This is a genomic window from Bradyrhizobium sp. WSM3983, from assembly GCF_000473045.1.
Lineage (GTDB): Bacteria > Pseudomonadota > Alphaproteobacteria > Rhizobiales > Xanthobacteraceae > Bradyrhizobium.
In genome coordinates this window covers 57672-113334 of the sequence record NZ_AXAY01000005.1, presented here as the reverse complement: position 1 = coordinate 113334, position 55663 = coordinate 57672, and the positions used below count along the sequence as shown (strand labels likewise).

The window sequence follows — 55663 nt, the reverse complement described above, 5'->3', positions numbered from 1 at the left end:
ACCAATAGGCATTGTTGTCGTGGCCGAACAGCAGCACGCCGAGCTCGTCGATGCCGTCGACGATCTCGTTCTCATCGAGGATGTGGTGCTTCTCCTGCATCTTCGCGGCGCGGCCGAACATTTCATGCAGCGACAGCACCGCATCGTCAGCGGGATGATAGGCATAGTGGCAGGTCGGCCGATAAACCGCCTTGCCCGATGCGTCACGCACCGTGAAGTAATCGGAGATCGAGATCGACTCGTTGTGGGTGACGAGGAAGCCATACTGCGCGCCGCGTGTCGGGCACCAGGTGCGCACGCGCGTGTTGGCACCGGGCTGCATCAGATAGATGGCAGCGCCGCAGCCGGCTTCGTGGGTGCGCGCATTCTCGGGCAACCATTTTTCATGGGTGCCCCAACCGAGTTCGGACGGCTGCACGCCTTCCGACAGAAAACCTTCCACCGACCAGGTGTTGACGAAAACATCCGGCTCCTTCGGCGTCTTGGAGCGCTGGGTGTCGCGTTCGGCGATGTGAATGCCCTTGATGCCGGCCTGCCGCATCAAATCCGCCCATTCGGCCTTGGTCTTCGGCTTGGGGGCATTGAGCTTGAGATCGGCGGCGACATTGAGCAGCGCCTGCTTGACGAAAAAGGAGACCATGCCGGGATTGGCGCCGCAGCAGGAGACGGCCGTCGTCGAGCCCGCGGGGCGCGCCTTCTTGGCGGCCAGCGTCACTTCGCGCAATGCGTAGTTGGAGCGCGCTTCCGGGCCCTTCGAGGAATCGAAATAGAAGCCAAGCCAGGGCTCGTTGACGGTGTCGATATAGAGGGCGCCGAGCTCGTTGCAGAGCTCCATGATGTCGGTCGAGCCGGTATCGACCGAGAGGTTGATGCAAAAACCCTGGCCGCCGCCTTCGGTGAGCAGCGGGGTCAGCAATTCGCGGTAATTGTCCCTGGTCACGGCCTTCTGGATGAAGCGCACATTCTGCTTCTCGCAATGCGCCTTGCGGCCCTCGTCCTTGGGATCGATCACCGTGACGCGCGACCTGTCGTAATCGAGATGCCGCTCGATCATCGGCAACGTGCCTTTGCCGATGGAGCCGAAGCCGACCATGACGATGGGACCAGTGATCTTCGCGTAGATCTGCGAGGTGGGGCTCATGGGGATGGTTTCTCCGGAAAGTGCTGGATCAGGCGCTGCGGCGCTTGGCGGTGGCTTCGATTTCGACCTTCATCTCGGGCTTGTAGAGCGCCGAGACGGCGACCAGTGTTGCTGCCGGGCGGATGTCACCGAGGACTTCGCCACAGACGGCGAAATGGGCATCGGCATCCCCGATGTCGGTGAGGTAATAGGTCACGCGGACGACGTCGGCCATCTCGAAGCCGCCCTCCCTCAGGGCAGCCTCGATGGTCTTGAAGCAGTTGCGTGACTGGCTCGTGACATCTGATGGCATCGTCATCGTACTGTAGTCATAGCCGGTGGTTCCCGCGACGAAGGCGAACTCGCCGTCGATCACGGCGCGGCTGTAGCCGGCGGTCTTCTCGAAGGGGGAGCCGGTGGAAATCAGGCGACGGGACATGGGTTCGGCCTCGACTGAAGGAGGAATTTCGTGGGGTTAAAGGGCGTTTCTGGGGCTCGCGCAACCCGAAAGGAATAGAGCCTAGCGAAGGCGCGGCCGGGTGTTGCCGCTCAACGCGGCTTGGGTCGTCGCCATCACGGCAATCCCTTAGGCCGCGTGCGCTTGGAGGGCGCGAACCACCCTCCGTTTGGGTAGGGCCGCTCCGGTCGGGACGATCATTCCCTCGGCGCCATCGAGCGCACCGGCCTGGAATTCGATCGCCAGCAGGCGGTCGCGCTCGAACGGGCCGGGCAGCGACAGCGCGCCGGTCTTCTCGCCGGTGAAGCCGAAGCGGGCGTAGTAGGGAGCATCGCCGAGCAGGATCACGGCGGTATGCCCGCGCGCCCGGGCGGCGGCCAGCGCTTGATTCATCAGCGCGGCGCCGATCCCGAACTCGCGGCAGGCAGGGTCCACCGCCAGCGGTCCGAGGACCAGAGCGGGCCTGCCTCCGGCGCTGACGTGCCATAGCCGCACGGTTCCCACGAGCGCCCCCTCGCGCACGGCCGACAGGGCAAGCCCCGCGGCTGGTGCGCGTCCGTCACGCAGGCGCTGGCAGGTGCGGCCACGGCGGTTCTCGCCAAAGCAGGCATCGAGCAGCGCTTCACGCATCGTAACGTCGGCAGCACGTTCCGCACGGATCGCGAACGCAGCGGCTTCCGAAGTGAGGGCGACTTGTGGCTTCCGAAAAGCAGTCATGGCGCGTCAGTCCCCGCTTGAACCCGCGCGCAAGAGCACGCCGATCTAAGACGTCGTCAGAATGGCAATGTCAGATGAGGAGCCGGCAAGCCGGCTCCCGGGTTCGTCAGGCCTCGAAAGAGAGGCGGATCAGATGTGGTAAGTCTTCAGCGGCGGGATGCCGTTGAATGCCACCGCCGAGTAGGTCGACGTATAGGCCCCGGTGCCTTCGATCAGCAGCTTGTCGCCGATCTCGAGCGTGACGGGAAGCGGATACGGGCTCTTCTCGTACAGTACGTCGGCGCTGTCGCAGGTCGGACCCGCGAGCACGCACGGCGTCATGTCAGCACCGTCATGCGGGGTGCGGATGGCGTAGCGGATCGACTCGTCCATGGTCTCGGCGAGACCGCCGAACTTGCCGATGTCGAGATAGACCCAGCGCACCTCGTCCTCGTCGCTCTTCTTCGAGATGAGCACGACCTCGGATTCGATGATGCCGGCGTTGCCCACCATGCCGCGGCCCGGCTCGATGATGGTCTCCGGAATCTGGTTGCCGAAGTGCTTGCGCAGCGCGCGGAAGATCGAGCGGCCGTAGGTGACGACCGGCGGCACGTCCTTCAGGTACTTGGTCGGGAAGCCACCGCCCATGTTGACCATGGTCAGGTTGATGCCGCGCTCGGCGCAGTCACGGAACACCTGCGAGGCCATCGCCAGCGCACGGTCCCACGCCTTCACCTTGCGCTGCTGCGAGCCGACATGGAACGAGATGCCGCACGGCTCCAGGCCCAGACGCTTGGCGACGTCGAGCACCTCGACGGCCATTTCCGGGTCGCAGCCGAACTTGCGCGACAGCGGCCACTCGGCGCCGGCGCAGTCATAGAGGATGCGGCAGAACACCTTCGCAGCCGGCGCGGCACGGGCGACCTTCTCGACCTCGGGGACGCAGTCCACGGCAAACAGCCGGATGCCGAGCGCGAAGGCGCGCGCGATGTCGCGCTCCTTCTTGATCGTGTTGCCAAAGGAGATGCGGTCGGGCGTTGCACCCGCGGCCAGCGCCATCTCGATCTCGGCGACTGTCGCGGTGTCGAAGCAGGAGCCCATGGACGCGAGCAGCGCCAGCACTTCCGGCGCCGGGTTCGCCTTGACGGCATAGAACACCCGGCTGTCGGGCAGCGCCTTGGCGAAGGTCTGGTAATTGTCGCGCACGACTTCGAGGTCGACCACGAGGCAAGGCTCGGTGTCCCGGCCCTCGCTGCGGCGGTTGCGCAGGAATTCCTGAATACGTTCGGTCATAGCACTCTCCCAAACGGCCCAGCGACGGGGATCCGTTCAAAAAATTGCGTCGGATAAGAGCGCTCAGGCCAGATCGCGCGATGGAGGCGCGACGAAGCCACGAGACTCAAACCAGACTGTGCTGCCGTGGATTGGTTGGGAATATCCCGCCCGCACACCTGGCAATGAAGGACAAGCCTTTTCAGTAGCCCGCGCCGGCGTTGGACTGCCGGTAGAGACCAAAAAAGCCCGATCCGTCGTTGCTTTAAGTCGCGTCCCCCGTTGAGAGCGGGGTGCGCCGGTTCGCCTCCGGCTGCCAGTCACGGTTGCAAAAAGTGAAGTCACCTTCGACAAGGCATCTCTTGAGAGAGATGCTGGACGCTCCGGGTTTGCCTAAGTCTCAGACCGAAGTCCTTCAACTTCCGCACTTCCGAAGAGCCCCTCGGCTTCTTCACCCCTTGGCGGCTGTCCGGCCTCTTGTCCGGATACCTACCGACTGACACACGACCACAGGCACGTGCGAAATTGGGCAAGTCCGCACATAATAGTTTTGACTCGGCTTCGCAAGAATTTTTTTAGACTGAGAAGAGAATTGCCTAACATCTGCTTGCGCAGTGTTGCGCGAGCGACGCGGAAGATGAACGCGCGTTAAGTTTTCTGTGTCGTGCGCGTGACTCTCACGCGCGAGACGTCAGCGGCGCTTGAAGAATGGCTCGACGCGCTGGGCTGCGCGGAGGAAGGCGGTCATCACCAGCACGCCGAGTGCGAACAGCACGGCCTGAAGGATGTGCGCGCCCTGGTCGCCGAGCCCGAACAGAATTGCGAGCGCCCAGCCGCCGGCAAACGCCGCGCCGAACACCTCGGCGCCGATCAGGATGGCGGCGCTGACGACAGTGATGACGCTCGGCCAGACGATCTGACGGGAGGACGAGGAGGGCGCGTTCATGGGCGTTGGGTCCGTGGCTTCGAGGGCCGCAATCTCCCCGAAAAGGCCGGCGGGAGCAAGGCCAAATGGCCCAAAAAAGCCCCATCGCGTGCTATAGCTGGCCACAATAAATTGCCTCAAAAATCGGGACTTGCGATGTCAGACCCCCGCCAAACTACGGACGCCGAGACCAACCCGCTGCTGAAGGCCTGGATGTCGCCGTTCGCGACCCCGCCTTTCGACGAGATCACGCCGGAGCACTTCCTGCCCGCCTTCGAGCAGGCCTTTGCCGATCACTCCGCCGAGATCGCGGCGATCACCAATGATCCGGCCGCGCCCGACTTCGCCAACACCGTCACGGCGCTGGAGCGCTCCGGCAAGCTTCTGAACAAGGTTGCGGCGGTCTTCTACGACCTGGTCTCGGCGCATTCCAACCCGGCCATTCTCGACATCGACAAGGAAGTCTCCTTGCGGATGGCGCGGCACTGGAATCCGATCATGATGAACGCCGTGCTGTTTGGTCGCATCGCCCAGCTGCACGAGAACCGCGCCAATCTCGGCCTCGACCCGGAGCAGCTCCGCCTCCTGGAGCGCACCTACACCCGCTTCCACCGCGCCGGCGCCGGCCTGTCCGACGAGGCCAAGACGCGTATGGCCGAGATCAACGAGAAGCTGGCCCAACTTGCCACCGGCTTCAGCCATCATCTGCTCGGCGACGAGCAGGACTGGTTCATGGAGCTGGGCGAGGCCGACCGCCAGGGCCTGCCGGAGAGCTTCGTTGCCGCCGCCAAGGCTGCGGCAGAAGATCGCGGCATGGAAGGCAAGGCCATCGTCACGCTGTCGCGCTCCTCGACCGAGCCGTTCCTGAAGAGCTCGGCCAGGCGCGACCTGCGCGAGAAGGTCTACAAGGCTTTTACGGCGCGCGGGGACAACGGCAATCCCAACGACAACAACGCCACCATCGGCGAGATCCTGGAACTGCGCGAGGAGAGCGCCAAGCTTTTGGGCTACCCGACCTTCGCCGCCTACCGGCTCGAAGACTCGATGGCCAAGACGCCGGATGCGGTTCGCGGCCTGCTGGAGCGGGTCTGGAAACCGGCGCGGGCCCGGGCGCTTGCGGACCGCGACGAGATGCAGGTCCTGATCTCGGAGGAGGGCGGCAACTTCAAACTGGCGCCTTGGGATTGGCGCTTCTACGCCGAAAGGCTCCGCCTCCAGCGCGCCAATTTCGACGACGCCGCGATCAAGCCCTACCTGACGCTCGACCACATGATCGCGGCGGCCTTCGACTGCGCCACGCGCCTGTTCGGCATCACCTTCGAGGAGCGCAAGGATGTGCCGGTCTGGCACCCTGACGTGCGGGTCTGGGAGGTGAAGGGCCCCGACGGCAAGCACAAGGCGCTGTTCTACGGCGACTACTACGCCCGGCCGTCAAAACGCTCCGGCGCCTGGATGACGTCGCTGCGCGACCAGCAGAAGCTGGATGGTGAGATCGCGCCGCTCGTCATCAATGTCTGCAATTTTGCGAAGGGTACCGGAGCTGAGCCCTCGCTGCTGTCGCCGGACGATGCTCGCACCCTGTTCCACGAGTTCGGCCACGGCCTGCATGGCATGCTGTCCAACGTGACCTACCCGTCGCTGTCGGGCACCTCGGTGTTCACCGACTTCGTCGAGCTGCCTTCGCAACTCTACGAGCACTGGCAGGAGCGGCCCGAGGTGCTGCAGCAGTTCGCCCGCCACTACCAGACCGGCGAGCCGCTGCCGGATGATTTGCTCAAGCGCTTCCTCGCTGCGCGAAAATTCAACCAGGGCTTCGCCACAGTCGAGTTCGTATCTTCGGCTCTCGTTGACCTCGAGTTCCATTCCCAGCCGGCCGCCGCCGCGCAGGACGTCCGCGCCTTCGAGAGACGCGAGCTGGAGAAGATCGGCATGCCCGAGGAAATCGCGATGCGGCACCGGCCGACCCAGTTCGGCCACATCTTCTCCGGCGATCATTATGCCGCCGGCTATTACAGCTACATGTGGTCGGAAGTGATGGACGCCGACGCCTTCGGCGCCTTCGAGGAGGCCGGCAACATCTTCGATCCTGATGTCGCCAAACGCCTGCACGACGACATCTATTCGAGCGGCGGATCGGTCGATCCGGAAGCGGCCTACGAGGCCTTCCGCGGTCGGCCGCCGGAGCCCGACGCGCTGCTGCGCCGCCGCGGCCTGCTCGACGACGCAAAAGCCGCCTAGGGGAGGATGCCATGCGCCTATTGTCGGGATTTCTGCTGCTTGTCGCGACGCTGCTGTTCGGCACCGCTGCGGCGCAGGCGCATCCGCATGTCTGGATCACCGCCTCGAGCGAGCTCCTCTACGCTCCGGACGGCTCGATCACCGGCGTGCGCCATGCCTGGGCGTTTGACGACATGTTCTCGGTCTATGCCTTGCAGGGAGTCGAGGGCGAAACCAAAGGCTCCTATACCCACGAAGAGCTGAAGGATCTGGCGCAGACCAACATCGAGTCGCTGAAGGAATTTGCCTATTTCACGTTCGCGCGAGCGGACGGCAAGAAGGAGAAATTCCTGGAGCCGATCGACTACTTCCTCGACTACAAGGACGAGGTGCTGACCCTGCATTTCACGCTTCCACTGAAGATCCCGGTCAAGCCCCGGCAATTGGTGCTGGAGGTGTTCGATCGCTCCTTCTTCATCGACTTTCAGATGGCGGACAAGGATCCGATCAAGTTGGTCGGCGCGCCCTCCGGCTGCCAGATGAAGCTGGAGCGGCCGAATGACGGTACGGCGAGCGCGCAGAAGCTCAACGAGCAGACCTTCCTGAACGGCGATAATTCCAATTACGGCCTGATGTTCGCCAACAAGATCACCGTGGATTGCCCGTGAATTCCATCCTTCGTTCCGTGCGCACGCTTGCCATGGCTGCAGCGGTCCTCGTCGCCGTGCAGTCTGTTGATGCCGCGCTGCATGATCTCCTCGCGCAAAACCCCTTTGGCGGGCTGCGCCCGGCGCCGTCGGCCAATCCCGAGGTCGGCGGCATCATCGGCTGGCTGCTGGCAAAACAGTCCGAATTCTATCGCGAGATCTCCGCGACCATCCGGGCCGCCAAAACCGACGGCTCGGCGGTGTGGACGCTGCTCTTCATCTCGTTTGCTTACGGGATCTTCCATGCCGCCGGCCCCGGCCACGGCAAGGCGGTGATCGCCTCCTATCTCGTCGCCAATCGCGAGACCGCGCGGCGCGGCATCGCGCTGTCGTTTGCCTCGGCGCTGATGCAGTCGCTGGTCGCGATCGTGATCGTCGGCATCTCGGCCTGGATCCTGAACGCCACCGCGAAGACCATGTGCAAGGCCGAGGGCGCGATCGAGATCGCAAGCTATGGCCTGATCGCGCTGTTCGGCCTGCGTCTGATCTGGGTCAAGGGCGCCACCTTCATCCGCGCGCTCCAGGCGGCCCAGCCGGTGCCAGCGATCGCGGGCGTGCCGCATGATCATCACGACCATGCTCACAGCCATGATCATCATCACCACGATCACGCGCACGATCACCACGGGCATGACCACGTCCACGACGAGCATTGCGGCCATTCCCACGGCCCCACCCCGAGCGAGCTTGCAGGGCCCGGCGGCTGGCGGCGCGGCTTTGCCGCGATCCTCACCGTCGGCATCCGTCCTTGCTCGGGCGCGATCCTGGTGCTGGTGTTTGCGCTGGCGCAGGGCCTGTTCTGGGCCGGCATCGCCGCGACCTTCCTGATGGGGCTTGGCACCGCGATCACGGTCGCCGCCATCGCGATCATCGCGGTGTTCGCCAAGGACATCGCCGGCCGCCTGAGCGGAGCCCGCGACGGCGGCGGCGCGCTGTTCATGCGCGGCATCGAATTCGGCGCCGCCGCCCTCGTGCTGCTGTTCGGCGCCGGCCTGTTGCTCGGCTACATCGCGGCCGAGCGGACGACCTGTTTCTGAGAGGATGTAGCCCGGATGGAGCTTCGCTCCATCCGGGTTACGGCAGCTCACACCGGCAACAGCCGCTTCAACATGGGCATGAGGAAGATCCCGAGATTGATCGCAAAGCCGATGCTCCAGAGGATGGAGCGCAGCGTCGGGCGGTTGCCGAGATAGGTCAGCACATAGGCGATCCGCACGATCAGGAACAGCAGCGCGAGCTCGTCGATCAGGCGCTGCGGCGAGTCCCGGAATTCGGCGAGCAGGACGGCGAAGGCGAAGAACGGAAAGGTCTCGATCCCGTTCTGGTGCGCGCCGAGCGCGCGCTGCGCGATGGCGTCCTCATAGAAGGCGGGATCGCGCGGCCGGGAATTGTCGAAGCCGCGAAACCTGATCCATTTGATCGAGGCGATCGTTACGAGATAGAGCAGCAGCGCTCCGAGAACGCAGAATTCCGCGAGTGTCATCTTCCCTCCCCGCTTGGCGGCGACCCTAGCGAAACCGGGCTCATCTTGACAAGTTCGGAGCAACGCGCGACCCACGAGGCCATGACGACCATCGCCGCCCCCATCGAGACCGCGAAGCCGGCAGCGCCATTGGCCCAGCCGCGCGTCGGCGTGCTGCTGGTCAATCTCGGCACGCCCGACACCGCCGATGCCCCAGGCGTGCGGGTCTATCTCAAGGAATTCCTGTCGGACGCCCGCGTCATCGAGGACCAGGGCCTGGTCTGGCAGCTGGTGCTGAACGGCATCATCCTGCGCAGCCGTCCCCGCACCAAGGCGCTCGACTACCGCAAGATCTGGAACAATGAGCGGAACGAGTCGCCGCTGAAGACCATCACGCGGTCGCAGAGTGACAAGCTCGCAGCCGCGCTGTCGGACCGCGCGCATGTCGTGGTGGACTGGGCGATGCGCTACGGCAATCCCTCGATCAAGGCGGGGATCGATGCGCTGATCGCGAAGGGCTGCGACCGCATCCTCGCAGTGCCGCTTTATCCGCAATACTCCGCCTCGACCTCGGCGACGGTCTGCGACGAGGTGTTCCGCGTGCTCGCCCGTCTGCGCAATCAGCCGACGCTGCGGGTGACACCGCCTTATTACGAGGACGAGGCCTATATCGAGGCGCTCGCCGTCTCGATCGAGACGCATCTGGCCACGCTGCCGTTCAAGCCCGAACTGATCGTCGCCTCCTTCCACGGCATGCCGAAATCCTATGTCGACAAGGGCGATCCCTATCAGAGCCACTGCATCGCCACGACCGAGGCGCTGCGCCGTCGGCTTGGCATGGACGACACAAAATTGCTGCTGACCTTCCAGTCGCGCTTCGGCAACGATGAATGGCTGCAGCCCTACACCGACAAGACGATGGAGCGTCTCGCCAAGGAAGGCGTGCGCCACATCGCGGTGGTGACGCCGGGCTTCTCCGCCGACTGTCTTGAGACGCTGGAGGAGATCGCGCAGGAGAATGGCGAGATATTCAAGCACAATGGCGGCGAGCAGTTTTCCGCGATCCCCTGCCTCAACGACAGCGATCCCGGCATGGACGTGATCCGCACGCTGGTGCTGCGCGAGCTGCAAGGCTGGATCTGATGGGCGCCCCATGAATCGCCGCGAATGCCTGGTGCTTCTTGGGGTGATCGCCGCGATGCCGCCGTCGGCGCTTGCGCAGCAGCCGAATGCGACGCGCCGGCTCGGCGTGCTCTCGGTCATCGCCTCCGACGGCGTGATCGGGCAAGCCCGCCTGGCCGAAGCGCTCGCCGTCCATGGCTGGAAGGAGCAAGACAATCTCAGGGTCGACTGGCGCAGCGGCGCCGGCGATCGCGCCCGTATCGCGCAGCTTGCCGACGATCTGATCGCGCTCAAGCCCGATATCCTGCTCGCGCTCGGCACGCCCTCGGTGGAGGAATTGCGCCAGCGCACCACGACAATCCCGATCGTGTTCGCCGTGGTCACCGATCCCGTCAGCCAGGGTTTTGTCCAAACCCTTGCTCACCCCGGCGGTAACATTACCGGCTTCACCGATTACGACGGTCCCTTGGCGGGCAAATGGCTGGAGATGCTGGCGCAGGTCACGCCAAAACTGTCCCGCGTGTTCGTCGTCTATAATCCCGCCACCGCGCCATTCGCGCCCTTGATGCTGCGCACCGTCGAAGACGCCGCACGGATGCTCGGTGTGACGGTCGAGCCCGCGCCGGTCCACGACGCAGCTTCGCTTGCCGCGCTGGCCTCGCATGGAGATGGCGGCTTCCTGGTGTTGCCGGACTTCTTCACGATGGCCAATCGCGCGCCTCTGCTCGCGGCCATTGCGCAAGCGCGGGCGCCGGCGATGTTCTGGAGCCGCATCTTCGTCGACGAGGGCGGGCTGATGTCCTACAGCACGGACAGCGCCGAGCAACTGCGGCGTGCCGCCAACTATATCGACCGCATCCTCAGGGGCGCGCAGCCGGCGGACCTGCCGGTCCAGAATCCCACCAAGCTCGAGCTGGCGATCAACCTGAAGACGGCTCAGGCGATTGGCGTCACTATTCCCCCGAGCCTGCTCGCAACCGCGAACGATGTCATCGAATAGCGGCGCAATTCTTAACGTTTGCCGCTAGGTTTGCGCCGGTACGCTTTCAAGTGCCCTTCGCAAATACATAATCGTGACCATTGCCTCTCCGGGCGCCTTGTACACAATTGCGTGGATGCCGACGTTACTCGCGACCGCTGAACCGGTAGGGTCGTGATCCCGACCAATGACGGCGCGGGAAGGGGCTTTTTTCCGCCTGGGAGGAAATATGAGCGGTTTCGATATTTTCGCGATTGTTCTGGTATTGCTCGTCATCGTCACGCTGATTGCCGGCGTGAAGACGGTGCCGCAGGGCTATGACTGGACCATCGAGCGGTTCGGCAAATACACCCAGACGCTGAGTCCAGGGCTCAACCTGATCGTGCCCTATTTCGATCGCGTCGGGCGCAAGATCAACATGATGGAGCAGGTGATCAACATTCCCGAGCAGGAGGTGATCACCAAGGACAACGCCACCGTGACGGTGGACGGCGTCGCCTTCTTCCAGGTGTTCGATGCGGCCAAGGCGAGCTACGAGGTCGCCAATCTCGAGCAGGCGATCATCGTGCTGACCATGACCAACATCCGATCGGTGATGGGCTCGATGGATCTCGATCAGGTGCTGTCGCACCGTGACGAGATCAACGAGCGCCTGCTGCGCGTGGTCGATGCCGCGGTCTCGCCCTGGGGCCTCAAGGTCAATCGCATCGAGATCAAGGATATCGTGCCGCCCGCCGACCTCGTCGAAGCCATGGGCCGGCAGATGAAGGCCGAGCGCGTCAAGCGCGCCGACATCCTTCAAGCCGAAGGTGCGCGCCAGTCCGAGATCCTGCGCGCTGAGGGTGCCAAGCAGGGCCAGATCCTCCAGGCGGAAGGCCGTCGCGAGGCCGCCTTCCGCGACGCCGAAGCGCGCGAGCGATCAGCGGAAGCCGAGGCCAAGGCCACGCAAATGGTCAGCGAGGCCATCGCGAAGGGTGACGTCGCCGCGTTGAACTACTTTATCGCCGACAAATATATCAAGGCGTTCGGCCAGCTGGCCGAGTCGCCGAACCAGAAGGTCATCATGCTGCCGGTCGAAGCGATGGGCATGCTGGGCTCGCTCGCCGGCATCGGCGAGATCGCCAAGGCGACCTTCGGCGAAAGCGCGGTGTCTGCTGCTGCCGCCGCTCGTCGTGGCGGGTCGGTGCCATCCTCCGCTCCTACGCCACCGGCGGTACCGCCGCGGCAGTGATAGGATCAGCGCATGGCCCTCCGATAGGGGCATGCGCCAATTTTAGAGGTCGTGTCATGACCGACATGTTCGTATCGCTCGGCACCTGGAATTGGTTGATCTTCGGCTTCATCCTGATGGCGCTGGAGGTCATCGCGCCGGGCGTGTTCCTGTTCTGGCTCGGGCTCGCCGCGCTTCTGGTCGGCCTGATCTCGTTCGCAATTGTCATATCCTGGCAAATTCAGCTCGTGATGTTCGCGGCGTTCGCAGCCGCCGCGGTGCCGGTGTGGCGCCGGCTCGCCCGGCCGAAGCTGGATGCAAGCGCCAGCCCCTTCCTCAACAAGCGCAGCGAGGCGCTCCTGGGCCGCGAGTTCACGCTGGAGAAGCCGATTATCGACGGCAACGGCACCATGCGCATCGGCGACACGGTGTGGCGCGTGGCAGGTCCGGACACACCGGCGGGCACGCGCGTGAAGGTGGTGCAGGTGGATGGTGCCAATCTGACGGTCGCGGCGGCGTGAGTTCCTACCCTCCAGGGGAGGGTAAGAGGAGCCCTACCTCTTCCACCTCTCGGCAAACCGGTGCAGCGGCATGAACGTCTCGCACAAGTCCCGCCCGAGCGCCGTCAGTCCATAACCGCCGCCATCGCCCAGTTCCACAAACCCCGCCTCGCGCAACTCCGTCAGTCGGGCCTGCAGCACCGTGGGCGAAGCCTCGTCGCAGGCCGTGCGCAATGCGCGCGAGGTGAGGGGAGCCTCGCGCAATTCCCACAGGATCCGCAGGCTCCAGCGCCGGCCCAGGAGATCGAGCAGCGCCATGATCGGTCGCCCAGTACGCGAGCCGCGTACGCGGCGTTCTCCTGATGCTGCCTGTTTGGCCATTACGCCCCCTCTTGCGTCTCGCTACGGATAATGTAGCTTTATGCTACAGTAATTGTAGCAAGGAAGACGCACATGTCATCCCCCTCGCCGCGTATTGCCCCGCTCGCGCCGCCTTATCCCCCGGAGATCCAGGCGCAGTTCGATCGCATCATGCGCGGCGCGCCGCCGCTGGTGTTGTTCCGGGTGATGGCGGGCCACACCCGCGCCTGGGACAAGTTTCGCGCCGGTGGCCTGCTCGATCCCGGACCGCTGTCGTTGCGCCAGCGCGAGATCGTCATCGACCGCACCTGCGCGCTGAACGGTTGCGAATACGAATGGGGTGTCCATGTCGCGATCTTCGCCGGCCCGGCGAAGCTCACCGAGGATGAGGTTAGCGCGACGGTCCGGGGCGATGCGGCTTCATCCTGCTGGTCGCCGACCGAGCAGGCTCTGATCGCAGCGGTGGACGCGTTGCACACCAGCGCGACTCTCACCGACGCCGAGTTTGCCGCGCTGTCGGCGCATTACGACGAGGCGCAGATTCTGGAGATCATGCTGCTGTGCGGCTTCTATCGCACCGTGTCGTATCTGGCGAACGGGCTGAAGCTGCCGCTGGAGGAGCAGGCGGCGCGGTTTCCGGCGGTCTAACCACGCGTCATTGTGAGGAGCGTGACACCTTCGCTGTCATTCCGGGGCGCGCGAAGCGCGAGCCCGGAATCCATGGAGCAGCGGACTCTGCGGCACGATGGATCCCGGGCTCATCGCTTCGCGATGCCCCGGGATGACGGTCACGCCACGCCCGCCCGCAGCAAATCGTGCAGATGCACGATGCCGACCACTTTGTCCGCCTCGGTCACGACCAGCGTCGTGATCTTGCGCGTGTTCAGCACCTCGATCATCTCGGTCGCAAGCATCGAGGGCGGCACGGTCTTCGGCTGCTTGGTCATGACGTCGTCGACCGACGCGGTCAGCAGATCGGGCCGCTGCATGTGGCGGCGCAGGTCGCCGTCGGTGATGATGCCCGCGATCCCGCCAGCTTCGTCGACGATGCAGACGCAACCGAGGCCCTTGGCCGACATCTCCATCACCGCCTCCAACATCTTGGTGCCGAGCGGCTTGAGCGGGATCTCCCCGCCGGTGCGCATATAGTCGCGAACGAATTTCAACATCGCGCCAAGCTTGCCGCCCGGGTGGAAATGCGCGAATTCCAGCGCGGTGAAGCCTCGGCCTTCGAGCAGCGCGATCGCGATGGCATCGCCGATCGCGACCTGCATCATGGTCGAAGTGGTCGGCGCCAGATTGTGCGGGCAGGCCTCGCGCGCCTTCGGCAGCTCGATCACGATGTCGGCGGCCTGGCCGAGCGAGGACGCCGCGTTCGACGTCACCGCGATCATCGGGATCGCGAAGCGTGCCGAATAGTTCACGAGGGTCTTCATCTCCGGCTGCTCGCCGGACCAGGACAGCGCCATGATGACGTCGTCGGTGGTGATCATGCCGAGGTCGCCATGGGCGGCTTCAGCGGTGTGAACGAAGAAGGCCGGCGTGCCGGTCGAGGCCAGGGTCGCTGCGATCTTGCGCGCCATGTGGCCGGACTTGCCAAGGCCGGTGACGATGACGCGGCCCTTGGCGTTGCGGATCAGGTCGACCGCCTTGGCGAATGCCTCGCCCAGCGGGCCGCGCAGGGCGGCGGCGAGCGCGTTGATGCCGCCGCTCTCCGTCTCCAGCGTGCGGAGCGCGGATTCGACGCTTGTCGGGGTGGGGCTGGATGATGGGGTCATCAGCGGTTTCGAACTCGGCATGTTCTGGGGTCCAGGGAGGAGGGGCGTCGGCCCGTTGCCGGCCTGCTTAGCACGCCCCGGCCCGTGAGGCGACGCGAGCTCCAAGACCCTCAACGGGTCATTAACCATAATTGTTTTAACTCCATTAACGATGGTTCCCGCGAGTTCGCGGACGGCTGTCGATGAAGTGTCTGATTTCGTTGGAGTTCTTCCATCGTGGGGTTGCCTCCAGGTAGGGGCCGGAGCAGTCGCGCGTACGTTTTTGGCGCCGCTTTGCCATGCCTGCTGCTGACCGCGCTGGAAAGCGGCCCTGTGGCCGCCCAGAGCCTCACGCCCGACCTGTTCAATCCCAACCGCGGCGGCTTTGCCGCGCCTGATACGCTGCCGACGCGGCGCACGGCGGGCGTGCCGCAGGCACCGTCGGATGCGATCCCGGCGCCGCCCGATCCCAACGACGATCCGCGCAAGAGCCGCGAGACGCCCGCGCCATCGCGCATCGGCCAGGTCCCGACCTATGGTCTTCCCGCGGCCAACGGCGCGAGTGGCTCCGGTTACGATTCGCTCAATCGCAAGCGCCAGCAGCCAAAACTCTATCCGGGCCAGCCGAAGCCGAAACGCGCGGCGGGCCCCGGCTCGCCGGTGCCGTCGGCGACACCGACACTGTCCCCTCTCGGCGCGCCGCGCATTGCGCCGCCGCCGTCGGAGACCGCCAACAAGACGCCGGTGCCGCCGGCGATGGCGGGCACCGTGCCAGGCCAGCCGCAGCGCCGTCGCCTCAAGGCTGATGACGATGCCTTCGGCGCGGTCGGCGATTACGCCGGCAGCTTCCTGATCAAGGGCGGGCTCGAGCTCTCCACCGGTTACGACACCAATCCTGCGCGCCTGCAGAAGCCGGTCGGTTCGCCGGTCTATGTCGTCGCGCCTGATCTTCTCGTCATGTCCGACTGGGAGCGCCACGCGCTGGTCGCGGATCTGCGCGGCTCGTTCTCCGGCTACACCAACAACATGCCCGCGACGATCGACGGACTTGCCTCGCCGTCGCCGGTCGAGATCGACCGCCCCGATTTCACCGGCCATGTCGACGGCCGCTTCGATGTCGATCGCGATCTCAAGCTGACCTCGCAGCTGCGCCTGCGGCTCGCCACCGACAATCCCGGCAGCCCGAACGTGCAGGCCGGCCTGCAAAAGTATCCTGTCTACGCCACCTATGGCGGCACCTTCGGCTTCGACCAGACGTTCAACCGCTTCCAGGTCGCGGCGGGCGCCACCATCGATCGCACCGCCTATACCGACTCCAAGCTCACCGACGGCTCGACCTTCAGCAACGACGACCGCGACTTCAACCAGTATGGCGGCGTCGGGCGTTTCTCCTACGAGCTCAAGCCGGGCTTGAAGCCGTTCGTCGAGATCGAGGGCGACAACCGCGTCCACGACCAGGCAGCCGATCGCAACGGCTATTTGCGCGATTCTGACGGCGGCTATGCCAAGGTCGGCTCGTCCTTCGAGTTCTCGCGCATCCTCACCGGCGAAATCTCGGTTGGCTATTCCGCGCGCAACTATGTCGACCCGCGGCTGAGCCAGCTCTCGGGCTTCCTGACCTCGGGTTCGCTGATCTGGAACGCGAGCGGGCTGACGACGGTGAAGTTCAACACCGACACGCAGATCGCGGAAACCACGATCCCCGGCTCCTCCGGCGTGCTGGTGCACACCTATGCCGCCGAAGTCGATCACGACTTCCGCCGCTGGCTCACCGCGATCGGCAAATTCACCTACGGCACCTACGACTATCAGGGCCAGAACCGCAACGACAAGACCTACTCGATCGAAGGCAATCTGATCTACAAGCTGAACCGCAATGTCTGGATCAAGGGCACGCTGCGCCACGACATCCTGGATTCGAACCAGCCGGGCTCAAGCTCGCAGGGGACCGTGGTGATGGTGGGGGTGAGGCTGCAGAATTAAGAAGGCGAGCCCACGCCTGAGTTCATCAGAGCTATAGTGAGCGGCTCTCGCCACCCACTCCGCTGTCATGCCCCGGCTTGACCGGGGCATCCAGTACGCCGCGGCCTCGCCGTATCCTCGCACTGTCTCTGGAATACTGGATCGCCCGCTTTCGCGGGCGATGACACCTTTCGTAAATCTAGCAGCGGAGCGAGCCGCGCCTACCGCGGCAGATCCGTCTTTCCCATCAGGAACGTATCGATCGACCTTGCACACAGCCGCCCCTCGCGGATCGCCCAGACCACCAGCGACTGGCCTCGGCGCATGTCGCCTGCCGTGAACACGTTCGGGCGCGAGGTCTGGTAGTCGAGCGTGTTGGCCTTGACGTTGCCGCGGGGGTCGAGGTCGATCGCGAGCTGCTTCAAGAGGCCCTCGTGCACGGGGTGCACAAAACCCATCGCGAGCAGGACGAGCTCGGCATCGAGCTCGAACTCGGTGTCGGCGATCGGCTTGAACTTGTCGTCGACGCGCACGCAGTGCAGCTTCTTGACCTTGCCGTCCTCGCCGGAAAACTTCTGCGTCAGCACGGCGTATTCGCGGACCGCGCCTTCGGCCTGGCTCGACGACGTGCGCATCTTCAGCGGCCAGTTCGGCCAGGTCAGGCCCTTGTTCTCGCGCTCGGGCGGGGCGGGCATGATCTCGAGCTGGGTCACGGACAGCGCGCCCTGGCGCAGTGAAGTGCCGATGCAGTCCGAGCCGGTGTCGCCGCCGCCGATCACGACGACATGCTTACCGCCGGCCAGAATCTCGGTGACGCCGTTCAACGGCTCGCCGGAGACGCGGCGGTTCTGCTGCGGCAGGAAGTCCATGGCGTAGTGGATGCCGTCGAACTCGCGGCCGGGGATCGCCAGGTCGCGCGGCGCTTCCGCGCCGCCGGTCAGCGCCACGGCGTCGTATTCGTTGAGCATCTCGCGCGGATCGACATTGCCGTCAGCGCCGACATGGCTGTTATAGTGGAAGGTGACGCCTTCGCCTTCCATCTGCGCCACACGCCGGTCGATGATGCCCTTCTCCATCTTGAAGTCGGGAATCCCATACCGAAGAAGGCCGCCGGCCTTGGCGAACTTCTCGAACAGATGCACGTCGTGGCCAGCGCGCGCGAGCTGCTGCGCGCAGGCCATGCCGGCCGGACCCGAGCCGATCACCGCGACCTTCTTGCCGGTCTTCACGGCAGCGACCTCAGGCTTCAGCCAGCCATTGTCCCAGGCGCGGTCGACGATCGCGCATTCGATGGTCTTGATGGTGACGGGGTTGTCGTCGATGTTGAGCGTACAGGAGGCTTCACAAGGTGCCGGACAAATGCGGCCGGTGAACTCCGGGAAATTGTTGGTCGAGTGCAGGTTGCGCGAGGCTTCTTCCCAATTGCCCTGATAGACGAGGTCGTTGAAATCAGGGATCTGGTTGTTGACCGGGCAGCCGGGCGTGCCCGGCGCGACGGAGCCGGTGCCGTGGCAATAGGGAATGCCGCAATTCATGCAGCGCGCAGCCTGGTCGCGCGTTTCCTTCTCGGTCAAGGGAACGACGAATTCGTGAAAATGCTTCACGCGCTCGGCGACCGGGGTGTACTTGCGGTCATGCCGCTCGATTTCGAGAAAACCCGTGATCTTGCCCATTAAACCCGAAGTCCCTACCGCTTAGTCGTTTGTTCTCTAGCTAGACCCTCATCCTGAGGAGCGCGGAGCGCGCGTCTCGAAGGATGAAGGCCGGGCTGGTGGTCTCATGGTTCGAGACGGCGCTTTCGCGCCTCCTCACCATGAGGCTCTTTCAATTACGCCCCGATCGCGATTTTCGGCTCGGCGTCCGCGTTGGCGGCCATTTCGCGCAGCGCGCGCCGGTACTCGACCGGCATCACCTTGCGGAATTTGGGCAGCCATTCCTTCCAATTGGCAAGGATGTCGGCCGCACGCTTGGAGCCGGTCGCCTTCGCATGGCGCGTGATCAGGACGTGCAGACGCTCGACGTCGGAGTCGAGCAGATCCTTGAACACGTCGACCCGGCCATGCGCCTCGAGGTCACCGGAATGATGATAGGTGCCGGCGTTGATCATCTCTTCCGACAGCACCGGCTCGAGCTCGACCATCGCCATGTTGCACAGCTTGTCGAAGCTGCCGGTCTCGTCGAGCACATAGGCGATGCCGCCGGACATGCCGGCCGCGAAATTGCGCCCGGTCTTGCCGAGCACGACCACTATGCCGCCGGTCATGTATTCGCAGCAATGGTCGCCCGCGCCTTCGACGACGGCGACCGCGCCCGAGTTGCGCACGGCGAAGCGTTCGCCGGCGACGCCGCGGAAGTAGCACTCTCCCTGGATGGCGCCGTACATCACGGTGTTGCCGACGATGATGCTCTCTTCCGGCACGATGCTGCTGTTGGCCGGCGGCTTGACGATGATCTTGCCGCCCGAGAGCCCCTTGCCGACATAGTCGTTGGCTTCACCCTCGAGCTCGAAGGTGACGCCATTGGCGAGCCAGGCACCGAACGCCTGGCCGGCCGTGCCCTTGAGGCTGACATGGATGGTGTCCTGCGGCAGGCCGGCATGGCCGTAGATCTTGGCGACCGCGCCCGACAGCATCGCACCCGCTGAGCGGTTGGTGCTGTTGATCGCAGCCTCGATCTTCACCGGCGCGCCGCGGTCGAGCGAGGGCTGCGCCCTCTCGATCAGCGTGCGGTCGAGCACCGCCTCCAGATGATGGTTCTGGCGCTCGGAGTGATAGATCTTCTGACCCTTCTCTTCCTTCTGCTTGACGAAGAGCTTCGAGAAATCGAGCCCCTTGGCCTTCCAGTGCGCCACCAGCTTGGTCTGGTCGAGCAGCTGAACCTGGCCGACCATCTCGTTGAAGGTGCGGAAGCCGAGCGATGCCATGATTTCGCGGACTTCCTCGGCGACGAAGAAGAAGTAGTTGATGACGTGCTCGGGCTGGCCGGTGAAGCGCTTGCGCAGGACGGGGTCCTGGGTGGCGACGCCGACCGGGCAGGTGTTGAGATGGCACTTGCGCATCATGATGCAGCCGGCCGCGATCAGCGGCGCGGTGGCAAAGCCGAACTCGTCGGCCCCTAACAGCGCGCCGACCACGACGTCACGGCCGGTACGGAAGCCGCCGTCGACCTGGACCACGATGCGGCTCCGCAGCCGCTCGCGCACCAGCGTTTGATGGGTCTCGGCGAGGCCGATCTCCCACGGCGAACCGGCGTGCTTGATCGAGGTCAGTGGCGAAGCGCCAGTGCCGCCTTCGAAGCCCGCGATGGTGACATGGTCGGCGCGCGCCTTGGCAACGCCCGCGGCCACCGTGCCGACGCCGATCTCGGAGACCAGCTTGACCGAAACGTCGCCCGTCGGGTTGACGTTCTTGAGGTCGTAGATCAGCTGCGCCAGGTCTTCAATCGAGTAGATGTCGTGGTGCGGCGGCGGCGAGATCAGGCCGACGCCCGGCGTCGAGTGACGAACTTTCGCGATGGTCGCGTCGACCTTGTGGCCGGGCAGCTGGCCGCCTTCGCCGGGCTTGGCACCCTGCGCCATCTTGATCTGCATCATGTCGGAGTTGACGAGATACTCCGTCGTGACGCCGAAGCGGCCCGAGGCGACCTGCTTGATCGCCGAACGCATGCTGTCGCCGTTAGGCATCGGCTTGAAGCGGTCGGCTTCCTCGCCGCCTTCACCGGTGTTCGACTTGCCGCCGATCCGGTTCATGGCGATCGCCAATGTCGTGTGCGCCTCGCGCGAGATCGAGCCGAAGCTCATCGCGCCCGTGGCGAAACGCCTGACGATGTCCTTGGCCGGCTCGACCTGGTCGAGCGGCACAGGCTTGCGCTTCTCTTCGTCCGCGTTCTTGATCCGGAACAAGCCGCGTAGCGTCAGCAGGCGCTCCGACTGCTCGTTGAGGATCTTCGCGAAGGCGCGATAGCGCTCCAATGAATTGCCGCGTGCGGCGTGCTGGAGCAATCCGACCGATTCGGCGGTCCATGCATGCTCCTCGCCGCGGCTGCGATAGGCATATTCGCCACCGACGTCGAGGGCAGTCTTGTAGACCAGCGCCTCGCCGAACGCGTCGGCATGACGGCGCACGGCTTCTTCCGCGATCTCGGCAAGGCCCACACCCTCGACGCGGGTGTGCGTGCCGGCGAAGAACTTTCCGACGAAGTCAGCCTTGAGGCCGACCGCGTCGAAGATCTGCGCACCGCAATAAGACTGGTAGGTCGAGATGCCCATCTTGGACATCACCTTGAGCAGGCCCTTGCCGATCGACTTGATGTAGCGCTTGACGATCTCGTAGTCGTCGAGCGAGCCGGGCAGGCGGTCCTTCATCGCGATGATCGTTTCGAACGCGAGATAGGGATTGATCGCTTCGGCGCCGTAGCCCGCGAGGCAGGCGAAGTGATGCACTTCGCGCGGCTCGCCGGATTCGACGACGAGACCGACCGAGGTGCGCAGGCCGGTGCGGATCAGGTGATGATGCACGGACGCACAGGCCAGCAGCGACGGGATCGGCACGCGGTCCGAGCCGACCATGCGGTCGGACAGGATGATGATGTTGACGCCCTCGCGCACCGCGCTCTCGGCGCGCGCGCAGAGCTCGTCGAGCACCTGGTCCATGCCGGCCGCGCCGAGGCCGGCGTGGAAGGTGGTGTCCAGCGTGCGCGACTTGAAGTGCGATTCAGCGACGTCCGAGATCGAGCGGATCTTCTCCAGGTCCGCATCGGTCAGGATCGGCTGACGCGCTTCGAGGCGCTTGGTGGTGGCGAGGCCCTGAAGGTCGAACAGGTTCGGCCGCGGTCCGATGATGGAGACGAGGCTCATCACCAGCTCTTCGCGGATCGGGTCGATCGGCGGGTTGGTGACCTGCGCAAAGTTCTGCTTGAAGTAGGTGAACAGCGGCTTGGCCCTGTCCGACAGCGCGGAGATCGGCGTGTCGTTGCCCATCGAGCCGGCGGCTTCCTCGCCCGTGGCCGCCATCGGCGTCATCAGGATCGCGATGTCTTCCTGGCTGTAGCCGAACGCTTGCTGGCGGTCCAAAAGCGACAAGTTCGAACGCACGCCGGTAGTCGGAACCTTCGGCAGCTCTTCCAGCACGATCTGGGTCCGCTCCAGCCACTCCGTGTAGGGATGGCTGCGCGCGAGCTCGGCCTTGATCTCGTCGTCCGGGATCAGGCGGCCCTGTTCGAGGTCGACCAGCAGCATCTTGCCGGGCTGCAAGCGCCACTTGGTGATGATCTGGTCCTCGGGGATCGTCAGCACGCCCATCTCGGACGCCATCACGATGCGGTCGTCGTTGGTCACGAGATAGCGCGCCGGCCGCAAGCCGTTGCGGTCGAGCGTGGCGCCGATCTGGCGGCCGTCGGTGAAGGCGATCGCGGCTGGGCCGTCCCACGGCTCCATCAGCGCGGCATGATATTCGTAGAAGGCGCGGCGCTTCTCATCCATCAAGGGATTACCGGCCCACGCCTCCGGGATCATCATCATGACGGCGTGCGGCAGCGAGTAGCCGCCCTGCACCAGGAATTCGAGCGCGTTGTCGAAGCAGGCGGTGTCCGACTGTCCCTCGTAGGAGATTGGCCAGAGCCGATTGATGTCCTTGCCGTAGAGCTCGGAGCTTACCGAGGCCTGGCGCGCCGCCATCCAGTTGGTGTTGCCGCGCAGCGTGTTGATCTCGCCGTTATGCGCGATCATGCGGTAGGGATGCGCCAGCGACCACGCCGGGAAGGTGTTGGTCGAGAAGCGCTGGTGAACGAGCGCGAGCGCGCTCTCGAAGTCCTTCTCGTGCAGATCGGGATAGTACTTGCCGAGCTGGTCGGCGAGGAACATGCCCTTGTAGATCACGGTGCGGCAGGACATCGAGCAGGGGTAATAGCCCGCAAGGCCGCGGTCGCGGCGCTGGTAGATCGCCTGCGAGATCGACTTGCGCAGGATGTAGAGCCGGCGCTCGAACTCGTCCTCGGTCTTGGCGGTGCCGTTGCGGCCGATGAACACCTGCATGCAGGCGGGCTCGGTCGGCTTCACGGTGACGCCGAGCGAGGAATTGTCGGTCGGCACGTCGCGCCAGCCGAGCAAGGTCAGGCCCTCTTCCTTGATCTGGTCGGCGATGATGCTCTTGATGACGTTGCGCCAGGCAGTGTCGCGCGGCATGAACAGCGCGCCGATGGCGTATTCGCCGGGCGCGGGCAGCGCGAAGCCCATCTCCTTGGCCTTGCGGCTGAAGAAGGCGTGCGGGATCTGTACCAGAATGCCGGCGCCGTCACCGGCGCGCGGGTCGGCGCCGACTGCGCCGCGATGCTCGAGGTTGCAGAGGATGCTGAGCGCGTCCGAGACGATCTCGTGCGACTTCTTGCCCTTGATGTTGGCGATGAAGCCGACGCCGCAGGAATCCTTTTCCAGGCTCGGATCGTAGAGACCCTCGGCCGGCGGGCGCGAATTGTGTTCCTGAATCGGATCGCGCGTTTTCGAGGCGACCGTCGCCGACAGCTCTTCTGCCACGATGTTTGCGCGCTCGAATTGCGACCCGTTCATTGTTCCAATCCTCTCCATGCGGCAAGCTGCCTCACCGCCATCTTCGGCACACTTTGGGCGTTCCGCGGCACCCGCCTCTGGGTCACCGCTCGTCCGCTGCGAGCCGCATTTTCTTAAATTCAGGCCTAGGCGTCCTTCGTCCCCGAGAACGGCTTGGCCTGTTGCCTTCCTGGCGCTCGAAAGCACCGACTTTCGTTGCAATCCGTGTGCCGGAACTGCAAGCAAAATTGAGACAGTCTTCCTGTCCTAACCATCACCTTGCCAAATTTTTGTCTATCACACAAGCGCGCGAAAGTCCCGATTCCCAAAGTGTCAATTGCCGCTTTCCGTCTGGCGCGCGGCCCCGGTTTTGAAGCAAACGCGCCCTGATCCGGCCCAAGCGGCGCCGAAATCCCGAATGAAGCTTCGGATCAACCCTTCGAAAAGCACGCCACGCCGCAAGAAGCGAAAGAGCGCGAGCATTCGGGGGCCTGACAGGAGCGTGTCGACCATGAAGTTTTTCACAGGATGTGTAGCTGCTACCACGCTGGCGCTGGCTGCAACCGCTGCTCAGGCACAAGTTCCGGCGAGTGGCGTTTCGGGCGGGGCCTACGTTGCGGTGTCGGATTTCGACGGACCCTACGGGCCGCCGGACGCCGCACCACCTCCGCCGCCGCGTTATGGTTACGGCCGTTATGGTTACGGCTATGGCTATGAGGAACGTGGCCCGGCGCCGGCGCTGCTGCCGGCCACCGAGGTCTATGCGGTGCTGCGCGAAAACGGCTTCTCGCCGCTGGGCATCCCGCGCCTGCGCGGGGCCGTCTACACCATCGCGGTGATTGACCGCCGCGGCGATGACGGCCGGCTGGTGATCGATGCCCGCGACGGACGTATTATCCGCTTCATGCCGGCTGCTGACGCCTATGGCATGGCGCCCGCCTACGAGGAGCCCTCGGTCGCCCCTTACCGGCCGCAAAGCGCGCTGCCGCCGCCGACCATGGTCCGCGGCGGCCCGCCGAGACCGCCGGCCCCGATCCCGCATGTCGCCAGCCGCACCGTCCCGCTGCCCAAGGCCGCTCCGCCGCGCGCCGAGACGCCAGTGGCGGCCGCCAAGCCCGCCGAGCCCACAACGCCGCAAGGTCAACCCGCGCAGCAGACCGCCGCCGTGCAGGCCAAGCCCACCGAGGCCGCTCCGCAGGCCGCCGCGCCGACCATCGGCCAGGGCAAGCCGGCCCCTACCATTTTGCCGACACAGGATATGCCGGCGGCGCAGGGACTGGATTAATCGTCGGCAAATAAAAAGCGCCCGAAGACCTCGGGCGCTTTTGCGTCACAGCGGCTGTCCTCAGCTGCGCGGATACCCCGCCGCTTCCAAGATCAGGTTCGCCACGTCCTTCGGATGCGACACCAGCGAGAGGTGGCCGGCGTCGAGCTCGATTGTGGTCGCGTTCATGCGCTTGGCGAGAAAGCGTTCGAAATCGGGATTGATTGTGCCGTCGTTCTTCGACACCGCGTACCAGCTCGGCTTCGAATGCCAGGCAGCCTCCGTCGTGCGGCCGGCGAAGATCGAGGCAGCCGTCGGCCATTGCACGGCGTAGAGCTCCTTGGCGCGTTCCGGCGCGACACCGTTGGCGAAATATCTCAGGAAGGCGTCTTCCGAAAGCTTGGTGTAGCCGTCGCGCTCGACGATGCCGGCGCGCGCCGGTCCCGCGGGAAACTGCTTCGACAGCGCGACAAAATCCTCGTTGGCATCGGGTGCGCGCGCGGCGATGTAGACAAGACCAGTAACCTTCGGATCGGTGCCGACCTGGCTGATCACGGTGCCGCCCCAGGAATGCGCGACCAGCACGGTCGGGCCATCCTGCTCAGTCAGCACGCGCTTGGTTGCCTCGACCGACTCGGCGAGCGACCCCAGCGGATTCTGCACGGCAGTGACGTTGAGGCCTGCGGCCTGAAGGATCGGGATCACCTCCGACCAGCTCGAGCCATCGGCCCAGGCGCCATGCACCAGCACGACGTTCTTCGCCTTCGCGGTCTGCGGGGTCTGGGCGTGAGCGAGGCTGATGGGGGCCGCCAGCAGGCTCGCGGCGACGAAAAGGCTGCGCCAGAAAGTCATGATCGTTCTCCGTGTTCTTGGTTCGATACCCAAAGGACGGAGCGCGGGGCGGTGGCGTTACACGGCCTCACCGCTCTGTGATGCAATGCAAAAAAACGCCCCGGGGCACCGGGGCGTTTTCGCAACCTGAAAGTTGATGCGCGCTTAGGCGGCGACCGAGCTCTCGATCACCTGTGCGCTCGACGCGCCGGTGTTGATCACGATCTGGCGCGGCTTCTTGGCTTCGGGAATCTCGCGCACGAGGTCGACGTGGAGCAGGCCGTTCTCGAGCGAGGCGTCCTTTACCTGCACGAAGTCGGCAAGCTGGAAGGCGCGCTCGAAGGCACGCGCGGCGATGCCGCGATAGAGCACTTCGGACTTCGAGTTCTCATTGGCGACTTTTTCGCCCTTGATCGTCAGCGTGTTTTCCTTCGCGACGATGGAGAGCTCATCCTTGGCGAAGCCGGAGACCGCAACGGTGATGCGGTAGGCGTTCTCGGCGGTGCGCTCGATGTTGTAGGGGGGATAACCGGGGCTGCCGTCAGAGCCTGCCTGGTCGAGCAGGTTGAAGAGGCGGTCGAAGCCGACGGTGGAACGATAGAAAGGGGTGAGATCGTAGGTACGCATGGTCAAGCCCTCCATTGAGCGACTGTTTGGCAACCCGCCCGCCAATCGGGCCGGGCTTTAGTCTGTGTGCAGCCTGATGTTCCGGTTCCGAAACACTGGTAGCGGCCTGCACCATGGTGATATGGGTTCAAGGGAACGGCGTTCAAGAGGGGCGGTTACCCGCGCCCTTTCGGCGCTCCCGCCCTTGATTTGCAGCCCTTCGCGCCCAAGCACTTCCAATCATGACGCTGGTCTCGATCCCGTCCAATCCCGTGCCCGAAGACGTCGTCAGCGGCACCATGAAGACGCCCGACGGGGTCGAGCTGCGCTTCGCGCGTTGGGCGCCGCCGGCAAACCGCAAGGGCACCGTCTGCGTCTTCACCGGACGCAGCGAGCAGATCGAGAAATATTTCGAGACCGTGCGCGATTTGCGCGACCGCGGCTTTGCGGTGGCGATGTTCGACTGGCGCGGGCAGGGACACTCCTCGCGCCGCCTGCGCGATCCGCGCAAGGGCTATGTGCGCAACTTCGCCGACTACGAGATCGACGTCGAGACCTTCGTGCAGCAGGTGGTGCTGCCGGATTGTCCGCCGCCGTTCTTTGCGCTGGCCCATTCGATGGGCGGCGCAGTTCTGCTTCGGCTGGCGCATGCGCAAAAGCGCTGGTTCGACCGCATGGTGCTGTCGGCGCCGATGATCGACCTGCCCGGCCGCGCCACTTCGTTTCCGGTGCGAACATTGCTGAAGACGATGCGGATGCTGGGGCGAGGCGGCGCTTACGTTCCCGGCGGCAGCGACCACCTCACCGGCTTGTCGTCCTTCATCAACAATCCCCTGACCAGCGATCCCGTGCGCTATGCGCGCAACGCCGCGATCCTGGAGGAGGACCCGACGCTCGGCCTGGCGTCACCGACGGTCGCCTGGGCCGATACTGCATTCCGCGCGATGCACACCTTCAAGGGCATGAACTACCCGTCCGAGATCCGCCAGCCGATCCTGATGCTGGCGGCCTCCAACGACTCCGTGGTCTCGACCGCGGCGATCGAGGAGTTTGCCTACCACTTGCGCGCCGGCTCCCATCTTGTGATCGCCGGCTCGAAGCACGAGATTCTGCAGGAGCAGGACCGCTACCGCTCCCAGTTCTGGGCCGCGTTCGATGCGTTCGTGCCGGGCACGCCGCTGTTCAAGTGAGATACGGTAACGGATTGCATCTTCGATGCAATCCGACCTCTCCCCGCAAGCGGGGCGAGGTGAGCAGCCAGCGAACTACAATGTCTTCAGATACTCGATCAGATCGTAGCGCTCTTGCTCTTTGAGCACGCGGCCGACGGTGCCGTCCTTGCCGGGGCCTGGCGTGCCATCGAACGAGTGGCCGGCATTGCTGTTGCCGACCATCTCGGTGCCGTCAGACGCTCGCGTCGAGAAGCGCGACTGTCCGGTCTTGCAGCTCTCGCCGTCGACGACTGCGAAGCCGACCTGCTTCGGATCGTAGTCACGACCGCCACCCATGCAGAACGATCTGGGGCGCTCGGCCGCGGGGCTCAGCATCCAGTAGAGCGAGGGCACCGATCCATTGTGCAGGTAAGGCGCGGTGGCCCAGACGCCGTTGAGCGGGCGCGCGCGATACCAGGGCCCCGGCTCCTTGTTATCGGCCGGCTGCGGGCCGGCATTCGGGCAATTCCGGCGCTCACCCCACCAGGCCTTCTGAACCTTCGGGTCGATCTTCGCATCGTCCATTGCTTTGCGACTGACGATATCGACGAGCACCATCAGGCCGACGGAGTATGGCATGTCGGTCGAGGAGATATCCGGCAGATTGCAGCTCCACCAGGCATTGAGTCTCTGCGTGGGATCGAGCTTGAGAAAGCCGGGGACCTGAACCGTCCGCGTCGCCAGAATGCTGGCCTGAGCGGGATCGGTTCCCATGCCTTTGACGCTTTTCTGGACCTCGTTCAGGAATTTGTCGTTGCCGATGGTCTCCCAGCGAGACGAGGACCATATGCTCTGGTCCGGAAATTCGGTGTCGAAGGCGGGATCGTTGACCGGCCCGAGATGGCATTCGGCGCAGATCTGCGCGTAGAGCTTACGGCCGCGCTTGACGCGGTCGCCATCGATCTTCCAGGCATCATCGCCGAAGATGTCCGACGGCCATTTCGGTGATGTCAGTCCGGAGAGCTGCTTTTTCGGATAGGGCGCCGAGCCCTTCAGCAGATCCTCGATCCAGTTCAGATTCTTGATGTCCATCGACGAGCGGAACAGCGCGTCCTTGGGCGTATTGTCGGACAGATTGAGCAGCGCGGTCACGCCCAGCGCTTCGCCGGCGTTGCGGATCAGCGGTTGTTCGATGGAAGCGTCATATTGCGCGAACTTGAGCCAGGGCACGGTCCAGATCGGCGGGAAGCTGACCGGCGCGTCCTTGGCATGCAGATTTTTCTCGAAGCCGCTGAGGCCGCTGAGCGTCATGTCCTGGGAGAAGACCTGATTGCCGATGCGGTTGAGCGCGTCGAGGCGGCCATAACCTTCCTCGGTGTCCTGCTGCTGCTCGTCCCGCTTCGTCTTCTCGTTGAACCTCGTCTTGCCGTCGATGGTTTTCTTGTAGGTCTTTTCCCAGTCGACTAGGAACGTGCCGATCGCACTCAGCTTCTGCTTCAGCGCATCGCGATCGCCATCGCTGGCGGAGGGGCCGAGCACACGGTCGGCGAAGCGCGTGAAGCGACCCGGCACGAAGAGCGTGTAGGCGATCGACAGGCCGGTCGTGATCTCGAGCTTTCTCAGGTCGGTCATCGCCGGGCCGCCGTCGAAGCGGATGGTGATGCCTTTGTAGTGGATCTGGCCGGTGTGGCAGGCCGCGCAGGTCAGGCCGATCCGGTCCTCGCCGATCTGGCCGGTCACAGGATCGGGCACGCCGGTCATGCGCGCAAAGCCGACGGGCAGACCGTCGACGTTTTCAGCCTGGGTGCCCCAGTTAACCGGCGGATCCCAAAGCCGCGCCGGCACCGGCTTCGTCTTGTCGTAGACGTTGGCATAGCCGAACCGGCGCAGCGTGGCGTCGTCGGTGTTGATCGTCTGCGGGCTGGGGATGAAGCCGAAGCGCTGCAGATGGTCGCTGTCATGAAGCAGCCCGGGCTTGGCGAAGAAATGAAGCCGCGGCTGCTCGAGCGCCATGAACCAGCTATAGGGCACCGGGAAGGTCGCGGTGCCCTGGCTGGCGTGATGAAACCAGTGCCGGTCCTCCAGCGCCCAGTTTTGCTCGAGCCAGTACACGGCCCGGGGTTCGACGTGCTCCGGCAATGGTGGCGTCACCAAGTCCCCGAGGATGCCGGGCAGCATCGGCTGGAATTGATCGGGAAAGCGCAGCGCCACGACGCCAAAGACGAGGAGCGCGGCGACGAGCCCGCCGGCAACGCGCAAGATGAGTGAGGGCGGGGTGACCGGCTGGCTGACGACCCGTTGGGTGATCCTGGCAGGAAATTTGCGCTCGTTGAACAATGTCCTCACCTCGGCCACGCTGAGATAGCGGTCATCACCCTGACCCTTGCCCATGATCTTGAGCAGGACCGGCCATTCGAACTTCATCAGGATTGGGTAGTACCAGCGCGACTGATTGCCGGCGCGCTTGAGATTGTCGTCCATGAAGGCCTGGATTTGCGAGGCATTGAGCCCGGTCTCAGTGCCGCCATCGGGATCGGCATAGGTGCCGCCGAAACTGGCGAGCCGCGCGATCTCGTCCTCGTTGACGCGCCCGTCGACGCCGAGGATGCGCGAGCCGGCACCGAGCTTGTCGAGCGGGCCGCCACGCAGCGCATTGAGCTGCGCGCCCCAGAAGATGCTTTGCAGGATGTGACAGGCGCCATTGGCGATGAGCGCGACGCCGCGGACCTGGATGCGGGCCAGCGTCTTTTTCGCTCCGGCCTCGCCGCTGGCATTCGCGATGGTCTGTGACAGCGTCCGGAGCGGGACGGTCCCGCCGTCGACAAAACCCTCGCCGACAAGGCCGCGCAGGAACGGGCAGGGATTGTTGGGCGAAACCTGGATCGTGGGGTCGAAGGGCTTGTTGCGGGGGTTATCCATCGGTCCAAATCCTGTTGGCGAAAGCCCTGAAACAAACGAATCGTGAAATGCGGCCGCGCCGATCAACCGTGGAAAGTCCTAACAAACAGAAAGCGCGGACGCGGCAGATTATGCTACTTCCGCGTGTGATGAAGTGTGGCTGAATTCACTGTGGTGTCAATAAAGCTGGGCGTGAGATTGCGGCCTGCCCTCAGGATTCGGCGGCGCGTCTGACGTCGCTCTGGACCAGAGTGAGCTTGCTGGCCGGGACGCCCGCCTTCAGCAGCCCCTCGCGGTAATGCGCGATGTCCTCGGGCCGCTTCCAGTGAAAATTCCGCAAGTGGCGGTCGACATTCAGGGTCGGGTAGTTGCCCATCAACACTTGGGTCGCTTCGATCGCCTCGCCGGTCCGTCCCAGTTGCGCCAGTGCCGCGGCGCGGATCGCAAGCGCCTGCATGTGGTTCGGGTTGACGTAGAGCTGCTCGCGGGCCCACGACAGGGTCGCGTCATACTGGCCGACGAGATAGTGGCTGAAGGCGTTCAGCGCCGCCCATTGATAGCGTGGGTCGCTGTTGTCGCGCTGGGCGGCCATCGAGAACAGTTCGATCGCCTGGCGGTGCTCGCCGATGACGAAATGGCAGATGCCGAGCACGCCGCGCGCGCCCATGTCGTAAGGGTTGAGCGCGACCGCGCGCTTGGCGGCGTCCATCGCCGCCTCCTCATGGCCTTCCATCGCGTGCGCCCAGGACAGGATCGAGAACGCAAAGGAGGAGCGCGGGTCGAGCCGGACGCTGGTTTCGGCAAGCTGCATCGCCTCGGCCCACATCTCGCGCGTGCCCTTGACCCAGCCGAACTGGATGCTCTGGATCTGGATCGTGGCGAGATAGGCATGCGCGATCGACAGTTTGGGATCGAGCGTGATCGCCTCCCGGAACAGCTCGACGGCCGTGGTCAGATCTTCCTTGGTCTGGCGGTAATAATGCGACAGACCTTTGAGGAAGCGATCCCAGGCGGTGATGTCGTTGGTCGGGCGCGCGGGCGCGGAGGCCTCGGCCCGGACGATCTCGGTGGCGATCGCAGCGGACAGATTGGTCGTGATCTCATCCTGCATCGCGAAGAGGTCGCCGATGTCGCGGTCGTAACGGCCGGTCCAGAGCTGCTCGCCGGTCTCCGGCGCGATCAGCTCGGCGGTGACGCGGATCTTGGCGCCGCCGCGCCGCACCGAGCCCTGGATCAGATAGGTGGCGTCGATCTCGCGCGCGATCACGCGGGTGCTGGCATTCTTGCCCTTGAAGGCGAAGGTCGAGTTGCGGCTCAGCACGCGGTAGAACGATTGCAGCGACAGCGCGTGGATCAGATCCTCGGTCAGGCCGTCGGAGAAATATTCGTCCTGGGCGTCGCTGAGATTGGCGAAGGGCAGCACGCCGACGATCGCGGTGCGGTATTGCTGCGAGAGCGCCGATCCTTCCTTCAGCTCGGGTGCGAGCGCGGTCGCACCGTCGGGCGTCCAGGTCCAGACCCCCACCGGATCCTTGATGTTCTTGAAGCGATGATTGCCGCCGTCGACCAGCGGCACAGTGAGATGCTTGCTGGCCTCGCGATAGGCCTTGGCCGAGATCGCGAACCCGCCGGGGCGTGCCACCGATTCGAGGCGGACGGCGATGTTGACATCGTCACCGAACACCTCGCCCTCATCAGCGATGATATCACCCATGTGGATGCCGAGCCGGAACTGCATGGTGCGTTCGGCGGGCAGATGGTGATTGCGCTCCGCCATCAGCACCTGCATCGCGATCGCGGCCTCGGCGGCGCCGACGATGGAGGGGAATTCCAGCAGGAAGCCGTCGCCGGTGTTTTTGACGACGCGGCCGCCGTGATTGAGGATGATGGGATGGATCGCGCTGCGATGGGCCTTGAAGGCGGCGTGGGTGCCGGCCTCGTCACTGCCCATCATCCGCGAATAACCGGCGACATCGGCGCAGACGATGGCGGCCAGACGTCTTTCCATATTCCGGGGCTCCAAGGGACTTGCAAGAGACTTGGAAGGGATCTGGGACCGGCCACGGTGGCAGTCGCCTCGAATCCCGCGTTTCAAGAACCGTGCCTTTATAGAGCAGCCGTGGCCGAGCGATAGTATGATCCGCATTGCAAATTCGAGGTAAATTCTCCGCAATTCCGGTGGTGGACGGGGGCGGGCGAACCGACTAAGCCCAGTCGCTTGAGACCGACGGTCGCGGCGGCGGGGCACCTCACACATGCTGGGCATTCACGAAATCTGGCTCTTCATCCTGTCGGGCATGCTGCTCAACATCACGCCGGGGCCCGATACGGTCTATGTGATCGGCCGCAGCATGCAGATGGGCTGGCGCGGCGGCGCGGCGGCGGCATTCGGCATCAGTTGCGGCTGCTTTTTCCATGTCGCGGGCGCAGCGATCGGCCTCTCGGCCCTGCTGATGACCTCGTCGACCGCATTCTCGATCCTGAAGCTGGTCGGCGCGGCCTATCTCGTCCTGACCGGGCTCCAGATGCTGTGGTCGCGGCCGGCGCTGGTGGCGGTCAAGGACGAGGTCGGGCGAAGCTCGCTGCGGCGGGTCTTCCTCCAGGGCGTCTTCACGAACGCGCTCAATCCCAAGGTCGCGCTGTTCTTCCTGGCGTTCCTGCCTCAATTCGTCGCAGCCGACGCGCCACACAAGCCGCTCGCCTTCCTGACGCTCGGCCTGATCTTCATCTCTACGGGCACGCTGTGGTGCCTGGTGCTGGCGGCGTTCGCGGCCAAGGCCGCCCACCGGCTGCGGCAATCCGAGGGCGTGATCGCGTGGGTCAACCGTGCCCTGGGCGGCCTCTTTATCTATCTCGGCATCCGCGTCGCCATGCTGGAGACCCGATAGCTCATCCGAACGGATGAGTGGATCTCGCGTCAGGCGAATTCCTTCGCCAGCGCGCTGCCGGCGAGATAGACGCCCAGCAAAATCATCGCGACCAGGAACCAGCGGCGAAACGCCTCTGCCGGCATGCGCGCCCGCACCGACTGTCCCACGAACATGCCGGCAAAGGCCATGGCCATGGCGACCGCGCCCGGCACGGCATTGGCCGGCGTCAGCAATCCGCCGGCGGTCAGGTTGAAGGCGAGCGCCAGCGTTGCGGTGGTGAAGAACACGCCGAGTGCCTGCACCAGCTCGTCCTTCTCCATGCCGATCGCCTGCATGAACGGCATCGAGGGGATGACCTGCACGCCTGTCGAGGCCGAGATCACGCCGGTGATCACGCCGACCACGCCGCCGACCCATTTCTCGCTCTCAGGTGCGACGTGGAACTTGATTTTGCTGAGGCCGATGATGGCGTAGATCACCAGCAGGACGCCGAGCACCACGGTGCCGTAGCGGGCATAGGGGCCGGTCAGCGCGCCGGCATTGAGCCAGCAACCGATCACGGTGCCGATCATCAGCGGCCACAACCGCCTCAGGATGTCGCGCAAATGGGGGCCGACAAACGTCTGCCAGATGTTGGTGACGATGGCGGGCACGATCACGATCGCGATCGCGCGGCTGGGCGCCATGTTCACCGCGAGCAGGCCCATGGAGACCGTCGGCAGGCCGAGCCCGACGACGCCCTTGACGAATCCGGCGACCAGGAAGACGGCGGCGATGAGAATGAGAAGCGGGTCAATCATGACCTGCACATTGACCGAAGCCGCGCCGAGGCACAATCTGGAGGTTACGGAGATAGCCTTCGCAGATAGCGAAGGCTAAGTTTGGAGGAAGCAACCTTGCGCTTCGATCTCGTCGATCTCCAGCTCTTCATTGCAGTCGCCGACCAGCGCAGCATCACCCGGGGCGCGGAGCGCTCGCATCTGGCGCTGGCCTCGGCGAGCGCGCGGATCAAGGGGCTCGAGGATGCGCTCGGCGTCGCCTTGCTCAAGCGCGGGCGGCGCGGCGTTGAGCTGACCGCGGCCGGCGAGAGCCTGCTCGACCATGCCCGGCTCGTGATCCACCAGATCGACGCCATGCGTGGCGATCTCGCGGGCTTTGCCAGCGGCGTGCGCGCCAGCGTGCACTTCCTGGCCAACACGTCGGGCCTGTCGGAGCATCTGCCAAAAGCGCTCGCCGGCTTCCTGCGCGAGCATCGCGACGTCGCCATCGACATCGAGGAGCGCGAGAGCACCGACATCGCGGCCGCGATCACCGCCGGCGCCGCCGATCTCGGTTTTGCCGCCGAGCACGCGCTCCCTGATCACATCGAGCGTTTCGTGTTCAGCGAAGATCGTTTGACTCTGGTGACGTCGAAGCGTGGTCCGTTCGCCGGCCGCCGCCAGATCGATTTCCAGGAGGCCAATGCTTGCGAATTCGTCGGTCTGACCAGCGCCACCGCGCTTCAAATGCATATTTCAAAGCACGCCGCCCGGCTCGGCATGCGCCCGCATTTCCGCGCGCGGCTGCGCGATTTCGACGCGATCTGCCAACTGGTCGCAGCCGATGTCGGCGTTGCGCTCGTGCCCGAAGCCGCTGCCCGCCGCTGCGCCAAACTGATGCCGCTCGCCATCGTCCGCCTGCGCGACGCCTGGGCCAACCGGAGACTCGTGATCTGCGCGCGCAGCTTCAAGGCGCTGCCGCGGCCGGCCAAGATGCTGGTGGAGCATTTGCGCGCGGCCGCGGTGTAAAGCGGTGCGGGCGCCACACCGGTGGTGCGCTCCCTCTCCCGCTTGCGGGAGAGGGTCGGGGAGAGGGTGTCTCCGCACGGGGAGATTCCCCAAGAGGAGAGAGCCCTCACCCGCCGCGCTCTACGAGCGCGTCGACCTCTCCCGCAAGCGGGAGAGGTGTAGAGCCACTTACTTCGCCGTCTCCACGCCGGCGTCCTTGATCACCTTCGCCCATTTCGCGGTCTCGTCCGCAATGAATGCGCGAAAATGCTCCGGCTCGTCGCCGATCAGCGTCGCGCCATGCTGGGCGAGCTTTTCCTTCACCGCGGGATCCGCCATGGCCTTGGTCGCGAGATCATGCAGCGCGGTGACGATTTCCTTCGGCGTGCCCTTGGGCGCGACCATGCCGTACCAGTTCTCGATGCGCAGATCAGGAAATCCCGCTTCCTTCGTGGTCGGCACGTCGGGTGCAGTCGGGGCACGCTCCACTGAGCCGACCGCGATCGGCTTCAGGGCGCCGGCCTTGACCTGCTGCAGCAGCACCGGGAGGTCGAGGAACGTCATTTGCACCTGCTGGCCCAAGAGATCGTTCACCGCAGGCGCGGCGCCACGATAGGGCACATGCACGATGTCGATCCTGGCGGTCAGCTTGAACAATTCGCCGGCGAGATGCGGCAGGCTGCCGGGGCCGGAGGAGGCGAAGTTGAGCTTTCCGGGCTGAGCCTTGGCGAGCGCAATCAACTCGCCGATGTCCTTGGCGGGGACGTTGGTGGCGACAACCAGCATTTCCGGTACGGTCGCCACCAGCGTCACCGGCGTCAGGTCACTGAGCGTATCGTAAGCGACTTTCTCCATGCTCGGGCTGATCGCGAGCGCGCCGGCAGATGAGATGGCGATGGTATAGCCGTCGGGCGCGCTCTTGGCGCCCGCGTCAGTACCGAGCACGCCGCCCTGGCCGCCGCGATTGTCGATCAGCACCGGCTGGCCCGCCAGTTCCGACATGCGCTGGCCGACGACACGGGCGATGATGTCGTTGGGGCCGCCGGCCGGGAACGGGACGATCAGCTTGATCGGTTTTGCCGGAAAATTCTGAGCCGCCGCCACCGACGGCAGCAGCAGAAACAATCCCAAGAACAATTCCAATAACAATTCAACGAGAAGCCTGCGTGAGATGATCATGCAAGCCTCCCGCTCGCGCTTGTTATTGGTTCAGAAGTTTGAGTGCTTCTTCGTGAACCCTGGCGTCGCCGGCCGCGACGATGCGGCCGCCGCCCTGGGCAGGCTTGCCTTCCCAGGTGGTGACGACGCCGCCGGCGCCGGTCACGATCGGGATCAGGGCTGCGATGTCGTAAGGCTTCAGCTCGGTCTCGACCACGAGATCGACGTGGCCGGCCGCAAGCATGCAATAGGAATAGCAATCGCCGCCATAGCGCGACAGACGCGCAGCCCCCTCGATCCGGCCGAAAATGGCGCGGTCGCGTTCGTTCATCAGCAGCGGGCTGGTGGTGTAGGTCGTCGCCTCCGACAGCGAGCCGCAGCGGCGAACCTGCAACCGGCGCTCGCCGGAGGGGCCTTTATAATTGGCCGATCCGTTGTCGCCGGAAAAGCGCTCGCCGATGAAGGGCTGGTGCATCATGCCGTACACCGGCGTGCCCCTGTGCAAGAGCGCGATCAGCGTGCCCCAGATCGGAAAGCCGCCGATGAAGGACTTTGTACCGTCGATGGGGTCGAGCACCCAGACATAGTCGGCGTCCTCGCGCTCATTGCCGAATTCCTCGCCGACGATGCCGTGCTGGGGGAAGCTGGCCTTGATCAGACGCCGCATCACCGCCTCGGCCGCGCGGTCGGCTTCCGTGACCGGATCGAAATCCTTGGTCTTGCTCTTGTCGTCGATCGACAGCGAGGTGCGGAAGAACGGCAGGATGGTTTCGCCGGAGGCTGTGGCAAGCCGTCCGATGAAGGCTGAGAAGTCGATCACCGTCACGGCGCATCCTCAAAACGAAAGTCGGGTGAAGTTCGCATCTGCCTAGCTCAAATCGGCAGGATCTTGCAGCGCTGTCTTGATTTTGCACCCTGGTATTTTGGATGCGGATACCGGTTGCCCCATCCGAGCCATATGCCGGCCAAATATCGAACATCAAATTGAAAACTTAGTTCCGAATATGCCTTGTTCGTATGCAAATGACTATCAACCCATTGAATTTCCTTATCAAAGAAACTGAATCTGGGTTTCTCAGGAAGCAAATGAGCTATGTGTTTTTGCATGGGAAACGGCTCAAAAGCCCTTGCACTTTGTGCGGCGCGGCCGCATATTGTTGCGGTGCGGTAGCGCTTCTCGCGTTACCGCTGCCCTCCTTGGGCGTTTCCTCCCTAGACTTGGGCCGCTTCTTCATCAGAAGCGGCCCTTTTTTCTTTGGGTCTCTGTTTTCAGTTTGGCGCGCATACGCTTGCGAAGCGAAAACGCATTCGCACCTCTCGCAGAGAGCGCGATCGTTCGAGAAAGAGTCGCGTCTATTCCGCCGCGGCCTGGAACGGGCCGAGATCGCCGAACGGGATCGTGGTCGCCAGCACGTCGGCGAGGACGCCGAAGTCGCTTGCCACTTGCGCAAAGCGCGGGCCGCGCTCGCGGCGGCGCTCGTCCATGTAGATCGCCCGATTGAGCTCGAGCTGCACCGTGTGCAGGCCGCTCGCCGGGTTGCCGTAGTGCTCGGTGATGAAGCCGCCGGCGTAGGGTTTGTTGCGGCCGATCGAATAGCCGAGCCCGGTCATGGTTTCCTCGACACGGTCGGGTAGCAGCGGCGTGCAGCTGGTGCCGTAGCGGTCGCCGATGACGATGTCGGGCCGGCGCGGCTCGTCTCGAGAGACGCCGACCGACGGCATCGAATGGCAGTCGACCAGCATCACGGTGCCGAACATCTGGTGCACCTTGTTGATCAGCCGGCGCAGCGCGCGATGGTAGGGCTTGTACAGCGTCTCGATCCGCGCCAGCGCCTCGTCGACCACGATGCGGTCGCGATAGATCTCCTGGCCGTCGCCGACCACGCGTGGAATGGTCCCGAGCCCGCCCGCGACCCGCATCGAGCGCGTGTTGGCAAAGCTCGGCAGCCGCCCGGTGAACATCCGGGGGTCGAGCTCATAGGGCTCGCGATTGACGTCGACATAGGAGCGGGGAAAGTTCACCCGCACGGTCGGAAAGCCGCGATCGCTCAAATGCCCGATCAACTCGTCCATGAAGGAATCTTCGGACCGCCGAAGTTGCGGCAGGTCGATCCGCGATGCGGCGAGGAATTCGTCCGGGTAGGTCGAGCCGGAATGCGGCGAGTTGAAGATAACGGGCGCGCGCCACTCGGCGGGCTCCACGATCTCGAAGGCTGGCGACCTGTCGCCGTCAAACCGGGTCATCTTCTCAGGCTTCGTCCCTTCGCGCCGCACGATCCAGCATCGGCCCTGGATCGAATGATTCGGCCGGTCGAGCGGCTCTTATGTGTCGTCATTGTCCGGAATCGCAACCATTCTGCCAAGCGAAAAGATGTGATCGGCACTGGAACATGTCTTAACCGTGTGGGCAGCGAGCCGGGGATGCATGGGCGCGGCTCGATTGCTTCGCGGCCCATTCCGGTTCACAACACCCCGGCAGCGCGGCCGTCCCAGGGTAAAGATTTTCACCCCAAATTTACCCTCTGTCGGGCTTAGTGACCTCTGCATATCCTCTGGGGATTCGACGTTCCTGCCATGCCAAAAATCCTGCTCGCCGAAGACGACAACGACATGCGCCGTTTCCTGGTCAAGGCGCTGGAAAACGCCGGTTTTCAGGTCTCGTCCCACGACAACGGCATGGCCGCCTATCAGCGGTTGCGGGAAGAGCCGTTCGAGATGCTCCTCACCGACATCGTGATGCCTGAGATGGACGGTATCGAGCTCGCCCGTCGGGCCTCGGAACTCGACCCCGACATCAAGATCATGTTCATCACCGGCTTCGCCGCGGTCGCCCTGAACTCGGATTCGGACGCCCCCAAGAACGCCAAGGTGCTGTCGAAGCCCGTTCACCTGCGCGAATTGGTGAGCGAAGTGAACAAGATGCTGGCGGCCTAAATTGGCGCCCTTCCGTCCTTGCACCGGCTCCCCCGAGCCGTTATAGGGACCCGACCCGATCTAGACGACATCTAGGGCGCGTAGCTCAGCGGGAGAGCACTACCTTGACATGGTAGGGGTCACAGGTTCGATCCCTGTCGCGCCCACCATCCTTCGCTCGCAAAGCGAGTGAAGGATGCCGCGCCGAAGCCCAAAGGGCGTAGGCGGGCCTCTATCCGCCAGCTACGGCTAGGCAAGCCAAGACCTTCGCTCGCGATAGCCGAGTGAAGGATGCCATGCTGGAGCCCAAAGGGCACAGGCGGGCCGCCGCCGCGCGCTTCGGCTAGGCAAGCCACGATCCATCAGCCTCAACGCGAAGCGTGTCCGGCGTAGCTCGAAGAGCGTAGACGGACTGGAGCGTCCAGCTCCGCCTCCTGGAACGCGCCACACGCTCCGGCATTGTTCCCGCATGCCCAAACCCTTCAAGCGCGGCGATCACGTCAGCTGGAATTCCGAGGCCGGCCGCGTCCGCGGCCATATCCGGCGCGTGCATATCAAGGACGTCGACTACAAGGGCTACGTCCACAACGCGACGCCAGACGATCCGCAATACGAGATCAAGAGCGACAAGACCGATCACGTCGCCCTGCACAAGGGCAAGGCGTTGCGGCTGCTGCGCTCCTGATCTCTCGCAGCTGCAAGCCCGCTCACGTCAGCGGCAACAAATGCTCCGGGATCGGCACTGGGGCTGCCGGCACGAGCGAGGCGACGGAGACGTGCGGCCAGGTCAGGCCGTTGAAATCCAGCATCACCTTCTGTGAATACTGGATCTGCGTCGTCGCCACCCGGACGCGGCCGCCGGCAAAACCCTTGTTCGGCACGAACGGAAGCGTGGCGACGAAGCTCGGCACCAGCGGCACCGTACCCTTCTGCAGCGGCTGCAGGATGATCGGCGGCTCGCCCGACGCGATGCGCGGCACGTCGATGTCGTAGATGACCGTCTCGATCCAGAACACGGCATCCATCTGGAACGCGTTGGCGTTGGCGCCATTGCCGCCGGGCGGCGGCACCGGCACGCCCTGCAGGAACGCGATGTTCGCGGTGCCGCCGGCGAAGTTCGGCGCCTGCGGATGCGGCCCGGCCGAAGGAACGGCCGGCAAGGGACCGCCTGATAGTGGCGTGCCGGGTTTGGTCGAGGTCTCGATGATGATGGTCTGGCTGATGGTCTGATGCGCGATCTGATGGCGCAGCACCGTGTTCGGATCGGTGATCATGGCCTGCGTCAGCTTGCCGGAGGCGATCAGCGCGGTGAGGTCCTGCGGCAGCCTGCGTGTCGTCTTGTTGGCCGCGGTCTGATTCTGGAACGTGAACTTGTTGGCCGGATTGCCGCCGAAGAACGGCGTGATGTCGATTGCCGCGATGGTCGGCTTGCCGGCGACGGCCGGCAGCGCGGTGCCTTGCGCGGTGATCGTCGTGCCGTGCGGAATTGAGGCCATGCGCGCGACGGTGAACGGTTCGTGCGGATTGGTGCTGCTCGGCACCGCGAGCCAGATGCCGGGCTCGAAGTGAATGCCGACCGGCGTCCCCGTGGTCACGTCGTTGATGGTCTGGAGATAAGGCACGCCGTTCAGGAAGGCATCCGCCTGCGGCCCCGAGCCGCGATTGGGAATCGAGCCGAGATTGTTCGAGAACGACATCGTCTCGTCGGTGAGATTCAGCTCCAGCACGTTGTCGGGCGGGTCGGTGGTGTTGATCGGCCCCGGCATCTGGGTCGGTGTCGTCGCGCTGTCGGGCCGGAAGATCGTGTTGAACCCTTGTCCCGTGAATGTGCCGGTGAAGGCCGACAGCGGCCCGAGCGTGGGTGGCAGGACGAGCGGCGCCGCAGCGGGAGCGACAGCGGCATGCGCGGCAGCCCTGAACACGCTATCGACCTGGTGGATGGAGAAGTTTGCGGTTCTGTTGAAGGTGCTGGTGAGTGGCTTGGGTTCGTCCATTGCCTACTCCAACTCTGTGTTCGAGAATGAATGATCGAAAATGGATACGGGGTCGTTCGTCCCATTCGCCTTGGTTACATCCTAAACACGATACAACCTAAACGGCGCTTCAAATGTGTTCCATTTCACAGGCGAAAGAGTCGCAGCGAGGAAAACGCTTGGCGTGAGCCGCTTGCGGCGCGGGCCCGATCAGGTGCACATCGAAGTATCGAAGACGAGCAGGATGCCCATGAGCATGTCGGTCATCGAACAGGCAAAAATCCAGGCGCAGGTCCTGGTACCGCTGGTCAAGGCGCTCCAGGCCGAGCTCGGCGAGGCGCGTGCGAACGCGCTGGTGCGCAAGACGCTCGGCGATCTCTATCGCCGCTTCGGCGTGGAGTTCTGGACAGCGAAGAACGAGGCCAATCTCGGCCAGGCCGTGGCCTGCACCGCCAACTTTGCGACGGCGGAAGGGTTCGGCCCCGACATCAGGCTCACGCGTACGCAGACCATCATGCAAGGCGCCGATCATTGCGACTTCCGCTACCGGCGCGTTGCGGACCAATCAAAGGGAAGGCAAAGTGAATGATGCGGACGATTTGTCTTGCCGTGGCGGTATTGGCGCTGATGGCATCATGCGCCGACGCCGCGATCGTCGACTGGCAGGCCGAACTGCAGCGCTGCCGCGCGCTGCGCGAGACCGTGGCGCCGCTGCTTCAGGCCGGTGAGGGCATCTCCGCCGTCGGCCGCTCCAATCGGTCCGTCCGCCGCTGCATCTGGATCCAGCGCATGGCGGTGCGCAAGAAAATCCCCGGCGCGGAGACGTGGTAACGCATCTCTCTCACCGTCCCCCTGAGGGGGCCGCCTCTTCAGCGGCCCTCGAAGGGCGACGGCCCGGCTGTTTCGGTCGGAAGCTTCATGATGTCAGCCTTTGACGGCGCCGGCCGTGAGCCCGGAGACGAGATAGCGGCGCACCGCGAGCGAGAAGATCAGCACCGGCGCCATCACCAGCGAGCCGCCGGCGGCGATCTTACCCCATTCCCAGCCTTCGTAGTTCATGAAGTTGACGACGGCGACCGGGGCGGTGCGCGCATTGGTGCGGGTCAGGATCAGTGCGAAGAAGAAGTCGTTCCAGGCGTAGAGGAAGCACAGGATCGCGGTCGCGGCGATGCCGGGCGTCACCATCGGCAGCACGATCTTGGCGAACACTGTGCGCGTTCGCGCGCCGTCGACCAGCGCCGCTTCCTCCAGCGACACCGGGATGGTGTCGAAGAACGGCTGCATCATCCAGATCACCAAGGGCAGGTTGAAGCTGGTGTAGACCAGGACGAGGCCGGTGATGGTGTCGAGCAGTCCGATCCAGCGGTAGAACAGGAAGAAGGGGATCGTGAAGGCGATCGGTGGCGCCATGCGCGTCACCAGGATGGCAAAGCTCAAGCCATGCTTGCCGCGGCCGGACCAGCGCGATAGCGCGTAGGCTGCGGGGACACCGAGCAGCAGCGCCAGCGCGGTCGAGAACGATGCGCTCAACAGGCTGTTGACGAAGGACGTCGAGAACGCGCTGTGCCAGAGCGAGACGTAATTCTCCAGCGTCGGCGTGAAGATCAGCGGCGGCGGGAATTGCAGGATCTCGTCGTTGGTCTTGAAACTCATCTGCAACAGCCAGAGGAATGGCGAGAGCAGGATGAGCAGCGTGACCGTAATCGCGATCAGCCGGCCGGGCGTGGCCTTGCGGAGGGACGACTCGCTCATGCCAGCGCCTCCCGGCGGCGGCCCATCCAGACCAGGCCCAGGCTGATGCCGCAGACCAACAGTAACATCACCACGGTGACCGCGCTGGAATAGCCGATCTCGTTGGTGTCAAAGGCGAGCAGGTATGCATAGTAGTTGGTGACTTCAGTGACGGTGCCGGGTCCGCCGCCGGTCAACAGGAAGATCAGCGGGAACGCCTTCACGCTGTCGATCAGGCGGAACATGCCGGAGATCACCAGGATCGGCGTGATGAAAGGCAGCGTCACGTACCAGAAGATCTGCAGCTTGCTGGCGCCGTCGACGAGGGCGGCTTCCGAATATTCGTCGGGAATGGTCTGCAGCGCGGCCAGCACCATCAGGAAGGTGAACGGCAGCCACTCCCAGGTGTCGGCGATGATGATCGACGTCAGCGCGAAGTCGACGCTCGAGGTCAGCGCCGGCAGGGTGACATGCAGCGCTTGCGCCGCGTAATAGAGCGGGCTGATGTCGGGCGCGTAGATCAGCTTCCAGATCACCGCGACCACGATCGGCGGCAGCACCATAGGGATCAGGAAGAAGGTGCGGGCGAATTCGACGAAGCGCGACGGCACGTTCAGCAGCAGCGCAAGCAGCATGCCGAGCAGCACCTGGAACAGCACGCTCGCGACCGACAGCTTGGCCTGCACGGCCAGCGAGTTGACGAAGCGGGGGTCGCCGGGCAGCAGGCGATAGTTGCGGAACGGCTCGCTGAAATCGGTGGCCGAGCCCGGCGTCGTCAGCTGGAACGGCGTCAGGCTGGTCACGATGAGATAGATCGCCGGCAGCACGGCGACCGCAAACAGCACGATCAGGCTCGGTGTGAGCGCCCAGGCGATGAACCTGCGGCGCTCACCGTCAATTCCGCTCTCGCTCAAAGTTTTGTCCCGGCGCGGCGGAGTGCGGCGATCGCCTGGTCCTGGGCCGCGTTCATCGCGTCCTTGGCGGGCAACTGGCCGGTGGCGACCTGCTCGAATGCCTTGTTGAGGACGTCGCCGACAACAGGAAATTCCTTCGACGTGCGATAGGCCATGTAGTTCTCGCCCTTGCCCGGCAGCTCCAGCACCTCGAGATAGAGCGCGCCGAGGTCCTGGCCGTTCACCGTGTTGAGCTTGCGATAGTCGTCGCTGGTGATGATCGAGCGGCGGCACACCGAGGAGTGACCGTGCTCCCTGACGAGCTTCATCGAGATCTCCGGGCTGAGCGCCCATTTGATGAATTCCCACGCGGCCTTCTGGTTCTTGGCGTTCTTGGGAATGCCGAGGCCCTGGCTGTTGGAGGCCGGATAGTCGTGCACCGGACCTGCGGGCGAGCGCACCACGCGCGAGGTGTCCTTCACCTTGCTCTCGTCCGAGAGCAGGATCGGCGTCACCCAGGCGCTGGAATGGATGAAGATGTTGGAGCGGCCGGTCAGCATCGACTGCCGCGCCTGGTCCTCGGTGTAGGTCAGAACGCCCTTCGGCGCGCTCTTCAGCAGGTTCGCATAGAACTCGACGCCCTGGATGGCTTCGGGCGCATTCAGCGCCGGCATGACGTCGCCGGGCGGATTCTTGAAGATGTTGCCGCCAAAGCCCTGGATGTAGGGTGGTAGATTCCAGTTGTGGAGGAACCACGACACCATGCCGTTGACGCCATCGGTGCCGTTGATCTCGGCGCAGACCTGCTGCAGCTCGGCGAAGGTCTTGGGGATCTTCAGTCCCTTCTTCTCCATCAGGTCCATGCGCGACAGCCCCATCAGCATCGCGCCGCCTTCCCAGGAATAGCCGAAGGTCGCCCCCTTGGCGTCGCGATAGGGCACCTGCGCGCCGTCGACGAAGTCTTTCGGATTCCACTCGGCCGGCGTCAAATTGGCATCGCCGGTGAATTCGTCGAGATTGGCGAGCAGGCCGGCCGCGATCCAGCGGGTCGCGAGCGTGAAGGTGACGTTGACGAAATCATAGGCCGAGCCGCCCGAGGACAGTTCGAGATTGGCCTGCTGGTTGTAGACCGGCAGGGCCGAGAGCTGGAGGTCGACCTTCATGCCGGTCTTTTCCTCGAACTCAGGAATGTACTTCTGCAGCAGCGTGAAGAAGCGGTGCTGGAACGAGGCGCCGTGCAGCGTCACCCCGGCAAACGGCTTTGTCTGCGCAATCAGCGGCGCCGGGAATGCCGCGAGTGCCGCGCCTGCGGCGCTTGCTTTCAGCAGTTTGCGGCGGGTGATCGAGCTCGCGCGCGATGCGTTCTTCATCTTTACCTCCCTCACTATTGTTGGCTGGCTTCAACGCGTCCGTCTGGTGCGGACGTTCTCGTCCTCGGCGTCTTTCTTTTTTTGACGCGACATGGCCGAGACGATGTTCTGTTCGGTGAGATCCATCAGCTTGTGCATGGCCTGGCGCGCGCCGTCGGCGTTGCGCGCCCAGATCTCGTCGAGCACGGCGCGGTGATAGGGCAGGCTCTTCCGAGGCGCGCCTGGATTGGTGCTCGACAGATCGAACGACATCCGCAGCGCGGCGGCGACCGTCGCGCCAAAGGCGATCAAAAAGTCGTTGCCGGTGGCGATGAGAATGCCGCGGTGAAACTGAAGGTCCGGCTCGGCATAGGCGACGCGGTCCATGCCGGCCGCATCCATGCCGCGATAGGCGCGCTCGATCCGGGCAAAGTCTTCGTCGGTGCCGCGGACTGCGCAAATGGCGCAGGCCTCCGGCTCGACGATGCGGCGAACCTCGAGGATCTGCTTGGCGAACTCCTGCGTCGGCAACGCCGACAGCGTCCAGTTCAACAGCTCCTCGTCGAGCATGTTCCAGTCGAACCGCGCCCGCACATGCGTGCCGGCCTTCTGCTTCGAGGCGATCAGCCCCTTGGCCTTGAGCAGCGACAGCGCCTCGCGAAGGGAGGCGCGGCTGACATCGAAGCGGGACGCCAGCTCGATCTCGCGCGGCAGCGTCGTGCCCTCGCGCCAAACGCCGGTCAGGATCAGCCGCGCCACTTCGCGGGCGATCGACCGAGGGCTGTCCTTGCTAGCAGATTTTGCCACGTTGATCCCGGTCCGATGGAATAAAATGTCTGATTTATTTCGAGCTCTGACAAAATGGTGCGATAAATTGTGCCACTGACCGAGGATAATCAAATCCATGCTGGTTTGACAAGAATTATTATGTCAGACATATTTTCTATTGGCTCAATGCCGCGCAGGACAAAACAACCGTGACAAAGCCCCACATCATCCTGGTCATGACCGACCAGCAACGCTTCGACACGATCGCGGCGACGGGCCATCCCTATATGAAGACGCCGAATCTCGACCGCCTGGTGCGCGAGGGCGTCTATTTCGACAATTGCTTCATCAACGCGCCGAGCTGCGTGCCCTCGCGCGCCGCGCTGTTCTCCGGCCTCTATCCGCATGCGTCGGGCGTGCTGAAGAACGGGCAGCACTGGCAGAAGACCTGGGTGAGCAATCTCGGCGACGCCGGCTATCACTGCGTCAATGTCGGCAAGATGCACACCATCCCCTATGACGCGAAGGCCGGCTTTCACGAGCGCTTCGTGGTCGAGAACAAGGACCGCTTCCTCGAGGGCCGCTGGTTCGCCGACGAGCTCGACAAGGCCTTTGCCGCGCACAAGCTGACAAAGCCGTCGCGCGCCGGCTATCGCAGCCTGCCGGACTATGGCGACCGCATGGGCGCCTTCACCTGGGAGATGCCGAAATCGCTGCATCCGGACATCTTCGTCGCGGAAACCGCGATGTGGTGGCTCGAGACGCGTCCCAAGCCCGACGCGCTGTTCATGCAGATCGGTTTGCCCGGACCGCATCCGCCCTACGATCCCTTGCCGGAATATCTGGAGCACTATCTCGCCCGCAACGATCTTCCGGTGCCGCAGCCGACCGAGGCCGAGATCGAGGGGCTGCCGGCGTACCTGAAAGAAAAGCGCCGCCACGACACCGAGGTCGACCACGACGCGGTGTCATGGAAGCTCGCGCCGACGCACGAAGAGATGCGCCGCCTGCGCGCGCATTATTATGCCAACGTCACCATGATCGACGAGCAGATCGGCCGCCTGCTGACGACGCTGGAGGACAAGGGCTATCTCGACAATTGCGTCGTGATCTTCATGTCGGACCATGGCGACAATCTCGGCGAGCACGGCCTCAGCCAGAAGTGGTCGATGTACGAGCCGGTCACCCGCATCCCGCTGCTGTTCTGGTCGCCGAACCTCTTCCCCGGCGGCCGCCGTATCCGCGAAAAGTGCCAGCTGTTCGATCTTGCGCCGACCATTCTGGATCTCGCCGGCGCAGAGCATCCAAAGCCGTTCCAGGCCCGCAGCCTGCTGCCGGCGCTCAAGGGCGAGGAATGGACCGGCCGCGACTTCGTGTTCTCCGAGCAGGCCGGCGACGTCGCCATGACTGGAGCCCGGCTCATCACCATGGTGCGCGACAACAGATGGAAGGTGGTGTTCATTCACGGCGCCGAGGACGGACAGCTGTTCGATCTCGCGGGCGATCCGCTCGAACAGCACAATCTCTGGGGCGTGCCCGAGCACGCCGGTGAGATCAACCGCCTCAAGGACGCCTTCATCGACTGGCGGCAGAACAGCCTGCTCGAGACGATGGATCTCAACGCCGCGGCGCGCTAGGCGCTTCACACCAGATATTTCTTCACCGCCGTCTCGTCCCATTCAATGCCGTTGCCGGGCGCCTCGCTCGGCAGCGCAAAGCCGTCCTTGATCTTCAACCGTGTCGCCAGCACCGCGTCGGCCCAGTCGACATATTCGAGCCAATGCGCGGTCGGCGTCACGCAGAGCAGGTGCGCGCTGACCTCCGAGAACAGATGCGTCGACATCTCGATGCCGGTGGCGTGCGCCAGTGCTGCGGCGCGCAGCCAGCCGGAGACGCCGCCGATGCGCTGCACATCGGGCATCACGTAGTCGCACGCCTCCGCGGACAGCGCGGCCTGCATCGAAAACGCGCTGTCAAAGTTCTCGCCGATCTGCACCGGCGTGCGCAGTGCGTCCGCAATGCGGGCATTCCCGGCATAGTCGTCATGGCGGATCGGCTCCTCGATCCAGGTCAGGCCTTCGTCGTCGAGCATCTCGCCGCGGCGGATGGCCTCGGTGACGGTCAGCGCCTGGTTGTAGTCGCACATCAGCGTGACCTCATCGCCGACGGCATTGCGCACGGCGCGCACCACGGCGAGATCCTCGCGCGCATCGGGCCGGCCGACTCGGATTTTTGCGGCGTGAAAGCCCTCGGCCAGCAGCTTGTGAGCTTCCTCCACCGCGGCGGCCGCCGGCATGATGCCGAGCCCCTTCGAGTTGTAAGCCTTCACCGGCTTCGGTGCGCCGCCGAGCAGGCGTGCCAGCGGCAGGCCTCTGCTGCGCGCCAATGCATCCCAGGCCGCCATGTCGATGCCGGATTGCGCCAGCCTTTGTAGCCCGGCGAGTCCGAGCAGCGTGAAGCGCTGGGTCAGCTTGCGCTCGATCTCGAACGGCAGCAGTTCGTCGCCCACGAGCAGCTCCGACATTTCCACGACCATCGCCGTCAGCGGTTTCAGAGCAGAAGGGGTGATGGAAAACAGATAGGCATGCCCCTGCACGCCGTGGTCGGTCTCACAGTCGATCAGCACCAGCGGCGCCTTGTCGATCGCACCGGTGCTGGTCTGCAGTGCCAGGTTCATCGGCACGATCACGGGCCGCACAAAAATGCGCGCGATGCGAAGGGTCTCGGTCATGGCTCGCTCCGTCTTGGGTGCAAGAGCTTGGGCGCAAGAGTTTAGACCGGCAGCGCCACCGATGCCCATCTGCTCATTGATCTTGTCGATCAAAAGCCGTTCGCGGTCTGCCCGTCCACACGCGCATCATTCCTGTAGATATGACGATTGTGTGTATTGACATGATCGAGAAAATTTTTGGCGAGAGTCGCAAATCGAACGGACACTTCGCAATTTCGTCGCGCATACTCGTGTCCGGGCTGGATGCTCAACAGACAACTGATCGAACACAGAGGCGGGATAAATCCTCGCCTCCACGCGCTCTCGTGACGCAATGCAGCGTCGCGAGGAATGGTTTCGTTTGAGCGGAATGGTTTCGTTTGAGCGGAATGGTTTCGTTTGAGAAGGAGTTGGTGCCGTGAGTGAAAGTGAAGTGAAGATCGCGCCAAATGGAGCGAATGGTTTTGCGACGCCGTTGTTCGGATTCCCGAAGATCGAGTTGCCTGCTGTGATCGGCGAACTCGCAGAGCAGAGCGTCGCCCGCGCAAAGCAAGGCTGCGAGCGGATCAAGATCGCATCGGAAGAGATGGCGGACACGTTCCGTGAGACATACTCAAGCCATGCAAGGAGCGCGACAGACTATGGGCTCAAGCTTTTGGAGATCTCGAACGCAAATACGTCCGCAACGATGGATTTCTTCGCCGATCTTTTGGGCAGCAAATCGGCGACCGATGTCGTCACCTTGACGGCGGCGCAATCGCGCAAGGTCTTCGACGCTGCATCCGCCCAGAACAGGGAATTGTGGAAGCTTGCTGAGAAGCTGACGATGGAAACGAGCGAGCCGATCAAGAAACACTTTGCCAAGGCCCTTGAGAAAGCCGGCTGAAAAAGCGGCACTCCAGGTTCGTCCAAGAGGGAACCGCCGGTTGGAATAAGCCCCGCCACGAGCATGCGCCCCATGCTCGGTCAACAACGGGCAGGTGCACGATGCCCCCCAAGTAACTGCACCTCAAGAGGCGCATTCCAACCGGCCGGTCGTTTGCTTCGAAAACCAGCAAAAGCCAAGTCATGGGAGGCTCATATGGGTATGGTTATGGTCAGATGCCCGCAGACCGGCCGGGCGATCCCCACCGGTATCAGGACCGATCGCGAGAGCTTTCGGCGCAGCGTTGTGTTCTTCGGGCGCACCCGCTGCCCGATCTGCCAATCCGATCACGCCTGGTTCGCGCCGGAGGCCTGGGTCCATGAGCCGAGCGGGTCGCGGCATCACAGCGCGACCTCGTGGAAGGTTGATGTCCAGGCAGATCAGCAGTGATTGCGATGGAGGGACACCATGGCGCACACTCAAAACTATATTGAGCCATCCAGCTGGCTGATGCAGGCCAAGGATTTTCTTGACGAAGCACGACGGCTCAAGCCGGGCCCTGCGCGCAACGAATTAAGAGAGGTGGCGAAGGTGCTGCGCGAGCTTGCGAGGCTCGAGGCGCAATCCCAATCCGGACAGAACCTCGACCGGACGAAGAGAACCTGATTGGGTCTAGGAGCGGCTTTGATTGCAGCGCCGGCGTCACGCCGGCGTATCTTTTTGGGGCTGGCGCGGCAAGGCTCACGCGGCATCGCCCGATTCATCTCCTGACATGCGCCGATCGTCTTGCGCAGCCATGATGTAAGATCGGGCCGGTTTCGTCGAGAAGATTTCCTCGACTTCGAGACGGATGTTGTCGTGGCATTCGCACGCCGCCGCCGCGAGCCGGGTTGGATCGATCTCGATGTGGCCTCGTCGATCGGACTTGATCGCTCCAGACGCGCGCAGATTGCGCATCAAGAGCGTCACTGTCGTTCGTCGCACACCAAGTATTTGCGACAGCGCCTGCTGAGTGAGCGGCAGGACGTCATCGTCGATGCGGTCGCGAACCTGGAGCAGCCAGCGAGCCATACGGGCTTCGACCGGATGCAGCGCATTGCAGGCCGAGCCGAGCTGAAGCTGCACCAGTATCGCCCTGATGTGAATCTGGATCGCGTGCCGGATTGCGGGACTCCGGCTGAAGGCGGCGTAAAATCGCGATGCAGGGACTCGCGCGGCGGTGCCGGCCGCACGTACGATGGCGGTGATGGCCGAAGGAGACGGCCCCAGCACCGAAAGACTACCTACTGCGCCTTCGCGCCCGATCATGGCGGTGGCGACCGTCCGTCCGTCCGCCATGTCGGCCATCAGTGAGATGGCACCGCTATGAGGGAAGAAGACATGCTCGATCCGGTCACCCGCTTGCGAGAGGACTGCGTCCTGGCCGAGCACGATCGTCTCTAGCTCAGGCGCCAGTAGATGGAAATCCGCGGGTGGCAGCGCTGCCAGAAGTCGGTTACCAGTTCCGCTGGAACTCATTACTGCCGCCGACCCGCGGTGGCGCATGCGCCACCTTCTCCGTTCCGCGCGGAGCGAAAAGGCGCTTCGTTATTTCGCATCGTGTTCCATATCGCTTCTGCTCCGCCGCCAGTCGTTTCCATTCGCACCATCTAGGACTTAGATGCAAATGCGCGGCCAGCGACAACTGCAAAATCGGTATGGGTAACATCGTAGGCGCCACGCGCGCGGAGTTCCGAGTTCGGCCGCGAGGTCATTCCCTATTCGGTCGACGCCTTGAACGATGCAGCGGCCGAGAAGCGCGGCATCATCACCGAGCGCGCGCCTGGCCTCGAGCTTCACCTCGATCCCGCCGTGGTGAAATCCGGTGACGCCGCACGGGTGCGCTCGCTGCTCGAAAGCGCGCTGGCCTCGCTCAAGCCAGCGTGAGGCGCGAAGTTGCGTGGCTGCTTTTCTGATCGAGAGAGTCCCCGTGTGGTACCCCTCTCCCTAGCCCTCCCCCGCAAGGGGGGAGGGAACGCAGTTGTGCGTGTGGCTGCTTCAAGGTGATGACAATTGGCTTTCGGTTTGTGAGTCCAGCTCTCACCGCGCAGCACACTGTGCTCCCTCCCCCCTTGCGGGGGAGGGCGGGGGAGAGGGGTAGCCCGGCAAAAGGTACGCGTGAGTCAAATCACCGCGTCACCGCGCCGCGCCTTCCGTAAACGCGGTCTCGATCACTGCGCCAAACGGCTGCCAGGAGCGGCCGTCGAACTGGACCAGCCGCATCTGCTTGATCGGCAGATAGTTATCGGGCGACGTGTTCATCCTGATATTGGGCAGCGCAACGGAGGGCTTGTAATCCCGCAGCGAGGCTGCCTGATGCATGATATTCTCGCGCGAAAAATCGTCGCCGCACTGCCTCAGCACCTTGGTCAGCGCCTCGGCCGCGGCGTAGCCATAGAGCGCCGCACTGTTGTTGGTGCTTTCGACCTGATGATACTTGTCCATGAAGGCGAACCAGTCCTTCATGGCGGGGTCGTCTTTCCATGCGGGATCGCTCGGATCCTTCAGGAAGGCCGCCGAGATCACGCCGGCCGAGTTCTCCAGGCCCGCGGGCGCCATCGCATTGGCGATCGAGGCGGAGGCGTCGTTGACGATGAAGACCGGGTGCCAATTGAGCGACGCCGCCAGCTGGATCACCTTGGCCGCCGTCGAGGGCACGCCGAGAAAGACGAAGATATCGGCGCCCGCGCGCTTGAGGATCGAGACGTGCCCTTCGAGATGCTCATCGGAGATGTCGAAAGCGACGTCGACGAGGACATGACGGTTCAGATCGCCGAGACCTTCCTGGATGCCCTTGTAGAGCATCCGGCCGAACTGGTCGTTCTGCCAGAGCACGACGATCTTCTTTCGGGGATAATAGGCCTGGATGTAGTTGGCGTAGATGCGCCCCTCTGAGCGAAACGGCGGTTGCCAGCCCATGGTCCAGGGAAACGCCCTGGCCTGGCTCAGCTCCTCGTCGCCGGAGGCGACGAACAGCTGCGGGATTTTCTTCTCGTTCAGATACCAGCGCGTGGCGAGATTGCCGGGCGTGCCGAACGAGCCGAACATCAGATGCACGTCGTCCTTCTCGACGAGATCGCGGGTCAGTTGCAGCGCGGTCGCGGGATCGGAATTGTCGTCACGCGTGATGAAGCGGACCTTGCGGCCGTTGATGCCGCCGCGATCGTTGATCATGTCGAAGTAGGCGGCTTCCGCCTTGCCGATCGCGCCGAATTCCGAGAGCGGCCCCGAATAGGGCACGAGATTGCCGATGCGGATTTCCTTGTCGGGCGCGGGTTGATCGAAACGCTGCTCCGACATCGCCCCGAGCGAGGCGAGCGCGGCGATCAAAACGAACAGCAATCTGCCGGTGACGCGCATGCTCGACACCTTGTCGTTGGCCCCCAACGAAGTCGGCTCGATCCGCACCCAAGCGAGTTGATCTACGTCAAGCGTTTGGCAATCCTGTGGCCGCGCGTTGGCACGCCGCATCTCGGCCCAGCCGAAACGGCAGGCGTGTTGACGCGCTGTCGAGCGAGTCCCCGAGTGGTACCCCTCTCCCTAGCCCTCCCCTGCAAGGGCAGGCCAATCGCATATGACTCGTTGCGGCGACCTGCGCGCACGCCTCGTCCTTCGAGACGGCGCTTACGCGCCTCCTCAGGATGAGGCTAACCAGCGTCAGTGCCCCTTTGAAACTGCTGCCGCATACTCCGCCCTCATCCTGAGGAGCCGCCCAAAGCGGGCGTCTCGAAGGATGGCCGCAGGGACAAGTTTTCATATGCGATTGCCCTGTCCCTTGCGGGGAGGGGTGGCCCAGCAAATGCGAGTGGCCGCCCGCAACGACGCTACGGCAGCCCCCGCGCCTCCAACTGATGCACCAGCAACAGCGTCGGCTCGGCAAGACTATCCCCGGAACCATCCAGCCCAAATGCTGCGGCGATGCCGTCGCGGCTGCGCAGCAGTGTGGTGCGCGGGCAGTGGCCGGCGCCGCAGAGCGTCTTCTTCAGGGTCTCGCCCTGTGTGACGAGGTTCGCGGGATCGTTCGCGGCCCAGGCCAGCACGATCGGCGCGTCGACGTTGAGGATGCCGGGAAACACCGAGCGCTTGTCATATTGACCCGCATCCGAGCCGAGATAGGCCTTCTCGCTGTCACTGGCGTCCTTGCCGGCGCGATAGATGCCGGACACCAGCACCACGGCGGCGACATCGGCGCGGTCGGCCTGGAGCTCGGGATGCGCCAGCAGGGTCGCGACATGGAAGGCGCCGGCGCCATAGCCGACCGCGACGATCTCGCGGGCATCGCCGTTGAACAGGTCGATATTGCCGTGGATCCAGGATAGCGCCGCCGCGACGTCCGTCGCGCCCATCGGCCAGGTCGCCGCGGGCGCCAGGCGGTAGTTCACGCGCACCCCGATCATGCCGTTGCGCGCGGCGAAGCACATCGCCTCGTCCTGGATGTCGCGGGACAGGTCCGGCGCGCCGCGGTCGCCGGTAAACGTGTCGCCGGCCACGAACAGCAGCACCGGCCGCGGCGTGTCCGCCTTGGTGGTCTCGCTGACCGCGACGTCGAGCACATTGGCCTCGCTGTCGCCATAGCGCAGGCCGCGCGAGAAGGTGACCTGCTCGCATAGCCGTGCCACGCCGCCGGCCGTCGTGTCGTTATCGGTGAGGCCGATCCGGACGAGATTGGACGGCACGGTTGGTCGCACCGGCAACGGCCCATGTGCGGCGGCCGCGGTTACGGTCAAGAGAAGCAAAAATGCGAGACAATTCTTCATCATGGATGGTGCCGGCCTTGCGCGCTTTATAATATTGGTGCGCCGGTTTGGCCCGTCTTTTCAATTCGCCCTATTAGTTCTTCTTCGTAGTTCATGTTGTTGGATCATCTTGCGGCGATTTCACGGCACCTTTGGTACGCCCGCTCGCCCCGGTTCAATTTCCCGGCTGGAACGTGCAATCCGCCCCACTGCCGTCCTTCTGCCTGATGGCATTGGGGTCGATCGTGCAGCTCAGCTTGCTCAGGCTCTCGAAATTCGATCCTGCCGCGCCGTCAGGCGGGATGCCGGCCAGCGCCTCGGTCGCGAAGATCTCGTTGGCCGTGGATCCGTTCACAGTCTTGACCTTCTTGCCGAAGGTGACCTCGCAGTTGCGCAAGCTGATGTCGACATTGCTGGTGCGGCAGACGATCCTGTCCGCGGTCACCACGATCGGCTTCTTGTAGGGAATATCGGCATTGGCGGCGAACAGCATCGCCACCGCCTTCTTCTCGGCGCCCGACAGGAGCGGCGACAGCGGCGCAATCACGCCCGCCAGCGCCAGCGCCGTGGAGCCCGAGATTTTTGAGGGCGTTGCGCCGGATGCGCCCGCGACATGAGAGACGCCGGCCACAAGGATGGCACCGGCGAGGGAAACCGAGATCGTGAGTTTCGAGATCGTGAGTTTCATGGGTGCCTCTTCTCTCCGGTCACGGCCTCGCCGCCACAAAGCGTGCCGAGCCTATGACAGATTTCCCATCCAGGGGAAGGCTGCATCGTGGCGGGTTTGCTGAACGATCGCGGCAGCCGCCACTCTGCTGGCTGCCGGGCGCGGCAGGCCGGTGCGGGCGTGGACGTCGCCGAGATGCGGATGGGAAATAGTCGAACAGCGTGACGCCGAAGGCGTCGCTGACGCTCGCCGGCGACGCACGCCGGCTGATGTGTCTGGCTCGAGGACAGATGTCCGAAGTTTTAGCGGGTCTACTTTCGCGACGCGGAGGGCTTCTTTTTGGCGGTCTTCTTCGCTGTCTTCTTGGCCGCCTTCTTCTTCGCTGCCTTCTGGGCGCTCAGATACGCCTCGACCTTCCTGGAAGAGTGGCCGGCGGCGGCGACGGCGGCCTTCAGCTTGGCCGGCGTGATCTTGAACTTATTCGACCAGTAGCGGACTTCATAGGCTTCGCCGAGCGCGATCCGGCTTTTGTCGGCGGCGCGGTGTTTCTGGAGCTTGATGTACTCCTCGATCTTTTTGGCGGAGTGGCCGACCTTCTTGACAGCATATTTCTGCTTCTCTCCTGCCCTGGATCGCGTGCATCCAGTCTAGCATGCAATCGGTTTTTGCGGTGCAAGATGCGGAGCGCGTGAGATTGCGCATTGCGGCTGCTTTACCGCGTCGGGTCAATTGGTTGCGGAGCGCGGCGCCGTCTCATGCTGGCAAGGCCGTTCTACTTTGCATGGGGTTGTTTTCGACTTTTTTGCCGTTCGCGCGGCCGTGATGGAACCTAATGGCGGCTGGCACGACTTATCCATGACGCGGGGAGAATCGTGCGAGGCTGTCATGGCAGAGAAGCATACCGCCGATCCGGTAGAGATCATGCGGGCGACCGGTCATCCTGAGCTGGAATATGCCGCCGGCTGGACCATCGCTGGTCTCATCACCATCGGCACCATCGTCGCCGCCTGGGTGTTCGCGATCTAGACTGCTTGCCCTACGGCGTCACCGCTCCGCGTGCGACCGCGCGCGGGGTGGTGAGTTCTTTCCACGTCGAGTTTGCGACATGCACCGGCGAGAATGCCGGACGCTCGACATAGTGCCCGTCGCCGGCCTCTGCGCGCAGATCGCCATCCTTCCAGACGATGC

At 64.1% G+C, this 55663-nt stretch carries 54 protein-coding genes and 1 tRNA gene (2 of these 55 only partly in view); 24 read left to right on the top strand and 31 right to left on the bottom strand.

All coding sequences use genetic code 11. The features are described 5' to 3' along the window. From YUA_RS0109920 to YUA_RS0109900, 5 genes are all read right to left on the bottom strand, one after another. Positions 1–1141 carry the 5' portion of a homospermidine synthase gene (locus YUA_RS0109920; protein WP_027530545.1) on the bottom strand. The gene continues 302 nt to the left of window position 1, outside the view, so 1141 of the gene's 1443 nt are visible here — the first part of the coding sequence; it begins with the start codon at positions 1139–1141; its stop codon lies beyond the left edge, outside the window. A 28-nt stretch (positions 1142–1169) separates the two neighbouring features. Then, a complete protein-coding gene (locus YUA_RS0109915; protein WP_027530544.1) occupies positions 1170–1559 on the bottom strand; it encodes a RidA family protein in 390 nt (129 codons plus the stop codon). A gap of 147 nt (positions 1560–1706) precedes the next feature. After that, on the bottom strand, positions 1707–2294 hold the full coding sequence (locus YUA_RS0109910; protein WP_027530543.1) for a GNAT family N-acetyltransferase: 588 nt from the start codon (positions 2292–2294) through the stop codon (positions 1707–1709). A 129-nt stretch (positions 2295–2423) separates the two neighbouring features. Beyond that, positions 2424–3566 carry a type III PLP-dependent enzyme gene (locus YUA_RS0109905; protein ID WP_027530542.1) on the bottom strand — a complete coding sequence of 381 codons (1143 nt, stop codon included), beginning with the start codon at positions 3564–3566 and terminating at the stop codon, positions 2424–2426. Between the two features lie 670 nt (positions 3567–4236). After that, a complete protein-coding gene (locus tag YUA_RS0109900) occupies positions 4237–4491 on the bottom strand; it encodes a hypothetical protein (RefSeq protein ID WP_027530541.1) in 255 nt (84 codons plus the stop codon). Positions 4492–4626: 135 nt separating this feature from the next. On the opposite strand from YUA_RS0109900, the gene YUA_RS0109895 reads away from it, so the two are divergent. The 3 genes from YUA_RS0109895 to YUA_RS0109885 are packed head-to-tail and all read left to right on the top strand — an operon-like array spanning position 4627 to position 8431. Beyond that, positions 4627–6708: a M3 family metallopeptidase gene (locus YUA_RS0109895; RefSeq protein ID WP_027530540.1), complete on the top strand. Its 2082-nt coding sequence runs from the start codon at positions 4627–4629 to the stop codon at positions 6706–6708. Positions 6709–6719: 11 nt separating this feature from the next. Then, positions 6720–7355 carry a DUF1007 family protein gene (locus YUA_RS0109890; RefSeq protein WP_027530539.1) on the top strand — a complete coding sequence of 212 codons (636 nt, stop codon included), beginning with the start codon at positions 6720–6722 and terminating at the stop codon, positions 7353–7355. A gap of 32 nt (positions 7356–7387) precedes the next feature. Next, positions 7388–8431 (top strand): nickel/cobalt transporter, encoded by a 1044-nt coding sequence (locus YUA_RS0109885; RefSeq protein WP_084292389.1) that lies wholly within the window; start codon positions 7388–7390, stop codon positions 8429–8431. A 47-nt stretch (positions 8432–8478) separates the two neighbouring features. Here YUA_RS0109885 and YUA_RS0109880 read toward each other — a convergent pair whose 3' ends face one another. Then, the gene (locus tag YUA_RS0109880) at positions 8479–8877 is read right to left on the bottom strand and encodes an MAPEG family protein (protein ID WP_027530537.1); all 399 of its coding nucleotides are present in this window, start codon (positions 8875–8877) and stop codon (positions 8479–8481) included. An 81-nt stretch (positions 8878–8958) separates the two neighbouring features. On the opposite strand from YUA_RS0109880, the gene hemH reads away from it, so the two are divergent. The 4 genes from hemH to YUA_RS0109860 all read left to right on the top strand — a co-directional run bounded on the left by hemH (position 8959) and on the right by YUA_RS0109860 (position 12688). Then, on the top strand, positions 8959–9999 hold the full coding sequence (gene hemH, locus YUA_RS0109875; RefSeq protein ID WP_027530536.1) for a ferrochelatase: 1041 nt from the start codon (positions 8959–8961) through the stop codon (positions 9997–9999). Positions 10000–10009: 10 nt separating this feature from the next. Next, positions 10010–10978, top strand: coding sequence for an ABC transporter substrate-binding protein (locus tag YUA_RS0109870; RefSeq protein ID WP_027530535.1), 969 nt, complete (start codon positions 10010–10012; stop codon positions 10976–10978). Between the two features lie 208 nt (positions 10979–11186). Further along, positions 11187–12188: an SPFH domain-containing protein gene (locus tag YUA_RS0109865; RefSeq protein ID WP_027530534.1), complete on the top strand. Its 1002-nt coding sequence runs from the start codon at positions 11187–11189 to the stop codon at positions 12186–12188. A gap of 56 nt (positions 12189–12244) precedes the next feature. Continuing rightward, complete coding sequence (locus YUA_RS0109860) at positions 12245–12688, top strand: NfeD family protein (RefSeq protein ID WP_027530533.1); 444 nt, start codon at positions 12245–12247, stop codon at positions 12686–12688. Between the two features lie 33 nt (positions 12689–12721). On the opposite strand, the gene YUA_RS0109855 is transcribed toward YUA_RS0109860, so the two are convergent. Beyond that, a complete protein-coding gene (locus YUA_RS0109855; protein WP_027530532.1) occupies positions 12722–13048 on the bottom strand; it encodes a helix-turn-helix domain-containing protein in 327 nt (108 codons plus the stop codon). A gap of 72 nt (positions 13049–13120) precedes the next feature. Between YUA_RS0109855 and YUA_RS0109850 the strand changes: the two genes are divergently transcribed. Continuing rightward, entirely contained in the window at positions 13121–13675 is a 555-nt protein-coding gene (locus YUA_RS0109850; RefSeq protein ID WP_027530531.1) for a carboxymuconolactone decarboxylase family protein, read from the top strand. Between the two features lie 140 nt (positions 13676–13815). Here YUA_RS0109850 and YUA_RS0109845 read toward each other — a convergent pair whose 3' ends face one another. Next, on the bottom strand, positions 13816–14826 hold the full coding sequence (locus YUA_RS0109845; RefSeq protein WP_027530530.1) for an SIS domain-containing protein: 1011 nt from the start codon (positions 14824–14826) through the stop codon (positions 13816–13818). Between the two features lie 195 nt (positions 14827–15021). Between YUA_RS0109845 and YUA_RS0109840 the strand changes: the two genes are divergently transcribed. Then, the gene (locus YUA_RS0109840) at positions 15022–16767 is read left to right on the top strand and encodes an outer membrane beta-barrel protein (RefSeq protein WP_027530529.1); all 1746 of its coding nucleotides are present in this window, start codon (positions 15022–15024) and stop codon (positions 16765–16767) included. Positions 16768–16967: 200 nt separating this feature from the next. Here the strand turns inward: YUA_RS0109840 and YUA_RS0109835 are convergent, their stop codons facing one another. From YUA_RS0109835 to YUA_RS0109820, 3 genes are all read right to left on the bottom strand, one after another. Then, on the bottom strand, positions 16968–18419 hold the full coding sequence (locus tag YUA_RS0109835) for a glutamate synthase subunit beta (RefSeq protein ID WP_027530528.1): 1452 nt from the start codon (positions 18417–18419) through the stop codon (positions 16968–16970). 155 nt (positions 18420–18574) lie between these two features. After that, positions 18575–23308 carry a glutamate synthase large subunit gene (gltB, locus tag YUA_RS0109825; RefSeq protein ID WP_027530527.1) on the bottom strand — a complete coding sequence of 1578 codons (4734 nt, stop codon included), beginning with the start codon at positions 23306–23308 and terminating at the stop codon, positions 18575–18577. A gap of 312 nt (positions 23309–23620) precedes the next feature. Beyond that, positions 23621–23800, bottom strand: coding sequence for a hypothetical protein (locus YUA_RS0109820; protein WP_027530526.1), 180 nt, complete (start codon positions 23798–23800; stop codon positions 23621–23623). On the opposite strand from YUA_RS0109820, the gene YUA_RS0109815 reads away from it, so the two are divergent. After that, the gene (locus tag YUA_RS0109815) at positions 23799–24572 is read left to right on the top strand and encodes a hypothetical protein (RefSeq protein ID WP_027530525.1); all 774 of its coding nucleotides are present in this window, start codon (positions 23799–23801) and stop codon (positions 24570–24572) included. The two genes, YUA_RS0109820 and YUA_RS0109815, sit on opposite strands and share 2 nt — an antisense overlap. Positions 24573–24632: 60 nt before the next feature. On the opposite strand, the gene YUA_RS0109810 is transcribed toward YUA_RS0109815, so the two are convergent. Then, entirely contained in the window at positions 24633–25403 is a 771-nt protein-coding gene (locus YUA_RS0109810; protein ID WP_027530524.1) for an alpha/beta fold hydrolase, read from the bottom strand. 144 nt (positions 25404–25547) lie between these two features. After that, positions 25548–26009, bottom strand: coding sequence for an Hsp20 family protein (locus YUA_RS0109805; RefSeq protein ID WP_027530523.1), 462 nt, complete (start codon positions 26007–26009; stop codon positions 25548–25550). 221 nt (positions 26010–26230) lie between these two features. Between YUA_RS0109805 and YUA_RS0109800 the strand changes: the two genes are divergently transcribed. Next, positions 26231–27178: an alpha/beta fold hydrolase gene (locus tag YUA_RS0109800; protein ID WP_027530522.1), complete on the top strand. Its 948-nt coding sequence runs from the start codon at positions 26231–26233 to the stop codon at positions 27176–27178. A 75-nt stretch (positions 27179–27253) separates the two neighbouring features. Here the strand turns inward: YUA_RS0109800 and YUA_RS0109795 are convergent, their stop codons facing one another. After that, entirely contained in the window at positions 27254–30058 is a 2805-nt protein-coding gene (locus YUA_RS0109795) for a di-heme-cytochrome C peroxidase (RefSeq protein ID WP_027530521.1), read from the bottom strand. A gap of 190 nt (positions 30059–30248) precedes the next feature. Next, complete coding sequence (locus YUA_RS0109790; RefSeq protein ID WP_027530520.1) at positions 30249–32045, bottom strand: adenylate/guanylate cyclase domain-containing protein; 1797 nt, start codon at positions 32043–32045, stop codon at positions 30249–30251. Between the two features lie 247 nt (positions 32046–32292). Between YUA_RS0109790 and YUA_RS0109785 the strand changes: the two genes are divergently transcribed. Next, on the top strand, positions 32293–32925 hold the full coding sequence (locus YUA_RS0109785; protein ID WP_027530519.1) for a LysE family translocator: 633 nt from the start codon (positions 32293–32295) through the stop codon (positions 32923–32925). Positions 32926–32954: 29 nt separating this feature from the next. On the opposite strand, the gene YUA_RS0109780 is transcribed toward YUA_RS0109785, so the two are convergent. Then, positions 32955–33707, bottom strand: a complete 753-nt coding sequence (locus YUA_RS0109780; protein WP_027530518.1) for a sulfite exporter TauE/SafE family protein — start codon at positions 33705–33707, stop codon at positions 32955–32957. A gap of 96 nt (positions 33708–33803) precedes the next feature. On the opposite strand from YUA_RS0109780, the gene YUA_RS0109775 reads away from it, so the two are divergent. After that, positions 33804–34694, top strand: a complete 891-nt coding sequence (locus tag YUA_RS0109775) for a LysR substrate-binding domain-containing protein (RefSeq protein WP_027530517.1) — start codon at positions 33804–33806, stop codon at positions 34692–34694. 168 nt (positions 34695–34862) lie between these two features. Here the strand turns inward: YUA_RS0109775 and YUA_RS0109770 are convergent, their stop codons facing one another. The 3 genes from YUA_RS0109770 to YUA_RS0109760 form a co-directional block, all read right to left on the bottom strand. Further along, positions 34863–35852 (bottom strand): tripartite tricarboxylate transporter substrate binding protein, encoded by a 990-nt coding sequence (locus tag YUA_RS0109770; protein ID WP_051383135.1) that lies wholly within the window; start codon positions 35850–35852, stop codon positions 34863–34865. Positions 35853–35874: 22 nt separating this feature from the next. Next, positions 35875–36657 carry a histidinol-phosphatase gene (gene hisN, locus YUA_RS0109765; protein ID WP_027530515.1) on the bottom strand — a complete coding sequence of 261 codons (783 nt, stop codon included), beginning with the start codon at positions 36655–36657 and terminating at the stop codon, positions 35875–35877. 527 nt (positions 36658–37184) lie between these two features. Then, the gene (locus tag YUA_RS0109760) at positions 37185–38075 is read right to left on the bottom strand and encodes an N-formylglutamate amidohydrolase (RefSeq protein ID WP_027530514.1); all 891 of its coding nucleotides are present in this window, start codon (positions 38073–38075) and stop codon (positions 37185–37187) included. A 330-nt stretch (positions 38076–38405) separates the two neighbouring features. Between YUA_RS0109760 and cpdR the strand changes: the two genes are divergently transcribed. The 3 genes from cpdR to YUA_RS0109745 all read left to right on the top strand — a co-directional run bounded on the left by cpdR (position 38406) and on the right by YUA_RS0109745 (position 39429). Further along, positions 38406–38765 carry a cell cycle two-component system response regulator CpdR gene (gene cpdR / locus YUA_RS0109755; RefSeq protein WP_007597092.1) on the top strand — a complete coding sequence of 120 codons (360 nt, stop codon included), beginning with the start codon at positions 38406–38408 and terminating at the stop codon, positions 38763–38765. A 74-nt stretch (positions 38766–38839) separates the two neighbouring features. Then, positions 38840–38914 (top strand) — tRNA-Val (locus tag YUA_RS0109750). A 299-nt stretch (positions 38915–39213) separates the two neighbouring features. After that, positions 39214–39429 carry a DUF2945 domain-containing protein gene (locus YUA_RS0109745; RefSeq protein WP_027530513.1) on the top strand — a complete coding sequence of 72 codons (216 nt, stop codon included), beginning with the start codon at positions 39214–39216 and terminating at the stop codon, positions 39427–39429. A 22-nt stretch (positions 39430–39451) separates the two neighbouring features. Here YUA_RS0109745 and YUA_RS0109740 read toward each other — a convergent pair whose 3' ends face one another. Then, on the bottom strand, positions 39452–40738 hold the full coding sequence (locus YUA_RS0109740) for a heme-binding protein (protein WP_027530512.1): 1287 nt from the start codon (positions 40736–40738) through the stop codon (positions 39452–39454). Positions 40739–40967: 229 nt separating this feature from the next. Between YUA_RS0109740 and YUA_RS0109735 the strand changes: the two genes are divergently transcribed. Both YUA_RS0109735 and YUA_RS43760 read left to right on the top strand, forming a co-directional pair. Then, complete coding sequence (locus tag YUA_RS0109735; protein ID WP_027530511.1) at positions 40968–41306, top strand: L-2-amino-thiazoline-4-carboxylic acid hydrolase; 339 nt, start codon at positions 40968–40970, stop codon at positions 41304–41306. Next, positions 41303–41548 carry a hypothetical protein gene (locus YUA_RS43760; protein WP_035970764.1) on the top strand — a complete coding sequence of 82 codons (246 nt, stop codon included), beginning with the start codon at positions 41303–41305 and terminating at the stop codon, positions 41546–41548. Before YUA_RS0109735 ends, YUA_RS43760 begins: the two co-directional genes overlap by 4 nt. A 93-nt stretch (positions 41549–41641) precedes the next feature. Here YUA_RS43760 and YUA_RS0109725 read toward each other — a convergent pair whose 3' ends face one another. From YUA_RS0109725 to YUA_RS43755, 4 genes are read right to left on the bottom strand one after another with little or no spacing between them, the layout of a single operon-like run. After that, entirely contained in the window at positions 41642–42469 is an 828-nt protein-coding gene (locus YUA_RS0109725) for a carbohydrate ABC transporter permease (protein ID WP_027530510.1), read from the bottom strand. Continuing rightward, positions 42466–43362, bottom strand: a complete 897-nt coding sequence (locus tag YUA_RS0109720; RefSeq protein ID WP_027530509.1) for a carbohydrate ABC transporter permease — start codon at positions 43360–43362, stop codon at positions 42466–42468. The genes YUA_RS0109725 and YUA_RS0109720 overlap by 4 nt, the downstream gene beginning before the upstream one ends. Continuing rightward, the gene (locus tag YUA_RS0109715; RefSeq protein ID WP_027530508.1) at positions 43359–44711 is read right to left on the bottom strand and encodes an ABC transporter substrate-binding protein; all 1353 of its coding nucleotides are present in this window, start codon (positions 44709–44711) and stop codon (positions 43359–43361) included. Before YUA_RS0109715 ends, YUA_RS0109720 begins: the two co-directional genes overlap by 4 nt. 30 nt (positions 44712–44741) lie before the next feature. Beyond that, positions 44742–45497: a FadR/GntR family transcriptional regulator gene (locus YUA_RS43755; RefSeq protein ID WP_198029394.1), complete on the bottom strand. Its 756-nt coding sequence runs from the start codon at positions 45495–45497 to the stop codon at positions 44742–44744. A 170-nt stretch (positions 45498–45667) separates the two neighbouring features. Here YUA_RS43755 and YUA_RS0109705 point away from each other — a divergent pair, with 170 nt between their 5' ends. Further along, entirely contained in the window at positions 45668–47095 is a 1428-nt protein-coding gene (locus tag YUA_RS0109705; protein WP_027530507.1) for a sulfatase, read from the top strand. Between the two features lie 5 nt (positions 47096–47100). Here the strand turns inward: YUA_RS0109705 and YUA_RS0109700 are convergent, their stop codons facing one another. Next, a complete protein-coding gene (locus YUA_RS0109700; protein WP_027530506.1) occupies positions 47101–48189 on the bottom strand; it encodes an enolase C-terminal domain-like protein in 1089 nt (362 codons plus the stop codon). A 412-nt stretch (positions 48190–48601) separates the two neighbouring features. On the opposite strand from YUA_RS0109700, the gene YUA_RS0109695 reads away from it, so the two are divergent. From YUA_RS0109695 to YUA_RS0109685, 3 genes are all read left to right on the top strand, one after another. Further along, positions 48602–49054: a phasin family protein gene (locus YUA_RS0109695; RefSeq protein WP_027530505.1), complete on the top strand. Its 453-nt coding sequence runs from the start codon at positions 48602–48604 to the stop codon at positions 49052–49054. A gap of 195 nt (positions 49055–49249) precedes the next feature. Further along, a complete protein-coding gene (locus YUA_RS43750; RefSeq protein ID WP_035970759.1) occupies positions 49250–49483 on the top strand; it encodes a hypothetical protein in 234 nt (77 codons plus the stop codon). A gap of 18 nt (positions 49484–49501) precedes the next feature. Further along, positions 49502–49699 (top strand): hypothetical protein, encoded by a 198-nt coding sequence (locus YUA_RS0109685; RefSeq protein ID WP_027530504.1) that lies wholly within the window; start codon positions 49502–49504, stop codon positions 49697–49699. Between the two features lie 75 nt (positions 49700–49774). Here the strand turns inward: YUA_RS0109685 and YUA_RS0109680 are convergent, their stop codons facing one another. Next, positions 49775–50551 carry a Crp/Fnr family transcriptional regulator gene (locus tag YUA_RS0109680; RefSeq protein ID WP_035970802.1) on the bottom strand — a complete coding sequence of 259 codons (777 nt, stop codon included), beginning with the start codon at positions 50549–50551 and terminating at the stop codon, positions 49775–49777. Positions 50552–50806: 255 nt separating this feature from the next. On the opposite strand from YUA_RS0109680, the gene YUA_RS51580 reads away from it, so the two are divergent. Then, entirely contained in the window at positions 50807–50959 is a 153-nt protein-coding gene (locus tag YUA_RS51580; protein WP_245285132.1) for a hypothetical protein, read from the top strand. Positions 50960–51208: 249 nt separating this feature from the next. Here the strand turns inward: YUA_RS51580 and YUA_RS0109670 are convergent, their stop codons facing one another. From YUA_RS0109670 to YUA_RS48015, 4 genes are all read right to left on the bottom strand, one after another. After that, positions 51209–52432, bottom strand: a complete 1224-nt coding sequence (locus YUA_RS0109670; protein ID WP_027530502.1) for an ABC transporter substrate-binding protein — start codon at positions 52430–52432, stop codon at positions 51209–51211. Positions 52433–52896: 464 nt separating this feature from the next. Then, positions 52897–53829, bottom strand: a complete 933-nt coding sequence (locus YUA_RS0109665) for an alpha/beta hydrolase (RefSeq protein WP_027530501.1) — start codon at positions 53827–53829, stop codon at positions 52897–52899. A gap of 154 nt (positions 53830–53983) precedes the next feature. Next, positions 53984–54496, bottom strand: a complete 513-nt coding sequence (locus YUA_RS0109660) for a hypothetical protein (RefSeq protein ID WP_035970758.1) — start codon at positions 54494–54496, stop codon at positions 53984–53986. Between the two features lie 290 nt (positions 54497–54786). Beyond that, complete coding sequence (locus YUA_RS48015; protein WP_245285136.1) at positions 54787–54996, bottom strand: DUF3606 domain-containing protein; 210 nt, start codon at positions 54994–54996, stop codon at positions 54787–54789. A 364-nt stretch (positions 54997–55360) separates the two neighbouring features. On the opposite strand from YUA_RS48015, the gene YUA_RS50930 reads away from it, so the two are divergent. After that, positions 55361–55501 (top strand): hypothetical protein, encoded by a 141-nt coding sequence (locus YUA_RS50930; RefSeq protein ID WP_198029393.1) that lies wholly within the window; start codon positions 55361–55363, stop codon positions 55499–55501. A gap of 10 nt (positions 55502–55511) precedes the next feature. Here the strand turns inward: YUA_RS50930 and hydA are convergent, their stop codons facing one another. Next, a protein-coding gene (gene hydA / locus YUA_RS0109645; protein WP_027530499.1) for a dihydropyrimidinase crosses the window boundary here: on the bottom strand, positions 55512–55663 show its 3' end. It continues 1303 nt past the right edge of the window; the window shows 152 of its 1455 coding nt (coding positions 1304–1455); its start codon lies beyond the right edge, outside the window; it ends in the stop codon at positions 55512–55514.

Coding starts and splice junctions, on each gene's coding strand:
- YUA_RS0109665 (WP_027530501.1), bottom strand. CDS start 53,829: ATGAAGAATTGTCTCGCATTTTTGCTTCTCTTGACCGTAACCGCGGCC.
- YUA_RS0109780 (WP_027530518.1), bottom strand. CDS start 33,707: ATGATTGACCCGCTTCTCATTCTCATCGCCGCCGTCTTCCTGGTCGCC.
- YUA_RS0109865 (WP_027530534.1), top strand. CDS start 11,187: ATGAGCGGTTTCGATATTTTCGCGATTGTTCTGGTATTGCTCGTCATC.
- YUA_RS0109835 (WP_027530528.1), bottom strand. CDS start 18,419: ATGGGCAAGATCACGGGTTTTCTCGAAATCGAGCGGCATGACCGCAAG.
- YUA_RS0109660 (WP_035970758.1), bottom strand. CDS start 54,496: ATGAAACTCACGATCTCGAAACTCACGATCTCGGTTTCCCTCGCCGGT.
- YUA_RS0109700 (WP_027530506.1), bottom strand. CDS start 48,189: ATGACCGAGACCCTTCGCATCGCGCGCATTTTTGTGCGGCCCGTGATC.
- YUA_RS0109890 (WP_027530539.1), top strand. CDS start 6,720: ATGCGCCTATTGTCGGGATTTCTGCTGCTTGTCGCGACGCTGCTGTTC.
- YUA_RS0109860 (WP_027530533.1), top strand. CDS start 12,245: ATGACCGACATGTTCGTATCGCTCGGCACCTGGAATTGGTTGATCTTC.
- YUA_RS50930 (WP_198029393.1), top strand. CDS start 55,361: ATGGCAGAGAAGCATACCGCCGATCCGGTAGAGATCATGCGGGCGACC.
- YUA_RS0109900 (WP_027530541.1), bottom strand. CDS start 4,491: ATGAACGCGCCCTCCTCGTCCTCCCGTCAGATCGTCTGGCCGAGCGTC.
- YUA_RS0109745 (WP_027530513.1), top strand. CDS start 39,214: ATGCCCAAACCCTTCAAGCGCGGCGATCACGTCAGCTGGAATTCCGAG.
- YUA_RS43750 (WP_035970759.1), top strand. CDS start 49,250: ATGGGTATGGTTATGGTCAGATGCCCGCAGACCGGCCGGGCGATCCCC.
- YUA_RS0109845 (WP_027530530.1), bottom strand. CDS start 14,826: ATGCCGAGTTCGAAACCGCTGATGACCCCATCATCCAGCCCCACCCCG.
- cpdR (WP_007597092.1), top strand. CDS start 38,406: ATGCCAAAAATCCTGCTCGCCGAAGACGACAACGACATGCGCCGTTTC.
- YUA_RS0109815 (WP_027530525.1), top strand. CDS start 23,799: ATGAAGTTTTTCACAGGATGTGTAGCTGCTACCACGCTGGCGCTGGCT.
- YUA_RS0109680 (WP_035970802.1), bottom strand. CDS start 50,551: ATGAGTTCCAGCGGAACTGGTAACCGACTTCTGGCAGCGCTGCCACCC.
- YUA_RS0109870 (WP_027530535.1), top strand. CDS start 10,010: ATGAATCGCCGCGAATGCCTGGTGCTTCTTGGGGTGATCGCCGCGATG.
- YUA_RS0109685 (WP_027530504.1), top strand. CDS start 49,502: ATGGCGCACACTCAAAACTATATTGAGCCATCCAGCTGGCTGATGCAG.
- gltB (WP_027530527.1), bottom strand. CDS start 23,308: ATGAACGGGTCGCAATTCGAGCGCGCAAACATCGTGGCAGAAGAGCTG.
- YUA_RS0109795 (WP_027530521.1), bottom strand. CDS start 30,058: ATGGATAACCCCCGCAACAAGCCCTTCGACCCCACGATCCAGGTTTCG.
- YUA_RS0109735 (WP_027530511.1), top strand. CDS start 40,968: ATGAGCATGTCGGTCATCGAACAGGCAAAAATCCAGGCGCAGGTCCTG.
- YUA_RS0109910 (WP_027530543.1), bottom strand. CDS start 2,294: ATGACTGCTTTTCGGAAGCCACAAGTCGCCCTCACTTCGGAAGCCGCT.
- YUA_RS0109760 (WP_027530514.1), bottom strand. CDS start 38,075: ATGACCCGGTTTGACGGCGACAGGTCGCCAGCCTTCGAGATCGTGGAG.
- YUA_RS0109715 (WP_027530508.1), bottom strand. CDS start 44,711: ATGAAGAACGCATCGCGCGCGAGCTCGATCACCCGCCGCAAACTGCTG.
- YUA_RS0109725 (WP_027530510.1), bottom strand. CDS start 42,469: ATGAGCGAGTCGTCCCTCCGCAAGGCCACGCCCGGCCGGCTGATCGCG.
- YUA_RS0109895 (WP_027530540.1), top strand. CDS start 4,627: ATGTCAGACCCCCGCCAAACTACGGACGCCGAGACCAACCCGCTGCTG.
- YUA_RS0109740 (WP_027530512.1), bottom strand. CDS start 40,738: ATGGACGAACCCAAGCCACTCACCAGCACCTTCAACAGAACCGCAAAC.
- YUA_RS43760 (WP_035970764.1), top strand. CDS start 41,303: ATGATGCGGACGATTTGTCTTGCCGTGGCGGTATTGGCGCTGATGGCA.
- YUA_RS0109820 (WP_027530526.1), bottom strand. CDS start 23,800: ATGGTCGACACGCTCCTGTCAGGCCCCCGAATGCTCGCGCTCTTTCGC.
- YUA_RS0109810 (WP_027530524.1), bottom strand. CDS start 25,403: ATGACTTTCTGGCGCAGCCTTTTCGTCGCCGCGAGCCTGCTGGCGGCC.
- YUA_RS0109850 (WP_027530531.1), top strand. CDS start 13,121: ATGTCATCCCCCTCGCCGCGTATTGCCCCGCTCGCGCCGCCTTATCCC.
- YUA_RS0109805 (WP_027530523.1), bottom strand. CDS start 26,009: ATGCGTACCTACGATCTCACCCCTTTCTATCGTTCCACCGTCGGCTTC.
- YUA_RS0109915 (WP_027530544.1), bottom strand. CDS start 1,559: ATGTCCCGTCGCCTGATTTCCACCGGCTCCCCCTTCGAGAAGACCGCC.
- YUA_RS0109790 (WP_027530520.1), bottom strand. CDS start 32,045: ATGGAAAGACGTCTGGCCGCCATCGTCTGCGCCGATGTCGCCGGTTAT.
- YUA_RS0109770 (WP_051383135.1), bottom strand. CDS start 35,852: ATGATCATCTCACGCAGGCTTCTCGTTGAATTGTTATTGGAATTGTTC.
- YUA_RS0109785 (WP_027530519.1), top strand. CDS start 32,293: ATGCTGGGCATTCACGAAATCTGGCTCTTCATCCTGTCGGGCATGCTG.
- YUA_RS0109800 (WP_027530522.1), top strand. CDS start 26,231: ATGACGCTGGTCTCGATCCCGTCCAATCCCGTGCCCGAAGACGTCGTC.
- YUA_RS0109855 (WP_027530532.1), bottom strand. CDS start 13,048: ATGGCCAAACAGGCAGCATCAGGAGAACGCCGCGTACGCGGCTCGCGT.
- YUA_RS0109905 (WP_027530542.1), bottom strand. CDS start 3,566: ATGACCGAACGTATTCAGGAATTCCTGCGCAACCGCCGCAGCGAGGGC.
- YUA_RS0109880 (WP_027530537.1), bottom strand. CDS start 8,877: ATGACACTCGCGGAATTCTGCGTTCTCGGAGCGCTGCTGCTCTATCTC.
- YUA_RS0109670 (WP_027530502.1), bottom strand. CDS start 52,432: ATGCGCGTCACCGGCAGATTGCTGTTCGTTTTGATCGCCGCGCTCGCC.
- YUA_RS0109885 (WP_084292389.1), top strand. CDS start 7,388: ATGGCTGCAGCGGTCCTCGTCGCCGTGCAGTCTGTTGATGCCGCGCTG.
- hemH (WP_027530536.1), top strand. CDS start 8,959: ATGACGACCATCGCCGCCCCCATCGAGACCGCGAAGCCGGCAGCGCCA.